The organism is Nostoc favosum CHAB5714 (assembly GCF_020829495.1).
In the GTDB taxonomy this organism is placed as follows: domain Bacteria; phylum Cyanobacteriota; class Cyanobacteriia; order Cyanobacteriales; family Nostocaceae; genus Nostoc; species Nostoc favosum.
Map to the genome: position 1 here is coordinate 1 of NZ_JAIVFQ010000007.1, position 57,671 is coordinate 57,671.

At 42.9% G+C, this 57,671-nt stretch carries 46 protein-coding genes, 1 rRNA gene and 1 pseudogene (1 of these 48 running past the window's edge); 24 read left to right on the forward strand and 24 right to left on the reverse strand.

The window, feature by feature from the left end; translation table 11 throughout:
* A 16S ribosomal RNA gene (locus LC586_RS07180) occupies positions 1–126 on the reverse strand; the annotation flags it as partial.
* A 320-nt stretch (positions 127–446) separates the two neighbouring features.
* Here LC586_RS07180 and glyQ point away from each other — a divergent pair.
* From glyQ to aroF, 6 genes are all read left to right on the forward strand, one after another.
* Positions 447–1,346 carry a glycine--tRNA ligase subunit alpha gene (gene glyQ / locus LC586_RS07185; RefSeq protein ID WP_229484053.1) on the forward strand — a complete coding sequence of 300 codons (900 nt, stop codon included), beginning with the start codon at positions 447–449 and terminating at the stop codon, positions 1,344–1,346.
* A gap of 734 nt (positions 1,347–2,080) precedes the next feature.
* Positions 2,081–4,435 carry a ComEC/Rec2 family competence protein gene (locus tag LC586_RS07190; RefSeq protein ID WP_229483908.1) on the forward strand — a complete coding sequence of 785 codons (2,355 nt, stop codon included), beginning with the start codon at positions 2,081–2,083 and terminating at the stop codon, positions 4,433–4,435.
* 324 nt (positions 4,436–4,759) lie between these two features.
* Positions 4,760–6,424 (forward strand): alpha-amylase family glycosyl hydrolase, encoded by a 1,665-nt coding sequence (locus LC586_RS07195; protein WP_229483909.1) that lies wholly within the window; start codon positions 4,760–4,762, stop codon positions 6,422–6,424.
* Between the two features lie 146 nt (positions 6,425–6,570).
* Positions 6,571–6,840, forward strand: a complete 270-nt coding sequence (rpsO, locus tag LC586_RS07200) for a 30S ribosomal protein S15 (protein WP_041565894.1) — start codon at positions 6,571–6,573, stop codon at positions 6,838–6,840.
* A 12-nt stretch (positions 6,841–6,852) separates the two neighbouring features.
* A complete protein-coding gene (locus LC586_RS07205) occupies positions 6,853–7,323 on the forward strand; it encodes a PAM68 family protein (RefSeq protein ID WP_100900420.1) in 471 nt (156 codons plus the stop codon).
* 272 nt (positions 7,324–7,595) lie between these two features.
* Positions 7,596–8,654, forward strand: coding sequence for a 3-deoxy-7-phosphoheptulonate synthase (aroF, locus tag LC586_RS07210; RefSeq protein ID WP_229483910.1), 1,059 nt, complete (start codon positions 7,596–7,598; stop codon positions 8,652–8,654).
* Between the two features lie 508 nt (positions 8,655–9,162).
* On the opposite strand, the gene LC586_RS07215 is transcribed toward aroF, so the two are convergent.
* Positions 9,163–10,425, reverse strand: coding sequence for an HhoA/HhoB/HtrA family serine endopeptidase (locus LC586_RS07215; RefSeq protein ID WP_229483911.1), 1,263 nt, complete (start codon positions 10,423–10,425; stop codon positions 9,163–9,165).
* A 178-nt stretch (positions 10,426–10,603) separates the two neighbouring features.
* Here LC586_RS07215 and LC586_RS07220 point away from each other — a divergent pair, with 178 nt between their 5' ends.
* From LC586_RS07220 to LC586_RS07240, 5 genes are all read left to right on the forward strand, one after another.
* Positions 10,604–11,524: an ATP adenylyltransferase family protein gene (locus tag LC586_RS07220; RefSeq protein WP_229483912.1), complete on the forward strand. Its 921-nt coding sequence runs from the start codon at positions 10,604–10,606 to the stop codon at positions 11,522–11,524.
* A gap of 92 nt (positions 11,525–11,616) precedes the next feature.
* On the forward strand, positions 11,617–11,721 hold the full coding sequence (locus LC586_RS07225; RefSeq protein WP_229483913.1) for a rod-capping linker protein CpcD domain-containing protein: 105 nt from the start codon (positions 11,617–11,619) through the stop codon (positions 11,719–11,721).
* Between the two features lie 215 nt (positions 11,722–11,936).
* A complete protein-coding gene (locus LC586_RS07230; protein WP_229483914.1) occupies positions 11,937–12,110 on the forward strand; it encodes a phycobiliprotein lyase in 174 nt (57 codons plus the stop codon).
* Positions 12,111–12,114: 4 nt separating this feature from the next.
* Positions 12,115–12,309 carry a CpcT/CpeT family chromophore lyase gene (locus tag LC586_RS07235; protein ID WP_229483915.1) on the forward strand — a complete coding sequence of 65 codons (195 nt, stop codon included), beginning with the start codon at positions 12,115–12,117 and terminating at the stop codon, positions 12,307–12,309.
* Positions 12,219–12,557: a CpeR family transcriptional regulator gene (locus LC586_RS07240; RefSeq protein WP_229483916.1), complete on the forward strand. Its 339-nt coding sequence runs from the start codon at positions 12,219–12,221 to the stop codon at positions 12,555–12,557. Before LC586_RS07235 ends, LC586_RS07240 begins: the two co-directional genes overlap by 91 nt.
* Before the next feature lie 372 nt (positions 12,558–12,929).
* On the opposite strand, the gene LC586_RS07245 is transcribed toward LC586_RS07240, so the two are convergent.
* Together LC586_RS07245 and LC586_RS07250 are read right to left on the reverse strand one after the other, a co-directional pair.
* Complete coding sequence (locus LC586_RS07245) at positions 12,930–13,109, reverse strand: ribbon-helix-helix domain-containing protein (protein WP_229483917.1); 180 nt, start codon at positions 13,107–13,109, stop codon at positions 12,930–12,932.
* Between the two features lie 277 nt (positions 13,110–13,386).
* A complete protein-coding gene (locus tag LC586_RS07250; protein ID WP_229483918.1) occupies positions 13,387–18,024 on the reverse strand; it encodes a WD40 domain-containing protein in 4,638 nt (1,545 codons plus the stop codon).
* Positions 18,025–18,320: 296 nt separating this feature from the next.
* On the opposite strand from LC586_RS07250, the gene LC586_RS07255 reads away from it, so the two are divergent.
* Complete coding sequence (locus LC586_RS07255) at positions 18,321–18,599, forward strand: hypothetical protein (RefSeq protein WP_229483919.1); 279 nt, start codon at positions 18,321–18,323, stop codon at positions 18,597–18,599.
* A 306-nt stretch (positions 18,600–18,905) separates the two neighbouring features.
* Here the strand turns inward: LC586_RS07255 and LC586_RS07260 are convergent, their stop codons facing one another.
* The 6 genes from LC586_RS07260 to ssuD all read right to left on the reverse strand — a co-directional run bounded on the left by LC586_RS07260 (position 18,906) and on the right by ssuD (position 26,961).
* Positions 18,906–20,210, reverse strand: a complete 1,305-nt coding sequence (locus LC586_RS07260) for a P-loop NTPase fold protein (RefSeq protein ID WP_229483920.1) — start codon at positions 20,208–20,210, stop codon at positions 18,906–18,908.
* A 502-nt stretch (positions 20,211–20,712) separates the two neighbouring features.
* Complete coding sequence (locus tag LC586_RS07265) at positions 20,713–22,068, reverse strand: (Fe-S)-binding protein (RefSeq protein ID WP_229483921.1); 1,356 nt, start codon at positions 22,066–22,068, stop codon at positions 20,713–20,715.
* A gap of 63 nt (positions 22,069–22,131) precedes the next feature.
* Entirely contained in the window at positions 22,132–23,490 is a 1,359-nt protein-coding gene (locus tag LC586_RS07270; RefSeq protein WP_229483922.1) for an FAD-binding oxidoreductase, read from the reverse strand.
* Between the two features lie 1,081 nt (positions 23,491–24,571).
* Entirely contained in the window at positions 24,572–25,138 is a 567-nt protein-coding gene (gene ssuE / locus LC586_RS07275) for an NADPH-dependent FMN reductase (protein ID WP_229483923.1), read from the reverse strand.
* Entirely contained in the window at positions 25,135–25,773 is a 639-nt protein-coding gene (locus tag LC586_RS07280; RefSeq protein ID WP_229483924.1) for a beta-class carbonic anhydrase, read from the reverse strand. Before LC586_RS07280 ends, ssuE begins: the two co-directional genes overlap by 4 nt.
* Before the next feature lie 27 nt (positions 25,774–25,800).
* Entirely contained in the window at positions 25,801–26,961 is a 1,161-nt protein-coding gene (ssuD, locus tag LC586_RS07285) for an FMNH2-dependent alkanesulfonate monooxygenase (RefSeq protein WP_229483925.1), read from the reverse strand.
* Between the two features lie 460 nt (positions 26,962–27,421).
* Between ssuD and msrB the strand changes: the two genes are divergently transcribed.
* The gene (gene msrB, locus LC586_RS07290; protein ID WP_229484054.1) at positions 27,422–27,916 is read left to right on the forward strand and encodes a peptide-methionine (R)-S-oxide reductase MsrB; all 495 of its coding nucleotides are present in this window, start codon (positions 27,422–27,424) and stop codon (positions 27,914–27,916) included.
* Positions 27,917–28,378: 462 nt separating this feature from the next.
* Here msrB and mreD read toward each other — a convergent pair whose 3' ends face one another.
* From mreD to LC586_RS07305, 3 genes are all read right to left on the reverse strand, one after another.
* Entirely contained in the window at positions 28,379–28,996 is a 618-nt protein-coding gene (gene mreD, locus LC586_RS07295; protein WP_229483926.1) for a rod shape-determining protein MreD, read from the reverse strand.
* A 25-nt stretch (positions 28,997–29,021) separates the two neighbouring features.
* A complete protein-coding gene (mreC, locus tag LC586_RS07300; protein ID WP_229483927.1) occupies positions 29,022–29,807 on the reverse strand; it encodes a rod shape-determining protein MreC in 786 nt (261 codons plus the stop codon).
* A gap of 97 nt (positions 29,808–29,904) precedes the next feature.
* On the reverse strand, positions 29,905–30,912 hold the full coding sequence (locus tag LC586_RS07305) for a rod shape-determining protein (RefSeq protein ID WP_229483928.1): 1,008 nt from the start codon (positions 30,910–30,912) through the stop codon (positions 29,905–29,907).
* A 363-nt stretch (positions 30,913–31,275) separates the two neighbouring features.
* On the opposite strand from LC586_RS07305, the gene LC586_RS07310 reads away from it, so the two are divergent.
* Positions 31,276–31,638: a single-stranded DNA-binding protein gene (locus tag LC586_RS07310; protein WP_100900435.1), complete on the forward strand. Its 363-nt coding sequence runs from the start codon at positions 31,276–31,278 to the stop codon at positions 31,636–31,638.
* Between the two features lie 66 nt (positions 31,639–31,704).
* Here the strand turns inward: LC586_RS07310 and LC586_RS07315 are convergent, their stop codons facing one another.
* Positions 31,705–32,451 carry an SIMPL domain-containing protein gene (locus tag LC586_RS07315; RefSeq protein ID WP_229483929.1) on the reverse strand — a complete coding sequence of 249 codons (747 nt, stop codon included), beginning with the start codon at positions 32,449–32,451 and terminating at the stop codon, positions 31,705–31,707.
* Positions 32,452–33,371: 920 nt separating this feature from the next.
* On the opposite strand from LC586_RS07315, the gene LC586_RS07320 reads away from it, so the two are divergent.
* From LC586_RS07320 to murI, 4 genes are all read left to right on the forward strand, one after another.
* Positions 33,372–34,850 carry a cation:proton antiporter gene (locus LC586_RS07320; protein ID WP_229483930.1) on the forward strand — a complete coding sequence of 493 codons (1,479 nt, stop codon included), beginning with the start codon at positions 33,372–33,374 and terminating at the stop codon, positions 34,848–34,850.
* 584 nt (positions 34,851–35,434) lie between these two features.
* On the forward strand, positions 35,435–37,321 hold the full coding sequence (locus LC586_RS07325) for an N-acetylmuramoyl-L-alanine amidase (protein WP_229483931.1): 1,887 nt from the start codon (positions 35,435–35,437) through the stop codon (positions 37,319–37,321).
* A 316-nt stretch (positions 37,322–37,637) separates the two neighbouring features.
* Positions 37,638–39,557, forward strand: coding sequence for an N-acetylmuramoyl-L-alanine amidase (locus LC586_RS07330; RefSeq protein ID WP_229483932.1), 1,920 nt, complete (start codon positions 37,638–37,640; stop codon positions 39,555–39,557).
* Positions 39,558–39,689: 132 nt separating this feature from the next.
* Positions 39,690–40,556 carry a glutamate racemase gene (gene murI / locus LC586_RS07335; RefSeq protein ID WP_229483933.1) on the forward strand — a complete coding sequence of 289 codons (867 nt, stop codon included), beginning with the start codon at positions 39,690–39,692 and terminating at the stop codon, positions 40,554–40,556.
* Between the two features lie 52 nt (positions 40,557–40,608).
* Here the strand turns inward: murI and LC586_RS07340 are convergent, their stop codons facing one another.
* Complete coding sequence (locus LC586_RS07340) at positions 40,609–40,806, reverse strand: hypothetical protein (RefSeq protein ID WP_229483934.1); 198 nt, start codon at positions 40,804–40,806, stop codon at positions 40,609–40,611.
* A 948-nt stretch (positions 40,807–41,754) separates the two neighbouring features.
* Between LC586_RS07340 and sds the strand changes: the two genes are divergently transcribed.
* A complete protein-coding gene (gene sds, locus LC586_RS07345; protein WP_229483935.1) occupies positions 41,755–42,726 on the forward strand; it encodes a solanesyl diphosphate synthase in 972 nt (323 codons plus the stop codon).
* A 303-nt stretch (positions 42,727–43,029) separates the two neighbouring features.
* Here the strand turns inward: sds and LC586_RS07350 are convergent, their stop codons facing one another.
* Entirely contained in the window at positions 43,030–43,503 is a 474-nt protein-coding gene (locus LC586_RS07350) for a hypothetical protein (protein ID WP_229484055.1), read from the reverse strand.
* A gap of 204 nt (positions 43,504–43,707) precedes the next feature.
* Here LC586_RS07350 and hetZ point away from each other — a divergent pair, with 204 nt between their 5' ends.
* From hetZ to LC586_RS07365, 3 genes are all read left to right on the forward strand, one after another.
* Positions 43,708–44,913: a heterocyst differentiation protein HetZ gene (gene hetZ / locus LC586_RS07355; RefSeq protein ID WP_229483936.1), complete on the forward strand. Its 1,206-nt coding sequence runs from the start codon at positions 43,708–43,710 to the stop codon at positions 44,911–44,913.
* On the forward strand, positions 44,906–45,880 hold the full coding sequence (locus tag LC586_RS07360) for a PatU (RefSeq protein ID WP_229483937.1): 975 nt from the start codon (positions 44,906–44,908) through the stop codon (positions 45,878–45,880). Before hetZ ends, LC586_RS07360 begins: the two co-directional genes overlap by 8 nt.
* A gap of 931 nt (positions 45,881–46,811) precedes the next feature.
* Positions 46,812–49,118 carry a transglutaminase TgpA family protein gene (locus tag LC586_RS07365; protein WP_229483938.1) on the forward strand — a complete coding sequence of 769 codons (2,307 nt, stop codon included), beginning with the start codon at positions 46,812–46,814 and terminating at the stop codon, positions 49,116–49,118.
* Between the two features lie 162 nt (positions 49,119–49,280).
* Here the strand turns inward: LC586_RS07365 and LC586_RS07370 are convergent, their stop codons facing one another.
* From LC586_RS07370 to LC586_RS07380, 3 genes are all read right to left on the reverse strand, one after another.
* Positions 49,281–49,631, reverse strand: coding sequence for a DUF5615 family PIN-like protein (locus tag LC586_RS07370; protein WP_229483939.1), 351 nt, complete (start codon positions 49,629–49,631; stop codon positions 49,281–49,283).
* Positions 49,632–49,639: 8 nt separating this feature from the next.
* The gene (locus tag LC586_RS07375) at positions 49,640–49,969 is read right to left on the reverse strand and encodes a DUF433 domain-containing protein (RefSeq protein ID WP_229483940.1); all 330 of its coding nucleotides are present in this window, start codon (positions 49,967–49,969) and stop codon (positions 49,640–49,642) included.
* 124 nt (positions 49,970–50,093) lie between these two features.
* On the reverse strand, positions 50,094–50,774 hold the full coding sequence (locus LC586_RS07380) for a uracil-DNA glycosylase (RefSeq protein ID WP_229483941.1): 681 nt from the start codon (positions 50,772–50,774) through the stop codon (positions 50,094–50,096).
* A gap of 192 nt (positions 50,775–50,966) precedes the next feature.
* Between LC586_RS07380 and LC586_RS07385 the strand changes: the two genes are divergently transcribed.
* Positions 50,967–51,665, forward strand: coding sequence for a phosphoribosyltransferase (locus LC586_RS07385; protein ID WP_229483942.1), 699 nt, complete (start codon positions 50,967–50,969; stop codon positions 51,663–51,665).
* 165 nt (positions 51,666–51,830) lie between these two features.
* On the opposite strand, the gene LC586_RS07390 is transcribed toward LC586_RS07385, so the two are convergent.
* From LC586_RS07390 to LC586_RS07405, 4 genes and pseudogenes are all read right to left on the reverse strand, one after another.
* The gene (locus LC586_RS07390) at positions 51,831–52,931 is read right to left on the reverse strand and encodes a tetratricopeptide repeat protein (RefSeq protein WP_229483943.1); all 1,101 of its coding nucleotides are present in this window, start codon (positions 52,929–52,931) and stop codon (positions 51,831–51,833) included.
* A gap of 177 nt (positions 52,932–53,108) precedes the next feature.
* Positions 53,109–53,351 (reverse strand): annotated as a pseudogene (ybiA, locus tag LC586_RS07395) (riboflavin biosynthesis intermediates N-glycosidase); the annotation flags it as partial.
* A gap of 214 nt (positions 53,352–53,565) precedes the next feature.
* A complete protein-coding gene (locus tag LC586_RS07400; protein WP_229483944.1) occupies positions 53,566–54,408 on the reverse strand; it encodes a cyanophycinase in 843 nt (280 codons plus the stop codon).
* A 368-nt stretch (positions 54,409–54,776) separates the two neighbouring features.
* Positions 54,777–54,980, reverse strand: a complete 204-nt coding sequence (locus LC586_RS07405; protein ID WP_229483945.1) for a hypothetical protein — start codon at positions 54,978–54,980, stop codon at positions 54,777–54,779.
* A gap of 316 nt (positions 54,981–55,296) precedes the next feature.
* On the opposite strand from LC586_RS07405, the gene LC586_RS07410 reads away from it, so the two are divergent.
* Positions 55,297–57,207: an acetate--CoA ligase family protein gene (locus LC586_RS07410; protein ID WP_229483946.1), complete on the forward strand. Its 1,911-nt coding sequence runs from the start codon at positions 55,297–55,299 to the stop codon at positions 57,205–57,207.
* Positions 57,208–57,516: 309 nt separating this feature from the next.
* Here the strand turns inward: LC586_RS07410 and LC586_RS07415 are convergent, their stop codons facing one another.
* On the reverse strand, positions 57,517–57,671 hold the 3' end of the coding sequence (locus LC586_RS07415) for a tetratricopeptide repeat protein (RefSeq protein ID WP_229483947.1). Its footprint extends 1,480 nt past the window's final position; the window shows 155 of its 1,635 coding nt (coding positions 1,481–1,635); its start codon lies beyond the right edge, outside the window; its stop codon occupies positions 57,517–57,519.

Genomic DNA, 57,671 nt, shown 5'->3' on the forward strand with positions numbered 1-57,671 from the left:
GACCTGAAGCCAGATTCTCACGCGTTACTCACCCGTCCGCCACTGTGTCCGAAGACACCGTTCGACTTGCATGTGTTAAGCATACCGCCAGCGTTCATCCTGAGCCAGGATCAAACTCTCCGTTTTGAACTGGAAAGCTTTAAAAGCTCAATACATTTAGCTGCTCTTTTTTAACTTCAGCTTAGTTATCTTTATTTGATTGACGCAAACTACTTGCTGTCTAATTGCTTTCAAACTATAATATTTTCAAGGTTCGGTCTCCTGAAAGCGTCGCTATGAAACGCTTCGCTTCCGGCACTTATTCAATATAACGAACCTCCTTGATTGTGTCAACTATTTTTTCCAAAATTATTTTGGACGGCTTTTGAGTCCCCTGAAACTGCCCACAGTGCCCGGTTCTAGGCAACAATGGTTTATGCACTGTGCCAACTAAGGATGGGGGAAGCGTGAATTTTCAGTCGGTAATAGCTTTATTGCATCAGTTTTGGGGCGATCGCGGTTGTCTCATTGCCCAGCCTTATGACATTGAGAAGGGGGCTGGTACTAAGAATCCGCAGACATTTTTAAGAGCATTGGGGCCGGAACCGTGGGCTGTTGCCTACGTTGAACCATGTCGTCGTCCGACGGATGGACGGTACGGCGAAAACCCCAATCGCTTCCAACACTATTATCAGTACCAAGTTTTGATCAAGCCATCGCCAGATAATATTCAGGAGATTTATCTAGATTCGTTAAGGGCTTTGGGTATTCGTCCTGAAGACCACGATATTCGATTTGTAGAGGATAACTGGGAAGATGCAACGGTGGGAGCTTGGGGCACTGGGTGGGAAGTATGGTTAGATGGAATGGAAATTACTCAATTTACCTACTTCCAACAGTGTGGGGGAATTGATTGCCGTCCGGTGTCGATTGAGATTACATACGGGTTAGAGCGATTGACAATGTATCTCCAGCAAGTAGAGGCAATTACAAAGATTCATTGGACGGACAACATTACTTATGGTGATGTTTACCTTCAGGGAGAGATTGAGCAGTGTACATACAACTTTGAAGCGTCCAATCCTGAGTTGCTACTGACACTATTTAATTTGTATGAGCAGGAAGCTACCCAATTGACGGAGCGAGGATTGGTCTTGCCTAGCTTAGATTATGTAATGAAGTGTTCGCACACGTTCAATCTGCTGGATGCTAGAGGTGTGATTTCGGTGACGGAGAGAACTCGCTATATTGCCAGGATTCGGCATTTGGCTAGGAAAGTAGCTCATTTATATGTTGAGCAAAGAGAGAAGTTGGGTTTTCCGTTGCTTAAAGATAGTGTGAGTTCAACAAAAAACCCAATATCCTAAAGGGTGCGGCTACTCGAAGTAAGTACAGCTTTGTGTAAAATCGTGAGGTTTTTAAACGCAGAGGAATGCTGAGGAAAGCGCAGAGGTACGCAGAGTTTTTTTATAGGACTTACGCACGGGTAACGGAAAACGAACCACAGAGGGCGCAGAGAAGCCAGTGCGTTGGGCGGGTTCCCCGACTTGAAGCAACTGGGCGCGTCACGGAGGAATGAGACTTTGAGAAGGTTTTTGCGTAAGTCCTATTTAGAGACTTCGCTACGAACTTGCAAAATTTTGTCCTAAGTACAGCTTTGTGTAAAATCGTAACGTTTTTAAACGCAGAGTCTTGCCAAATTTAATTCGCTACAACTTTGTTTTCTGTTTATCCATGCTGTGCTGAGGTTTAAGCTAGGTATATCTTTATGATGCGGCTTTTGCTAAAAGACAAAAATACGGTTAAATATTGAGTCTAGAACATTAAAGCTACAAGGATAAGGCCCGCCTGTGCGGGCTTTTTTTGTATAAACTTGATGGACTATATTTCACCACAAGGATAAAAATTTTTCACTGTTGCTGATTAAAGAGATGAAAAACTCACGCATAGGCGCTCCAAGCGCAGATAATAAGAGTTTGGAATATTTTATTTTTGAATTTCATAGCCAAATTCAGCAATGCCGATTTTTCTCTATTGCTGCCCTAGCTATTTTTAAGTCAGCTGCAAATTCGGGTTGTCAGGTGTTTTTACAAAAAATCTTATGATTCAAACCAGTGGTGTAATTATTTGTCTTGGCTACATTTTTGGGTTGCTGTTTACAGCAGTTCCTGGGGGTGGTGTGTGGATTTTGGTTCTGGGGATAGTGGGAGCAATTCTTTTTAGAAGACGCACTACTTCACGGCAACTTGCTCAGAAAACAGAAAATGCTGGAAGCAAAAATAAGGCAGTGCCTAACACTTGGCAAACTACTCCCCATCCTCGAATATGGATAGCTGCTGGCTTGGTAGGATTATTGGCAACTCTATATTTTCAATGGCGAGTGCCGCAACCAGGTGCAAAAGATATTAGTCAGTTCGTTCCGCCTGGAAATAGCAGTAATCAAGAACAACTTGTAATTGTTCGTGGCGAAGTGGCGAGTAATCCCCGCTTGACTCGCAGTCAGCGTGGACAATTTTGGCTGGAAGCGACTCAGTTAGATGAAGTCAAAAATGACAAAGGTTCAGCAGGTGTGCCAAAAGGGGTTACAGGTAAATTGTATGTGACGGTGCCTATACTTCAGGTGACTGGGTTATACCCTAGTCAACAAATTGCTGTGACAGGGATTTTGTACAAACCAAAGGCGGCTTCCAATCCTGGTGGTTTCGATTTTCAGAAGTTTCTCAAGCAAGAAGGAACGTTTGCTGGTTTGATTGGGAGACAAATAAATGTTTTGGATCAGGAACGGAAATGGGGATGGTGGCAAATTCGGGAGCGAATTGTGCGATCGCAAGTTCGTTGGTTGGGTATCCCTGAAGGGCCTCTTGTCAGTGCAATGGTTTTAGGCAGCAAAGCTGTTGATTTACCCTACGATATCCGCGACTTATTTGTACAAGCAGGATTAGCTCATGCTTTAGCAGCTTCCGGGTTCCAAACTTCTTTGATTTTGAGTGTGATCTTACAATTAACGAGGCGGGCAAGAAAAGGAACGCAATTTACCCTTGGCTGTTTGGCTTTAATCATTTTTCTGAGTTTAACAGGTTTTCAACCTGCGGTTCTCAGAGCCGTAATTATGGGTTTTGCGGCATTAGTCGGTTTGCTATTAAAAAGAAAAGTAAAACAGTTCGGCTCATTACTATTAGCAGCAACTCTGTTATTAGTGTTTAATCCTCTATGGATTTGGGATTTAGGTTTTCAATTGAGTTTTTTAGCAACATTGGGATTAGTTGTAACAGTACCCGCATTAGTCAATCGACTAGGATGGCTACCGCCTGCGATCGCTGCTTTGATTGCCGTTCCCCTAGCTGCCACTATTTGGACTTTACCTGTGCAACTTTTTGTCTTTGGGGTTGTACCATCTTATAGTTTGTTGCTGAATGTTATTAGTACTCCATTAATTTCGATCATTAGTATAGGTGGAATCATCAGTGCTTTAGTGGGTTTAATTTGGACTCAGGCAGGAAGCTTTTTAGCTGCGGTATTGCATTACCCGACTGATTGGCTAATTAAACTAGTGGAATTTTTTAGCAAGCTGCCAGGGAATTCTGTTGCTGTAGGCAGCATATCTACTTGGCAACTTTTGGCGATTTATACACTGATTATATTGGTTTGGCTAGTGCCTTGGTGGCAGAGGCGGTGGTGGTTTGCTAATGTGATTGCCATTGGTTTAGTATTCATTCCCCTTTGGCATTCTACAAATACATTATTTAGAATAACAGTATTAGAATCTGGTACGGAACCAATTATAGTTGTTCAAGATAGAGGGACAGTAACTGTAATTAATAGTGGCGATGAAGGGACAGGACGTTTTACCATTTTACCGTTTTTACAACAACAGGGTGTAAATCAAATTAATTGGGCGATCGCAACTGATTTCCAAGGCAATGAAAGTAATGCTTGGTTGGAATTACTGCAACGTTTACCAATCAAAAAATTTTATGAATATTCCCCCAAGCCAGAAAATTCAATTGCAACTCAGGCAATCCAACAAGAATTACAAAAGCATCAAGGATCTTACCAACCGTTAGCAGTTGGCCAAGCTGTGAAAACGGGTTCAATAGTGGTGCAATTAATCAACGATCAATTACCTATTTTACAATTGCAAATTTTAGATCAGAATTGGTTATTAGTAGGTAATATCAAGTCTAAAGAGGTACAGCAACTAGTTAAGAGTGGGAGTTTACCTCGTCCACAAGTGTTATGGTGTGCGCCTCAGTCATTAAAAGATTTAGTGATTGCTCTGCAACCACAAGTAGCGATCGCTTCTTCTGCCAACTTTGATCTAAAAGCGTTATCGGAAGTGAACCAAAGTCAAACAAAATTATTTTTTACAGGACGAGATGGGGCTATTCAATGGACACCTAATGGTCAGTTTGAGGCATTTATTGAAGCAACAGAGAATAAGTCTTCTGTCTTATAAAAACTCAAAACCAAGTAAATTTAAAAACATGATATTTATTTTTAAGCAAAACTAACTAAAGATAGATGTATAGCCATTCGCAAGCAAGTAACCTCTCAAAAGGTCTAAGAAAGGTCTATTTACTGAGCAGGTGCTAACCCTATGCTTGGGGTAAGTAAGTGGTTATGAAGAATTCAAGGTTTGTAGTAATGGCTGAAACTCTTACTAGGAGACAATCTAGTTACTTTTACATTGCGTAACATAGTTTGATTTATTCTTGCCCACTTACTTAATTTTTGTATTTTCATACGTGCTGACACGGATTACCACAGGAAGATATAGAAAATGGGAAGTTTAATTGAATTTACGTTGTTTGCTCCTCGTAATGAAGGAGCAGCTTTAATTGGGTCTTTTTCTGAGTGGAAAGAAATCCCAATGGTAAAAAGTGAAGATGGTTATTTCCGCACTCAAGTAAAACTGGAAGATGGAATTTATCAATATAAATTTCGCGTTCAAAGCAAAAGCCCGAATTTTGCACTTGATGAATGGGTAGACGTTATTGATCCTAAAGCAACAGATGTTAATGAAACAGAAAAATCCAGCATAGTGCGGATTAGAAATGGGAAACGAATTATTGATACTTATGTTTGGCAAAACGACAAAAAAGCGTTGCCTGAAAATAGTGAATTAGTCATATATGAAATGCACGTTGCAGATTTTACTGGTGATGAGGTTGATCTTGACAAAAGAGGTAAATATTTAGGAGTAATTGCTAAGTTAGATTATCTGCTTAAATTGGGAGTTAATGCAATTGAATTAATGCCAGTTAATGAGTACCCTGGTAACTATAGCTGGGGTTATAAAGTGCGCCACTTCTTCGCTACAGAATCTAGTTACGGTTCAACAGAAGATTTAAAGCGATTAATAGATGAGTGTCATGCTAGAGGCATTCGCGTTTTTATGGATGGAATTTATAACCACACAGATGAAGAATGCCCGTTAATGCTAATTGACCGAAATTACTGGTATTACGAACACATGCATTATCCCGAAGATCCAGATAATTACTGGGGGCCAGAGTTGAACTATGATAATTATGATGAAAAATTAGATGTTAAACCTGGATGGAAATACGTCGGGGATGTAGTGCAATTTTGGATTCAGGAGTATCACATTGATGGAATTCGCTTTGATGCAGTGCGCCAATTGGCTAACTTTGAATTTTTAGACTGGCTGGCGAAGCAAGGAAAAAACCATGCTGCACCCAAGCAGTTTTACAATATTGCTGAACATATTCCTGATACAAACACTGTAGTCAGGCCAGATGGGCCATTAGATGCTTGTTGGCATGAGAGTTTTCGGTACTTTATAGTTCCATATATTTGTGGAGAAACATTTGAGTTAAAACAACTAAAGCAAATTTTAGATCCTAGACAGCAGGGTTATGCAACTGCTACCAATGTGATAAATTATTTGGCAACCCACGATCGCGAACGTCTATTGCGAGAATTAGGCGATCGCGGTATCTTTGACACGGAGGCATTTAAGCGAGCGAAGTTAGCAGCCGTTCTCTTAATGACAGCGCTGGGTATACCAATGCTGTGGATGGGAGAAGAGTTTGGCGAATATCAGCAAAAAAGCGAAGATGTAACTAAGCCACAGAAAATCAATTGGTCTTTGTTATCAGGCGACCAGAATCATAATTTATTTGAGTATTATCAAAAACTCATTGCTCTACGCAAGCAGAATCTAGCCTTGCAAAGTGACAATATCGAATTTTTCCACGAAAATTCCGATGATAAAGTGCTGGCTTATACCCGATGGAATGAGCAGAATTCTCGTGTGGTTGTCGTGGTAAATTTCTCCGACCAGAATCTAACTAGATATCAAATTCCAAACTTCCCAACTGTTGAGTGTTGGCAAGATTGCTTCGATAATCGTGAAGTTGAAGCTAGAGAAGATGGTTTAGTTACTGATTTGCCAAGCTATACAGCCAAGATATTTGTTTAGCAGTTGTAGTCTGTCTGGCTCCTGATTTACTTAGTCTCCTATAGTGCAAGACATAGGAGCCAAGATGATTCCACATCCACCTTGATGGCTGTGATATTATGGGAGACTGCTACATACATTTAGAAAAACTAGAAATTGAATCGATCATGGCTCTGACGCAACTGCGGAAACAAGAAATAATTTCCAACTACCAAGTTCACGAAACCGACACTGGGTCGGCCGATGTCCAAGTTGCCATGCTAACTGAGCGCATTAACCGCCTCAGCGAACATCTCCAGGCAAATAAAAAAGACCATTCTTCCCGGCGGGGACTGTTGAAGCTAATTGGTCAGCGCAAGCGTCTTCTAGCTTATATATCTCAGGAAAGCCGGGAAAAGTATCAAGCTTTGATCGCTCGTCTCGGTATTCGTGGATAGGGATTACCGCTTATGTCTGCTGAAGAATCTGAACGGAGTCGCTTGCCCTTTGAACCAAACAAAAAGCGCCAAAAACCCGCAAAAACTCAAAGTAAACCAGCAGCACAGCCACAAGAATCTGGCAAACAGGCTGATAGAAAACGGTCTTACACCAAACAAGAGATGGCTATTCCCCAAGTAGTCAGCCAGAGGATGATCCGCCGGGTAGCTGGGTTCTGTGGTGTACCAACAGCTTTGGGCATTAGCGTCCTAGTTGTTAGCTATCTGCTTGCTATCTACTCTAAGATCCAACTACCTCCCATCGCCGTGTTATTGGTGAACATGGGATTATTTGGTTTGGGGGTTTTAGGGATAACTTATGGCGTTCTTTCTGCCTCTTGGGATGAAGAAAGAGTCGGAAGTTTGCTGGGTTTGGGTGAGTTCAACACCAATTGGGGACGAATGGTGGCAGTTTGGCGCGAAACTCGCCAAAAAAACTCATAATGATCAGCGCTCAGGTATTAGATAACTGTGGTATTGGGTAAATGAAGAAGTGCATGTTGAAGTTGAAATTTTATAACTTCAACATTGCTAATTAAAATTATGTAATCTTTTTTATACCCCATATCCAGTTATTTAGCAGTAAAGCTACTGACTGAGCGCTATATTTTGTAAATAAATTTTATTTTTAACTCTTTGTAATTAGGCTAATAAGCAACAATAAAGTTAGTCCATTTACAGACAATTTAACTCAATTAATAATCAGGAAGTTTCACATGATTATAGTAATGAAAAGTGGTTCCCCAGAGGCGGAAATAAACCGCATTGATGAGGAACTAACTAGCTGGGGGCTAACTCCAGAAAAAATTGTTGGTCAACACAAAGTAGTTATTGGTTTAGTAGGTGAAACTGCCAGCTTAGATCCACTACAAATTCAGGAACTTAGCCCTTGGATTGAGCAGGTGTTGCGGGTAGAGCAGCCTTACAAACGAGCCAGCCGTCAGTACCGCCACGGCGAAGCTTCGGAAGTGGTGGTTAATACTCCTAATGGAGCGGTGGTATTTGGTGAACACCAGCCTTTAGTAGTCGTTGCCGGCCCTTGCTCCGTAGAAAATGAAGAAATGATTGTGGAGACTGCAAGGCGCGTCAAGACGGCTGGAGCTACATTTTTGCGCGGCGGGGCATACAAACCTCGGACTTCACCTTACGCCTTCCAAGGACACGGCGAGAGTGCTTTGGATTTGTTGGCGAGGGCACGGGAAGTCAGCGGACTAGGTATTATTACAGAAGTGATGGATGCTGCTGACCTGGATAAAATTGCGGAAATTGCTGATGTAATCCAGGTGGGGGCAAGGAATATGCAGAATTTCTCCTTGCTCAAAAAAGTGGGAGCGCAGCCGAAACCAATTCTGTTGAAGCGGGGAATGGCGGCTACTATTGAAGATTGGTTGATGGCAGCCGAGTATATTCTGGCATCTGGCAATCCCAATGTAATTTTGTGTGAAAGGGGAATACGCACCTTTGACCGTCAGTATACGCGAAATACGCTGGATTTATCAGTAGTGCCTGTGTTGCGAAAGCTGACTCACCTGCCAATTATGATTGACCCCAGCCACGGCGTAGGTTGGTCTGAGTTTGTGCCTTCAATGGCAATGGCTGCGATCGCAGCTGGCACAGATTCCCTGATGATAGAGGTTCACCCCAACCCTGCCAAAGCCTTATCCGACGGGCCCCAATCTCTCACACCAGACCGTTTCGATAACTTGATGCAAGAATTAGCAGTAATTGGTAAGGCGGTGGGACGTTGGCAGCAACCAGCAGTGGCTCTAGCTTAAAATTTAGTTGCAACTTCATGATCAGCTAACTCAGCAGAACTCCAAGTTTGTAGTAAGGACTTTAGTCCAGATAGACCTTACTATGAGCGATGAATCGCTTACTACAAACTAGGATTCTATTTTATGTTTAATTATACCTCAATACGCTTGGGTTAATGATTTTTGGTTTTGGTATTGATTTTAGGTATGTAGAGACTACCAATTGCAACGTCTCTACAAAAGACCTCTTGCAAAAGTCCCTAACAACCCACCCCCAACCCCTCCCCAAAGCATCGGGGAGGGGAGCGTTTGCTTTACTCAAATGCGGGGTGGGGTTCTTTATTTTTGATTTATGCAAGAGGTCTAAAGGATTTTGGGCTTAACTGAACTGTATTGAACGTATACCTATAAATAAAGCCGTCCTACTAATGATAGGAAGGCTTTATTTTGAGCTTTCTTTCTTTTCTTGAATTTAGTCAGAAGCTGATATTACTACTCAAAAATCACTCAAAACGGTTCACCACAGCGATTACTGTACTTGCGTGGGGAAAGCACCAGGTTGCACAGCTATGTTAAGACTTTGCCCATTGCGACGTAATTCCATACGTAAATCGCCCCCGACTTGGCTATTTTCTACTGCCTTTTGGACACTGCTAGCATCTGTGACTGCTTGTCCGCCAAGCTTTTGGATCACATCCCCAGCACGTATCCCTGCTTTAGCAGCTGGTGAATTTGGGACAACTTTCACAACTAATACACCTTTATCTTCATTCACACTCAAACCGCTATTGGGGTCTGAGTTGATATTTTGTTTTAGCTGAGGCGTTAACCCTACCATCTGAATTCCCAGATAAGGATGTTCTACTTTGCCTGTAGCTATTAGTTGATTGGAAATACGTTGTGCTGTGTTGATAGGAATAGCAAAGCCTAATCCTTGTGCCCCTTGGATAATTGCTGTATTCATGGCAATCACCTCGCCACGGGAATTTAGCAGGGGGCCGCCGGAGTTACCGGGATTAATCGCTGCGTCAGTTTGAATATACTCTACTCGCCTATCGGGAGCGCCGATTTGATTGCTACTGCGTCCGGTGGCACTGATGATTCCAGTAGTTACTGTATTATCTAGTCCAAGGGGGTTGCCGATCGCGATCGCCCATTCTCCCGGTTGCAGTTGATCTGAGTTACCCAAAGCTACTGAAGGTAGATTCTCTGCCTGAACCTTGATAACAGCAACATCGGTTAATTCATCTTTTCCTAACACCTTACCTTGCAAGGTGCGCCCATCCTTGAGTGTCACTGTCACTGTATCAGCACCATCTACCACATGGGCATTAGTGAGAATCCGACCATCGGCACTAATGATAAAACCTGAACCAGTACCCCGTTCTACCCTTTCTCTTGATTGTGGCAGTTGGGAACCAAAAAAGCGGCGAAAAAACGGATCGTTAAATTCATCTGGTATCTGAGTTCTTACCGTTCGGGAAGAGTTAATCCGCACTACTGCTGGCCCGACCTTTTGCACCACCCGTGTTACAAAGTTAGGATCTGTGGCAGCTGGTAATGGAGGAGCAGCATTTACTCGACTAACTGCCAAATTAGATGCACTCTCAGACACCTGCCGAGAATGTCCAGCCATATAGCCGCCTGCTAATGTCATACCTGATCCTAGAAGCACCAGCGATAGAGAGGCGGCAGCCTTTTTCCAGGGCGCTCGATTACGGTATTTGGCTTCAGCAGTGTTATGTGAAATGCTATTTGATGGGTGTTCTCTGTCACGAGATTCGTTTTGCATTGCTGTCTGGAAGGATATTTAGATGTATTACTAATGTAGATATGATTTGTGACAGTTTTGTTGCAAAGGTATTGCGTTGTTGTGAAAGCTTTAGCATTTTACTGAACCGTATTGGAATATAGTCATTCGTAGAGGCGCACAGCACTGCGTGTTCTATACTATGCCTGAAGGAATAAAAATGGCACAGGGGAAAATCTTACTTAAACCTGGCACTTTATGGACAAGTGTTAAAGAACGAACTGAACATGCTTTGCAATGCGGGGCGCTACTGTCGATTCCGACAGAATTTGAATTTGTTGAACAGGAAGGCGTGCGGTTTTTAGTGCGGATTTTGTCTAACCTGAATCGCAAAAAAGCAGCTAAGGAGAAACAGGAAAAACAATCTGCTACTTTTGGTGAAGAGTTTAATCCTTTTTTGCCCTACGAAGAGGATTTATTTGTGGCGGATATTTCTGAGACTCATGTATGTATTTTAAATAAATTCAATGTTGTTGATTATCACTTGCTAATCATCACCCGTGCCTTCGAGGAACAGGAAAGCTTACTCACCCTGGAAGATTTTACAGCTATGTGGGCATGTTTGGCTGATTTTGATGGTTTAGCATTTTACAACAGTGGCAAAACCGCAGGTGCTAGTCAGCGACATAAACATTTGCAATTAGTGCCGCTACCACTTGCACCTTCGGGGCCGCAGATACCTATTGAACCTCTGCTAACAGCTGCACAATTTCAGGAATCGATACCTTCTGCTGCATCCGCTACGCCAACGGTAGGCTTTCCCAACGCAATCCCAAAACTTCCTTTTGTACACGCTTTCGCACCATTAAATCCCCATTGGGTGCGATCGCCATTCGCAGGAGCACAAGCAACTTTGGAAGTTTATCATACATTGCTACATTCTGTGGGATCTGGTGCTTACAATCTGCTAGCGACACGAGAATGGATGTTGATCGTACCGCGATCGCAGGAGCATTTCCAATCTATCTCTGTGAATTCATTAGGATTCGCTGGTGCTTTACTAGTGCGGAATCCAGCAGAAATGGAGATTCTCAAAGCCCAAGGCCCGATGACCATCCTCAAGAGTGTTGCTGTATGCTAATCTGGCGTTGCATATTTTAATCAATATGGCTTCGGCATCGGATCAGAATGTATAAAAGCATAACAATGTAAAAAGCTAATCTGCGTAACCGTTTGAGCAACGTCGAATGTGTAGTTAACTACAACCAACTGTCTGGGCATGTGCAAAACATTTATAGGACGGGCAGCCAAATCATGAGTATCGCTAAAGTTGCTTAGATTTGCCTAAGTACAGATGAAAAAGGTTCTGTGGGCTAGAAAGAATAGAAAAAGTAATAACTCAGTACTCATAACTCAGCACTGGCTCAACGCCCCGCTACTGCCAACAGCACTTAGCACTTCTGAATGCGGTTATGATCAAAGAGGCTAGGAAAATAACTTTTTAGCCAAGATACCTCTTGGATTGTAAGCTACTTTTTTTAATCACTTTTCTAATGGAAATTACTGAATTCTTAGAATTTTCAATTGGACGATGGCGATCGCACCATAGCGATCATTATCTAGCATTCGCTTACCTTGAGCAAGTGCTTTCTAAGACTGACATTGAGCCTCAATCCGTCCATGAGTCGGCGGTGGTAGTAGAAATCTGTTTGGATAAATCTAGATAAAGGTATGGATATTGAAACCCACGAGCAAATATGGGGGTCAACCTCTGGCCCTTTGCGGTTTGAAAAACGGGAAAGTTTTGCTGATGATTTATGTGCGGTGAGCGCTTTATGTCAATTCAGCTTGAATCTATTAAATCTAAAATGTTACCTCCACAAGCTGAAAAAAAAATGCGCTGCTGGATTCGCAGTCGCCACTTGATTTGTTCGGGCAACTTTTTTATTTTCGAGACATTAGAATATACGACCATTGAAAGATTCTCTCAATGTGTCGCTTCTTTAGGAGGAACAGTAATATGCGTTGAACCGATTAATAAAATTTGGATGGGCGATCATCGCCAAGTAATTTTATATCAGGCAAAAGCTAGTTTACATACGCCTCATCATACTTTGAAACAATACTGGATAAAAGCCGGTAGTGCATACACTAAATTTGATGAGCGTGTTTGAGAGTTACTATCCTGCGGAAATATTTCTGACAGGCGTTTACACTACAATTCAAAATTAAGTTTTGAATTTTAAATACTCCCCAAGGGGGTTGACGGCTAATTGTTAATGTCTAATTGCTAATTTTTTATGATGATTAGCTGTTAGTTATTAATAGTTAGCCGTCTAAGTTTGTTAGAGAATATAACTAAAAAGCTCTCCACAACTTGATAAATTAATGGTGGCTGTAAACAACAAACGCTTTAGTACAAGTTAAAAACGTAGCGATGGCGTGCAATAATTCTAGAAAGTGCGTAGACGGGTAGCAGCTTGTCGCCAAACATCGTCTCAAAGTTTCACCAACTCCAAATCGCGTTCTGCTCGTTGGATGGCTCCTTATTTTAACTGTTCTCTAAGATTGATTAAGGCTTTCTGAGTAATATAATATTGCACAGCTTCGTTAATGAATCGACTGCGATCGCGTAGGGTTTCCTCTGGAGAATCGCCTTTTTCAATGACTTGATCAATTAGTTCAATTGTCTCATCTGGTAAGGTGATGTTAATCCGGCGATGCATAATTTTTCGCTCTGTTTTGCATGGCAATTTTATTGTATATATCTAAAGTGTGTGTAGTTACAATCCGGTTCGGATAAGATCCCCCCGCCTGTGGCGACCCCCTTAAAAAGGGGGTAAACCGACGAAGTTAGCCCCCCTTTTTAAGGGGGGTTGGGGGGATCTTCGCAGGGTAAACAAGCTAACCGAACCGTATTGTGTGTAGTTATGCAAAAAAAAGCGTAGTTTACCGCCGTAGGCATCGGCTGCAATAATTAGGAAAAACACCATCGCTTGGCTTTCACTTAATATCATCGCAGAGACGCTTATCGCTCTCATTCAAATTTGGGTTATTCTGCAAATAATCATGCAGCCAATTGCAACCCCGCACCAGCAATTGGTCTAAGTTATTCACAGGCCACAACCGCGCTGTGTTGTCATCAGATGCCGTAGCGATGGTTTTGCCGTCCGGGCTAAAACTCACATTAAAGACACAGCTTTGATGCCTTTTGAATTCGGCGAGCAATTGCCCGTTGAGCGTCCATAACCGCGCTGTGTTGTCAGCTGATGCTGTGGCGATGGTTTTAGCGTCCGGGCTGAAACTCACACCCCTGACACTGCCTTGATGCCCCTTGAATTCGGTGAGTAGTTGCCCATTGAGCGTCCACAACCGCGCTGTGTTGTCAGCTGATGCTGTGGCGATGGTTTTAGCGTCCGGGCTGAAACTCACACCCCAGACATAGCCTTGATGCCCTTTGAATTCGGTGAGCAGTTGCCCATTGAGCGTCCACAACCGCGCTGTGTTGTCAGCTGATGCCGTGGCGATAGTTTTGCCATCTGGGCTAAAACTCACACCCCTAACATAGCCTTGATGCCCTTTGAATTCGGTGAGCAGTTGCCCGTTGAGAGTCCACAACCGCGCTGTGTTGTCATCTGATGCCGTGGCGATAGTTTTACCGTCCGGGCTGAAACTCACACCCCTGACACTGCCTTGATGCCCTTTGAATTTGGTAAGCAGTTGCCCATTGAGCGTCCACAACCGCGCTGTGTTATCAGCTGATGCCGTGGCAATAGTTTTGCCGTCCGGGCTGAAACTCACACCCCTGACACTGCCTTGATGCCCTTTGAATTTGATAAGCAGTCGCCCGTTGAGCGTCCACAACCGCGCTGTGTTATCAGCTGATGCCGTGGCGATAGTTTTGCCGTCCGGGCTGAAACTCACACCCCTAACATAGCCTTGATGCCCTTTGAATTTGGTGAGCAGTCGCCCGTTGAGCGTCCACAACCGCGCTGTGTTATCAGCTGATGCCGTGGCGATGGTTTTGCCGTCCGGGCTGAAACTTACACTTAAGACACTGCCTTGATGCCCTTTGAATTCGGTGAGCAGTTGCCCGTTGAGCGTCCACAACCGCGCTGTGTTATCAGATGATGCCGTGGCAATAGTTTTGCCGTCCGGGCTAAAACTCACACCCCCGACATAACCTTGATGCCCTTTGAATTTGGTGAGCAGTTGCCCGTTGAGCGTCCACAACCGTGCTGTGTTGTCATCTGATGCCGTGGCGATGGTTTTGCCGTCCGGGCTGAAACTCACACTTAAGACACTGCCTTGATGCCCTTTGAATTCGGTGAGCAGTTGCCCGTTGAGCGTCCACAACCGCGCTGTGTTATCAGATGATGCCGTGGCGATAGTTTTGCCGTCCGGGCTGAAACTAACACCCCTGACACTGCCTTGATGCCCTTTGAATTTGGTGAGCAGTTGCCCGTTGAGCGTCCACAACCGCGCTGTGTTATCATCTGATGCCGTGGCGATGGTTTTGCCGTCCGGGCTGAAACTCACACCCCTGACACTGCCTTGATGCCCTTTGAATTCGGTGAGCAGTTGCCCGTTGAGAGTCCACAACTGCGCTGTGTTGTTAGCTGATGCCGTAGCGATGGTTTTGCCGTCCGGACTGAAATTAACACTTAAGACACTGCCTTGATGCCCTTGGAATCGGTTAAGTTCTTTGATTTTATCGAGAATAGTATCCAAAGCAAAAATAGGGCTGATAGCTGGATATTTTTCTAAAGGGCGACCATCTTTTACGAAAGTTTTTAACTCTTTCCCACTCTGCATTGCCGCCACCAATGATTCTAACTCGGCATACTCAAACTGTTTTAAGGCATTAACACCTGCTCGTTCTAATTCCGTTCCCTTTTGTGATTCTTTTTGTGCTGTCTGTGCTGCGCGTGTATCTCTATATGCTTTTGTAAGTGCTGCTTGTACTTGACTCAAAATAGTTTGAGCCTGTTTAGCTTTAAATTCTGCTTCTTGTTGTTGTCTATTTGCCTGTTGTACTTTCTTTTCAGCAATTTTGACTTGTTTGTTAGCTGTTTGGATTTTTTCCTCTGCTTGCAAGCGTTGTTCTCGCTCTCTTGCTAGTTCTGCTAATATTTCATTGCCCTGTTGTTGGCGAATGAACGCCACGAGATAATCATGCACCAGTTGATAACGGTCAGCTGGCGATTCTGGTAACAGCAATACTAACCTTGATGCCACAAAAATCTCTAACACCAAATCTAGTTTATCGGCTTCTACTGCCAAATCTGCGACTAACTCAGCACGAGTCTTCAGGGGACGAGTACCATTTTCATCTGTAAGTAAATATAAAACCAGTCGAGCAACCTGTTCATTCTCCGCGCCACAATCTTGGATGACTTCTTCTAAAAACCGCTCAACCAGTTTTTCTTTTGTACCAAACTGACGATAACTATCTAAACTTGTAATTTTCTCAGTTTGCAATTGCGTCCCCACAATTTGTAGCTCAATTGGGCGTACCTCCCCCAACTCCCCTGCTAAATCTTGCACTAATTGATCAATTAGCTCAGGCTCAAGGTAAAATTGAGAACGTTCTGTTAAACTCTGCACCACAGCCTTAGCATCGACTGGCGAAAAGTTACCCAAGTAATAGCGAATATTTTTATCGAGAATATTATTATTAATTGCACTTAAATTAAATAAACGTTCTAATTCTAATAAATAATGTAAATAATCTTCCCGCAAAGACAAAATTACCTTGACAAAAGGAATATCTAGACAAACTCGCAAAAACTCATAAAACACTCGTCGTTGACTTTGGTCTAGATAAACAAAGAAAAACTCTTCAAACTGGTCAAACATTAAAACCGTCAACAAATTCCGGTCAGCATTTCTCCGTAATTGTTCTAAAATAGCTGCTGAAGAATCAAGATTAGCAAATAATTGATTACTTCTTACTTCCTCAAAAGCCTTAGCCAAACACCGCCCCAACATTCCTACCCAATCTGTATAAACTCGCAACAAAATAGGTAAAGCATCTCGCTCACCAATTGCTTGCTGTTGCAATGCCGGGATTAACCCACCTTGCAAAATCGAACTTTTCCCCACTCCTGACTGACCATGAATTACAGTCAATTTATGCTCAGTCCCGCCAATTCTTTCTCGCAAACGTTTAACATCTTGTCCCCGACCAGAAGCAGCAATTTCTTGAGCAATGGTTTCAGGATTTTCCACTTGCAACTGTGCAGAATTAATTGCCTGTCGCTGTGGGTTGAGATAAGATGCACCAACAAAAGCGCGGAAACCATACTGCTGTTCGATTTGTAGTTGCTTTTGTTTAATCTGAAAAGCTTTGAGATATTCGCTTTGTTGAAAGTAGAGTAAGCGTAACCTTTCTAATATAGATATATATAATTGTGGGTTGTACTGATGATTACTTTCATCTTTCGCAGCTTCTAAATTAGTAATTGCTGCTTTAACTTCACCTAAACCCTGTTGTGATTTTGCTAAAATAAACCGATATAAAGCAAATTGATATGGTTGTAAATTAGGTATCGCAGCTAATATTTGCAATGCTTGTCCTGCGTGTTTATGAGCTTCATCCCACTGTGACTGCTCTAAGGCTACCTCTGCCAAAAATCCATAATCTTGAGCCAACTGCAACGATGCTCCATAATTTTGATGTAGCGGCAGAGATTTTTCAACAAGGCTTTGCAACTCTGACCATTCCTGTAAACGTTGTAACACTTCACTCAGTTTAATAATATGTTTTGCAACTAAATCTGAACGTTGTGCTTGTTCAAAAATATCAATAGCTTGCTGAAAGTAAATTCTAGACTCTTGCCAATAGCGTTGATTTTCTGTCTGATTTTTTTCAGATTTGCGGTTATAAGCTGAAGCAATATTAACGAGTAATATACCTTGTCGTTCTAAATAATTACTTTGTCGCCAGAACTCTAAACTTTGTTGATAATGCGCTAAAGCAGAATCTATCTGGTCATGTAGATAATCATTGAAGCCAAGCACAAAATCTAAACTTGCTTGAAGTGCTGCTTCTAATACTTCTCCTCGATTTTGCAAATCTTGACGGGCGGTTTCTAGTTCCCGGCACATTTGGGGATTGGGCGTTATATCACCTGCAAAAATTTCATCACTTTTTTGCTGAAGGAAATTGACTAACTCATCGGTAGGGTTTTCAAAATCAATGATAGTTGCCCAATTCTCTAAATCAGTTGCTAATCGAATAAATTTTTGCAGAACTGAATCATTAACCCACAACAATATCGGAAACGGGAAGTTTTTTCTAAACTCCTCCCGTACTTGGTTAGCTGAAGTCAGAACTGTATCAATATCTTTAACCGACTCCAAACCAAAAACCATTAATGCTGGTGGCTGTTCATCTAAGAGTTGTTCGCGTATATTTGTGTAAAGCGTTTTGACTGATGCAGGTAAAGTAATTTTGCTAACGTGTACAGGAGATAATTGGTGCAGGCGTTCTACCATGCGTTGACGTAAATCAACATAGTTACAGCGTAGCAAAATCAGCGAAAATCCCCCCTGAGAAAGGGTAATTGTTCGCACCAGAGTTTGCAATGAATGCTCATTATCAGGGGCTAAATTCTCTGGCTCTTGCTGATTACTCATAACATAAATAATTTATTTTATACTACAATCCGCTTGGGTTAAGTAGCGTAGTAGGTTGGGTTGAGGAACGAAACCCAACATGAATAAGGCTAACGCACCATCAACAATTGAAGGTGCATTACGCTAACGCGATAACACACCCTACTGAAATGGTTCCCGTTACAACCCAGACCGCTCCCGTTATAATCCAATACGCTTGGGTTAAGGCTAAAACTCTTTGTCAAAGTCAATTTTTTTACGAACCACAGAGACGCTGAGGGCACTGAGAGAAGAAATAAATGCTTAACTGAACTGTATTGCGTTACAACCCAGACCGCTCCCGTTACAACCCAGACCGCTCCCGTTACAACCCAGACCGCTCCCGTTACAACCCAGACCGCTCCCGTTACAACCCAGACCGCTCCCGTTACAACCCAGACCGCTCCCGTTACAATCCAGACCGCTCCCGTTACAATCCAGACCGCTCCCGTTACAATCCAGACCGCTCCCGTTACAATCCAGACCGCTCCCGTTACAACCCAGACCGCTCCCGTTACAACCCAGACCGCTCCCGTTACGATTTTAATCAAGTCTAGGCGATTGGGCGTTGCATAAAATAGGAATGATTCTTGTGGGGTGGGCATCCTACCCATAGGTGTCAACTTAAGCTAAAATGCGTGTCCCACATACGTTTTACCCCCCTTAATCCCCCCGATATATTGGGGGGAAAAGAAATGTAGTTCCCTCCCCTTTATAAGGGGAGGGTTAGGGTGGGGTGACGAGGATAGTCATGGTAAGTGAGTAGTTTTCAAGGGTTTTACGTTAAGTTGACACCAATGCATCCTACCCCGCCCGGAAATACAAAGGACGGGCAAGATACCCATCCCACAAAACCAGCAGATTCATAACCTAAATTCCTTGGCTTCAGCCAAAATCGGATTGATATCAAACCAAGAACCATCCTCATCCCGGTATTCAAATACAAACATACTGCGGAGCAAAAGTTCATATCTTTCATGACCTCTCAAGTTTTTCTCTTGCGTCACCTCACGCAGTAATTCCCATTCATCGGGCGTAATTGCTAAAGTTAGCTCATTGCGGCGTTGTTTAATCACCCTATCCACACACTCCCGCGACAAAGGTGGGTCTTCTTGCTGAAGACAGCGAAACAACAGCATCAACAAGTTACGCAAATGACCACCGCTAACTTGGCAAAGTCGCTCTAAAGTATCAGGACTATCAAAAACCTCGGTAATTAAATGCTGGCTTTGTTCCCAATTGACACTAGGAAAAGCCCTCGCCATAATCATCTGTTGCAGCAGGGTGATTCCTTGTGAAAATTGTGAACCATCTTGTAGTTGCACAGGAATCATCGGCAAAACCTTGGGGTCTGCGCCAAAGCGATTTGTTAACCTTCCTAAAGCGTTGGAAAAAATCAACACTAACGGAATTGTATAAACAACATGACAATTTAGCTGGTTTAACTGTTCACCCCGTTCAACAAAGAGATATTCTGGCTGGTAATGACCGGAAGGCTTCAAAGAATTATCAACTCGGTCAAGATTATCTACAATTACCACCAGTCCTTTTTTACCTTGCTGCTTCAGTTTTTCTATAGCAGGCTTGAGCAATTCTTTGTTAATTGATTCTAAAATGCCATTGGTGCGCGGTTCTAAATATTGTCGTAACTGACCGCGAAGTTTAGGACTATCTTTAGTTTTGGCGGTAATCTTGGCAATACCTACAGACAACTCAGCCTCAACCCCAATGTCTAACGGCGTTTGCAAAAACTCTGAAATTTCCGTAAATAGATTTTTAAAGTATCCTGGTTTGAGATTAATTTTGATTGCTTCTAGACTTTGACTCACCTCACGAGCTACTGCCAGTAAAATATCTGTAACATCAATATCAGCCATATCTAGGCTTTGGCTAGACTCGAAATAAACCACATGAAATCCCTGCTGCTCTAACTCTGCCTTTAGCCGCAGTAACTCAGTGGATTTGCCACAGCCGATATGTCCGGTAAATAATTGGCAAGTAGGTTGCTCAGGTGCAAGGCGGGTGATAGTTCGCCCAAGTTCTTCAATAATCTTGGCACCACGCACTTTAGAGAAATCAATATAATATTGTCTATCCTCCGGTTTGCTCACAACCAGAGTCTTACTGGGGTTGCAAGCTTGAAAAAACCTGACTAAATCTAGTTTCATCACAAATCACCCGAAATTAGGCTGACACTCTTGCCCATTTCAGTGATTATACAGACGATAAAGCCGCTATTTCGGAAAGACCTTCTTCAAATTGACTGATTATTTATGTCTGCTCAATTAACCAGAATTAAGAGGAACCCAACCCCGCTCTTCGAGCTACGGTGTACACACAAGTCGAAAAATTCTCTACCCACATTTTTATCAGAGTGAAACTGTCACACTTACCGACATCCCGCCCAGAACTGAAGTTCAGCGGCTCATAGCTGAAGTCCACTAAGCGTGGACTGAATTAATCATTTAGTCCACGCTTAGTGGACTTTAGCTATGAGACTCGGAATTCATTCCGAGGCGGGATAGAAACGCAGTGCCAGATTTATTAATAAAGATATGGCTGCGGCAAGACTTGTGTGTACACCGTAGGCAAGCGAGGAGGGGAGCAAAAACGTAGCTTTGGCTCTTTGCTTTAAAATCAATGAAAAGATGTCCACCCCACAATAAATTCCTACAATTCCAACTTTTCACCGCGAATCGAATAATCCAACAACTCCATCGGGTGAATAACTGAAATCTTTTTACCTTGCAACTGCAAATGCTTCGTAATTTGCAAAGTACACCCCGGATTAGCAGAAGCAATTAACTCAGCACCAGTATTCAATAAATTCTGCACTTTTTGCCGACCCAATTCTTCAGAAACTTCTGGTTGCAGCATATTATAAACCCCAGCACTGCCACAACATAAAGCCGCATCTATTGGTTCTCTCAACTTCACACCTGGAATTTGCCGCAATATCTGACGCGGTTGGACGCTAATCTTTTGTCCATGCAATAAATGACAAGCATCTTGATAAACTAAATTCAAAGGTTTATCAGTCAGTGGCGATAGTTTCGCTGTTAAGCCAACAGTTGCCAAAAACTCTTGAGCATCTTTCACCTTAGCTGCAAAATCCTTTGCTTTTTCCCGATATTCTGGGTCACTTTCTAAAATGTGACCGTATTCCTTCAAAGTATGACCGCAACCAGCAGCATTGATAATCACGAAATCTACATCCGTATTGGCAAAACTATCAATCATCTGCCTTGCTAAAGCTTTCGCCTGTTCTGTTTGTCCTTGGTGTTCGGGAAGCGCTGCACAACAACCTTGAGATTTGGGAATCACCACTTCACAACCATTCGCTGTTAAAACCCGCACGGTTGCTTCATTCACTGGGGAGAAAAACAGCCGTTGCACGCAACCCAAAATCATCCCAACTCGGTAGCGCTTTTCACCTTGGGCGCGAATAACAGTAGGCAAATTATCCTGAAAAGATTTGAGAGTAATTTCTGGCAGAATAGATTCCATTGCTGCCAAACGGGGCGATATTTTATTGAGTAAACCCGTAGCGCGAAAGAATTTTGCAAACCCCAACTTTTGATAAACCAACAACGGAACTAATAAAATCCGTAAAAGGTTGGGATAAGGAAACAAAGAAAATATCAGTTGACGAAAAAATTTATCTGGCAAACTGCGAGGATAATTTCGTTCAACTTGATGACGAGTTGCAGAAATTAACTTGTCATACTGCACACCAGAAGGACAAGTACTTACACAAGCAAGACACCCTAAACAAGAATCAAAATGTTCTACCGTTGCCGTATTGAGAGCAATTTCACCCTGATTAATTGCATCCATTAAATAGATGCGTCCTCTAGGAGAATCCATCTCCTTACCCAGCACCCGGTAACTGGGACAAGTCGAGAGACAAAATCCACAATGTACACAACTATCAATCAACTTTGGGTCAGGCGGATGATTAACATCAAACCCCTTCAAATTCTTTAAACTAGCCGTATTATTAACAGAATTTTCTGAAACTTGCATATTTCTTCCTTTCTCCTCTCTATCTCAGCGTTCTCTGTGTCTCTGCGGTTCGTTTTCTTAAAACTAAATTCCACCGACAAACCGCCCAGGACTTAAAATATTCTTACTATCAAACTGTTCCTTAATACGGCGCATCAACGGCAAGGCATTGCCCGTATAACCCCAAACATCTATTTCTTCTTTAACCGCCACTGGTGCTGATAGAATTGTTAAAAAACCACTATTAGCTTGAGTGCGTAGGCGCAGCCCGCCGTAGGCATCGCTTCCACAAGAGCGTAGCTCATCGCGCACTTTCAAAACTTGATTTTTATTTTCTAATTGTAACAAACCCAAACCACTACTTATATGAATTAAACCCAACTCCACCTGATTCAAAATCTCCACGGCAGCAGTAGGTAACACTCCTATTTTGCAAGTAATTACAGATTCTGTGCCAGTAGTATGTATACGTTCTTGCAATCTCTGCCATAGATTAGCCTCATCACCCTCGGCAAAAACTGCCCCATCTAAACCTAACTTTTGCCCAACTTCCAAAACTCGGTTTGACTGTTCCTTAACACTCTCACTAATACTTTGAAAACGGGCAATTAATCCCAGTCCTTGGCCCAAACCTAAGCTGGACACCAGTTTAGTTGATAGCAAATCAGCCTGAACTGGTGTTAATGCCGAACCTCGAAGGATATCAGCCGCTTGAGATACAGCCTCAGCTTTACCCGTTAGTACCACCGTTCCCGATGCCTCTGGTAGCGGATACACGCGGAAAGTTAGTTGACTAATAAAGCCTAATGTGCCATAAGACCCAGTAAACAACTTCATCAAGTCATATCCGGCAACATTTTTAACTACTCTCCCTCCAGCTTTAGCGACTTGTCCATCAGCACGCACAAAGGTAATGCCAAGTAGCTGGTCGCGCACACTACCATAACGTTGCCGCAGCGAACCTGTATCACCTGTGGCAACAATACCGCCAATGGTTGCTGACTCTGGTGCTGTGGGGTCAAGGGCGAGAAATTGCCGCGATTTTGCCAAAAGTGCTTGCAGATCAGAGAATTTCATCCCAGCTTCTACTGTGACAGTCAAATCACCAACAGCGTGTTCAATGAGTTGGTTAATGCGTTCTGTACTAACTACAATATCAACGCCCTTAGCTAAACCGCCCCAGCTAAGTTTACTGCCACTACCACAGGGGAGAACACGCCAGTTGTTAGTGTGAGCTGTAGCGATGACTGCGGCTAACTGTTGTTGAGTGCGGGGATAGACGATACAACTGGGAGAATTTCCAGAAGTTATAGCCTGTTGGATACGTTTTTGCTGACCGAGTTCGATATTTTCCCACAAGCAAACAGCATTTTCTTCGCCGACGATAGATGCAAAATCAGAAGCGCAGACGGCTTGCGGCCTGTCGTTAGACATTGCTTTCATTGAGTTTATTTTTTTACGCCCTACATCTAATTTACTGGCTAACCTGACCAAAAAAGCGCATTGCTACTAATATACGGTGGCTTTAGCAATGCCTACGGTGGTCACTGAGCGTAGCCGTTCGCGCAGCGTCTCGTAGAGAAGTGCGAACTGCGCCAACGCTAGCTTGTAATCAGCGCCAAATAAAAGCAGGTTTGTTCTTCAAGCGATCGCTACTCTTTTACAATAAACTTCTTGGAGTAGTTTGTAACTCTAAGGTTTATAACTAATGAGCTACCGATATTAATAATCTAATAAATTATTAGAAATAAATTTGTGATGCTCTTGTATTAACAGCGATCGCGCTTTGGTTGGGTAAGGTATTAGAGGATGTCTGAAAAGTTTTTTCGTATACACCTAACCTTTGGAGATCCCCCTAAATCCACGCCACTTGCTTCACTTGGGGAGACCCCAAGACCGCAGTGGCTCCCCGATAAATTGGGGGACTTTAAGACTCTTATTCCCCCTTTTGGGGGGTTAGGGAGGATCAACAAATATTTGATACTTCTCAGACATCCTCTTAAAGATCCGACTTAATCACCCAATTCCTAATACCTTTTTGGAATGTTTTAACTGCTTCCAGAGAATGTGAAGAGAAAGTAGTAAATGAGTGAAATTTACTCATCTACTACAGGTAGAGTTAGGAGACAATTTGTATATATACAAAATTTTCTCTGGGAAAATCAGAAATTACAGCGAAGTTATTTAAATAGACTACAGAGGTTTTAACTCATCCCCCGGCTTCAAGCCGGGGGATTTCGAGTCATTAGTCATTAGTCATTAGTCATTAGCACCAATGACTAATGACTAATAACTAATGACTAAATCGGCGGGCGGCTATCCCGGACACCCCTTGAAGGGATGGGATTCCCGCCGATTTTCGTTGAGAGAAGCCGATGCGTAGTCTATTCATTGGAATATAGCTAGAAAATTTTAAATTTTGATAATCAATTTATATTGCTCTGATTAACTTTAAAAAGAAAGGTAGCAGATGGATAAAAATTACCCCTCTGCTACAAGTAAGCGGAGGTATAAACTTGATTATTTAATTGGCATGAACCAATTCTTGAGGTGCTGCGGCGTCATATTCTACAGCTTTAACAAATTCCTTGAGAACGTCTTTGAGTCTTTGCTCAATTTCCTCATCTAACAGGACACTGTTATCAGCTTGTCGTTGAACTTGTTTATCTACTGCATAAACAGTAGCTAGGATATGCCGCGCTCCTAATTCAGATAACACAGGTTTCAGGGCATATTCAATTGCCAATAAATGAGCGATCGTTCCACCCAGAGCAATTGGTAACACGGGTTTACCTGTCAATGATTTTTGTGGTAGCAAATCTAGAAATGTTTTTAGCACTCCTGTGTAAGCAGCTTTGTAGATTGGGGTGGCAATAATCACACCATCTGCCTTTGCTAATAAAGCTTTTGGCTGTTCTAAAGCTTGGCTCTCGTAACGTCCAAAAACTAAATCTTCAGCAGGCAAATCCCGAACTGAAATAATGTCTACATGCAAGCCTTCTTGTTGTAAAAGCTTGGCAGTGTATTCGACAAAACCGTAAGTTCTAGATGGATGGGTTGGACTACCAGCGATCGCTAAAATATTTGTCATTCAATTAAACTCCCAATTTCTAAAATGGGTTCAGTATGTTTTGTGGTTTTGGTCTTCATAGCTGATGCTGTGTTGACCTGATCACTCAGACGTTTGTAGGGACGGCGCAAACTCATACTCTCTACTTCCCAGATGTAGCCATGAATAACTACATCCTGGGGAATTAAAGCAGAATTACGCAGCAATTCCACCTGCTGTGTGCAGATTTCATCCACATCGGTAAACGTTTTGATCCATTTGGAAAAAACGCCTTTTGGTAGCTTCAACTCTGGCAAAGCAGGATCGACACTAACTTGATCCACGTCAATACCTTGATTTCGCAATACCTCACTGAGAAAGTCTCCTGATGCTGTCATCATGCCACATTCGGTATGATTAATAACGATGATTTCTTTGGTGCCAAAAAACTGTGTAGTTAACATTGCTGACCGGATAGCATCATCCGTCACTAAGCCCCCAGCATTACGGAAAATATGAGCATCTCCTTCACCAATTCCTAATGCTTTTTCCACAGGTAAACGTTCATCCATGCACGCCAGCACCCACAAGCGTTTATTGTTAGGTATCCCCAACTGACGACGCAATGCCCACGCTTCTTTTTCTGAGATTTTTTGGTCAACTTGTTGGTGCAACATGGCTGGTAATCTTCTAGTTCTTAATTACTAGGATATGGACGTTGCTCTTTCCTGATGCTGTTGCTTAGGGAAATCTTCATTTGCCACAATCTCGCCAAATGGACTTAAGACATGTTGCTTTTCTACTGCTGGCAAATTCTCTAAGGGCAAATGGGGAAATAGAAGTTCTGCAACTCGATAAGCTTCCTCTAGGTGGGGATAGCCAGAAAGAATAAAAGACTCAATACCCAAAGAAGCATATTCCAACATCCTGGCAGCTACGGTTTGAGGATCGCCGACTAAGGCCGTTCCCGCACCACCCCGTACCAAACCAACTCCCGCCCACAGGTTCGGGCTTATCTCTAATGCCTCACGATTACCGTGGTGTAATTGAGTCATCCGGCGTTGTCCTTCTGAATCCATCCGAGCATAAGCTTTTTGGGCTTTAGCGATCGCCTCATCATCTACATACTTAATCAATTGATTCGCCGCATCCCAAGCTTCACCCTCAGTTTCCCGCACAATCACATGTAGGCGAATCCCAAACCGCAAAGTTCGGCCTTCTGATAAAGCAAGTCTGCGAACTGATGCAATCTTCTCGGCTACTTGCGCCGGTGGTTCGCCCCAAGTTAGATAGACATCTACATGCTTGGCAGCAATTTTTTGAGCAATAGGAGAGGAACCGCCAAACCACAAGGGCGGATATGGCTTCTGAACAGGTGGAAACAGCAGCTTACCATCTTGGATATTAAGATAGTCGCCTTGGAGATTAGCTTGTTCACCACTAGCTATCGCTCGCCATACTGTCAAAAATTCATCTGTTAATTCATAGCGCTGATCGTGATCCAAATGCAAGCCATCTCCCGCTAACTCCACAGGATCGCCTCCTGTCACCACATTAATCAGCAACCGTCCTCCAGAGAGGCGATCAAAAGTCGCCGCCATCCGTGCTGCTACCCCAGGTGATACCAAGCCGGGACGAATCGCTACCAAAAAACGCATCTGTCGCGTCAGTGATAGTAGTGTTGACGCTACAATCCAAGCATCTTCGCAAGATCGGCCCGTAGGCAACAATGCCCCTGTATAACCAAGGTCATCCACCGCTTGGGCAATCTGCCGCAGATAAGGAAAGCTTACTGCCCGTCCACCTGTAGCAGTTGCAAGGTAACGTCCGTCGCCGTGGGTTGGGATGAACCATAGTAGCTGCATGAGTTCTGTCCTTTTAAACTACGGCAATTCGATATAAATACCGCCCTTTGTTTATAGTTTTCAGAGTATCACATATTCTACTTAACCAAGCAAGAAGTTTTTCTGAAAACTCCGGTATCTTTATCAGACCAATGTATATTAAGCCGTGTTCGATCAGCTGGCGATCGCAAAAATTTGGTATTGGGCATTGAAAAGAGGCTCCAGGGGCGGGGTGCTGCTCTTGTTGAGGCGAAAGAGCAGCACCTTGCCGTCTTTTTTCTGTCTCTAGAAAGAATACAGCAATGACAGGTTTGTGTATATAACTTTACTTATCAGGAGTAATTCAGGGCGTAGACGCGTTGGCAAAGCCTCTCATAGAGAAGCGGTTTGTCGAGACATCGCTGATTATAGTTATTAATGTAGGGAATTCCGTACTAGAGTTGATTGCCCAGTGAACCGGAAAATAGAAAATAATAGATATATGGACAAACGATATTTTTTACAGGCTAGTGCGGTAATAGTCGGCACAGCATTGTTATCAAGGTATATCAAATGGGGGCCAGAAGAGATGACAACTTCTAAAAGTGGATTTGAAATTACTAAACCTGAAGAGGAATGGCGCACGATTTTAACGCCAGAACAGTTTAATGTGTTGCGTAAACATGGGACTGAACGCCCTCACACCAGCGCATTGGATAAGGAATACGACAATGGTACTTATTATTGTGCTGCGTGTGAACAGCCACTGTTTACCTCTGAAACCAAATTTAACAGTGGTACTGGCTGGCCTAGCTTCTTTAACCCGATTGAAGGTGCGATCGCTACTACTGTAGATAGGTCGTTGTTTATGACCAGAACTGAAGTACATTGTAGTCGCTGTGGTGGTCATCTGGGTCATGTTTTTGATGACGGCCCTGCACCCACAGGCAAGCGCTACTGCATGAACGGTGTTTCGTTAAAGTTTACGCCTGCCTAATTAAGTTGCAATCGCACGCACTAACCTAAATTATTAGATTTTGAGGCTTGACCAAGGGTGAATAAATTTTTGACAATAACTTCTCCTATTCAATGCTAGTAGGCTAAGTATTGTCAATTTAAAGAAATGCGACTCTTGGTCTTAGCTAGAGCTATTTACCTAAATCGTCCTATTTATTGGGGTCGTTTTTCTCCTTTTTGTCTTTGGGATCTTTTTTAGGTTTTTTAACTTCTTTATTACTTTTTCTTTCTTTCGACATCAGCGTTCTCCAACTAGGTTAATCAGTCAAAGCTTCCATATTCTGCCGTCAGTAAATCAGAAGATGATTTACCTGATATTTTTTTAAGGCAAAAAAGAAAGTATCAAACATAAATGCCACTAACTACCATGATACGGTGTTGTTTGATTATCGGGGTTAATCCAAAATTTAAAATCCAAAATCCAAAATCCAAAATCCTTTGACTATTGTTCCAACAATTTCATCCGCTGCCACCAACGATTTAGCGGATAATACACCACAGGTGCCCACAGACTACTAAGAATGGCAGAGGCTAAGGCGACACGCTGGTAATATGTCCAAATATCTGTTACCTTGCGCTCATTTCCCATCAAAGTTAATTGCAACCCAAAAATAGTTTCTGCCAAAACTGCCATAACAAAGACAATTACAGCAATCGAAATAAAATCTTCTTCGATAAAACGCTGCTTCTGGAGCAGACCAGTTAAAATTCCCACTATACCTAAACTAAGAGCATGAGTAGGGTTAGGTGATGTCATTGAATCTTGAAGTAGCCCCAGAACTATACCTGCCAATGCTCCGGCAAACACCGTGCGCTTCACACTCCAAGCTACTACCCAAATTAACAGCCAGTTAGGGGCAATTCCCAATAATTCCATACCCGGCAGGCGGGTTGGCAATAATAATAAACATAACAGTACAGAACTAGCCGTTACTATCCAACTCAACAACTGACGTACACCGGGATGCCAACGAGAAAGTGGCTGGATTCGGAATTTCGATTTTCGCTCTGACGATTTTGGCTTTTTCTGCCTGCTACCACCAAATGCAGGAATCTTCATTTTTCTATGGATTTTTTTGAAGAATTTACTTAGACTTTTGGGTTTCCGACTCTTGGTTTTCTAGCTTTGGATAAACAGCTACCCAATCGAGAGAGCGAATTGGCGGAAAAAGCTCAATTTTCGCTACTGATGCGGGAAGTTTTTTTAAATCCAGCGACTTGATTCGTCCTACCGCCAAACCAGATGGAAATTTCTGACTATAAGTAGATGTGGAAACTAAATCTCCTACCTTGACATTTGGGACTTTTTCGTAAAATTCCAGCACAGCTTCTGCTGAAGAATCTCCTCGCAAAACGCCTTTAGCTGCTGTGCGGCTAACTGATACACCCACTTGACTCTTGAGATCACTGATTAACAATACGCGGCTAGTATTGGGAGTTACACTTTCCACCAAACCCACCAATCCGCCTTCTGCCTTGACTATGAAGCCTTCCTGAATCCCTGCATTCGCACCGCGATTCAGGGTAACTTGTTGCCACCACTGGTCAGCACTACGTCCTACTACCCGTGCTGGAATTGGCCGTGATGCCAATGGCTCTTTTTCCACATAGCCTAATAAATCTTGTAGCTTTGTCTTTTGACTTTCCAAATCTACTATACGGGTTTGCAATTCTAATATCCGAGCATCTCTGAGACGTTCTTCTGGAGTTGGCCCTGACTGCAACATCTCTAACGGACGGGTAATTGCCTGGTATGTCTCAAGCACCAGTACACCTTGAGTTTGTCGCAATATCCAAGCACTACCAACTACTAGAGCTATCAACCCGATTTGTAACCCTTTATGATCCCACCAACGCCGTATCGTAACCATATATACCTTTATATACTTAAACAATTAAGTTCTACTTGGATTCTATTTATATAAAACCCAAATAGAACTCAGATAGAACTCAAATCTGATATTTTTGCTACATATTGCGAGAGCTTTCGGTGACAACTCGTTCCAACTGTTTAAAGTTTTCTAACACACGACCTGTTCCCAGCACCACACAGCAGAGAGGATCGGCGGCAATGTGGGTCACAATCCCCGTTTCATGGCTAATTAAGGTATCTATGCCTTTGAGCAAAGCACCACCACCAGCTAACATAATACCTCTGTCAATAATGTCTGCCGCCAGTTCTGGAGGTGTACGTTCTAGTGTCCGCTTCACAGCTTCTATAATTACTGATAGCGGTTCCAACATACTTTCACGGATTTCTGGGCCTTTAATTGTTACAGTTCGCGGAAGACCAGAAAGCAGGTGTAAGCCTCGGACTTCCATAATGGCGTCATTATCATCATTAGTAGGATAGGCAGAACCAATCCGAATCTTGATGTCCTCGGCAGTACGTTCACCAATGACTAAGTTATGAACTTTTTTAATATACTGAATGATCGATTCAGTCAGTTCATCCCCAGCAATGCGTACTGATTCGCTGATCACTGTACCCTGAAGACTCAGCACCGCAACTTCTGTTGTACCACCACCAATATCAATGATCATGTTGCCAGTGGGTTCAGCAACAGGTAGTCCTGCACCAATGGCAGCAGCTACAGGTTCATCGATTAAATAAACTTTTCTTGCTCCTGCTTGATGAGCTGCATCCATTACAGCTCGCCTTTCTACGCCTGTGACACCACTGGGAATACCAATGACAATCCTGGGTAAAATCAAAGACCTACCTTCATTTACACGCCCAATAAAGCTTTTCAGCATCAGCTCGGCGATATCAAAGTCAGCAATTACACCATCCCGCAAAGGGCGGAGGGCAATCACATTTCCAGGTGTACGACCGAGCATTTTTTTGGCTTCTTCTCCTACTGCCAGTGCTACCTTTTCGTTGACATCGATAGCAACTACAGAAGGCTCTTGCAGTACAATACCTTTACCAGATACATAAACTAGGGTGTTAGCGGTACCGAGGTCGATACCCATATCCCATGATGTGCGAAAGTTCCTAAAAATACCCACGCGTCTCTAAGCCCCCTATGTGCGATACTTCTTGACTACAACGGTAAGAGTTGATTCGATTATGTTTATATCCTGAGTTCAATAAACTAGACTATATTTTTATATGATTCCCAGGAATATTTACTATGTCTCACGTCTCTATTTATTGATATTTTATGGTTAGCTTAAGTATATTCGTATACTTTTATGTGTTTCTCCAAGTAATATGTATACTTTTTCAAGTCAACTATATTGTTAACTGTTTAACACATTATTTTCAAGTGTTTCACAATTCGCTATGATGAAAGTCTAAATTACTAAGTACGCATGTACTAAAAGGTAACGCACATGAGTATCAATATTGTCACTCTTGTTGGTCGTGTAGGTAGCGACCCTGATATAAAATATTTTGAATCTGGTAGTGTTAAGTGTAGATTGACACTAGCTGTAAAAAGACGATCGCGCAACAGCGATGAACCCGACTGGTTCACGCTGGAATTATGGGATAAGACGGCTGAGGTAGCAGGTAATTATGTGCGTAAGGGAAGCCTAATTGGCATAAAAGGTTCCTTAAAGTTTGACACATGGAGCGATCGCCAAACGGGAGCAAACCGTTCTACACCCATTATTAGAGTAGATCAACTGGATTTATTAGGCTCTAAGCGCGATGGAGAAGGCGGTACAGGAGATATGTCTTCAGAGCATTTTTAATTAGGCATTGAACATTAATTATTAGTCCTTTGCCCTCACAAATGACAAAGGACTAATGACTAATGACTAATAACTAATTTGCAATGTCACGGATGCTTCTACTTGCTGTTCACCACCAACGATAGGGGTGGAAGCATCGGCGTTGGCTAACTTTGAAGCCTCAGCCCTTAAAAACATTGGTGGTGGAGGCGCACTGGCATTATTAACTTGAATGCTCACCACTTCTTTGGATTTGAAACCCAAGGCACTGAAAACAGCATCAGCTTGCTGCTGGGCATCTTGGGTAGCTTCTTTTAATGCTTGTTTTTGAGCAGCCGCGATCGCTTCATCATTAGCAACAAAACTAATACCATTAATTTGTGTCGCACCCGCTTTCACTGCATTATCCAATAATGTACCAGCTTTTTCGGTAGGAATCCTAAAACTTACGGTGTTATTGGCAGCATAGCCTGTAATTCGCTGCACATTATTGGTGTAGCTGTAAACTGGATTAAGCTGGATACCAGTAGTTTGTAATTTTTCGACATTTTGGCTTTTGAGAAACGCAACTACAGCCGATGACCTCCGGGCGGCTTCTTGCTGTACCTCCTGGGCTGTTTTCCCCTGAATCTCCACTCCTAAACTTACTTGCGCCAGGGTTGTAGGAATTGTTTCAACTCCACGACCACTGACACTAAGGGTTCGCCACAATTTCTCTTTTTCTTGTGCCAAGGTAGGCAGTGTAAAATTTAAACATAATAGCAAAGATAAAGGCAGTATTTTCCACAACTTAGTATTGGGAAACTGAGAACCAGATAAAGCGGCTCTAGTCATAAGATTTGCACTCCTCCAAGTATCCACAGATGTTTTTAATCAACGTATGTAGCAATCTTCTGGTGGCTGTTGAGAGTCAACAGTAACCACAAGTTTTTCACAACTCAAGTGCGATCGCTAGATACGATTTCTATGTTCTTACTTTGACACTGCCATAGTCAAAAGCTGAAATGGTTACATTTTTGGAAACTAAAAAAATTACACTAGTAATTTAGGCCTCTTGCAAAAGTTCCTAATACCCCACCCCCCAATACGGTTCGGTTTAGGTGCATAGTCCTTAAAGATCCCCCTTAGTCCCCCTTAAAAAGCAGGGCTGTTTCATTCCATTTCAAACAGGATTTGTCAAGATGGTTAGTGGGAAAAATGGTAAGTGAGGGTGACGATGAGATGAACATTTAAGCACTTAAAGATCAGTAAAATAGTTCATATTATCGGCACGCTAGGAACAAAATAACCAATTTTTAATTGCTAGAACCCTTGATTTTTAAAGCTCTTTCGGGAATGAAACAGCCCTGCCCTTAAAAAGGGGGAAATAGAGCCATTATGAGCAAGCCTTTTTAAGGGGGGTTGGGGGGATCAAGTCTTATCCGAACCGTATTGCCCCACTCCCAACCCCTCCCCGCTTGCGGGGAGGGGAGACAAAGCGTAGCTTTGGCGGGGTGGGGTCTTTTGTCAAGCTCGTTTTGAGGGTTTGTAGTAAGCACTTTAGTGCTTAGAAAATAAGGACTGAAGTCCTTACTACGAACTTGCTTACCAATAAATTGAATATCTGTAGTCTCGGTTTGGGAAGTTTTCTGGCAATGCTTGATTGAGTTGACAAATGGCACAAATGAAGTTCTGGAAGCTGCAAATAGCGTCTCTATAGATATACGTTTTTCAGAAACGCGTCAAAATCAAAGAGAAGGATTTTCAGAGAACCCATGCATTTGTTAGATCCAATCAGCTTCTCTTTTCCTCTGCTGGCCAGCGCAACACAAGCCGCAGACAGTTCAATGGTAGTAGCAGCAGTGTTACTAAGCTTAGTAGTGGTTTATCTCGCCAGCAAAGTTGGTGGAGAGTTATCAAACCAAGTGGGTTTACCGCCTGTCTTAGGCGAACTCGTAGGTGGTGTGGTAGTTGGCATCTCTGTTTTTCACCTTTTAGTATTTCCAGAAGGCGGCACAGACAGTTCTAACTCTTTGATCATGTCCTTCCTTAAAATCACTGCTGGTTTAACGCCTGAAGCTACTCCAGCCGTGTTTGCAGCGCAGTCAGAGGTCATTTCGGTTTTGGCAGAATTGGGTGTGATTATCCTACTGTTTGAAATCGGCTTGGAATCGAACTTAAAAGACTTAATGGCAGTTGGTATCCAAGCCACTGTCGTAGCAGTAGTGGGGGTAGTAGTACCCTTTGCAGCTGGTACTGTCGGGCTGATGACTTTGTTTGGTATTGCTGCTATACCCGCAATTTTTGCAGGGGCGGCTTTGACTGCCACTAGTATTGGGATTACTTCCAAAGTGCTGTCAGAGTTGGGGCGACTCAATTCTAAAGAAGGGCAGATTATTTTGGGTGCTGCCGTAATTGACGACGTTTTGGGAATCATCGTTTTAGCGGTAGTTGCCAGCCTAGCTAAAGATGGCGTGGTGGATGTAAGCAAAGTCATTTATTTGATTATCAGCGCCACTGGTTTTATCTTGGGAGCAATCTTACTAGGCAATGTTTTCAACAAGTCCTTTGTAGCGATCGCTGATAGACTCAAAACACGCGGTGGACTGGTAATACCAGCATTCATCTTCGCTTTTGCTATGGCATACCTTGCGGCCGTCATCCACTTAGAAGCAATTCTAGGAGCTTTTGCGGCGGGTTTAGTTCTAGAAGAGACAGAGAAGCGCAAAGAACTGCAAAGGCAAGTCTGTCCGATTGCCGATATGTTAGTGCCAATTTTCTTTGTGACTGTTGGGGCAAAAACCGATTTGGGAGTTTTAAACCCAGCAATTCCCGATAATCGGGAAGGTCTAATTATGGCAACTTTCCTGATCACAGTAGCCATTCTCGGTAAAGTAATCACAGGCTTAAGCGTGTTTGGTCAACCGGAAATCAACCGTTTAGCCATCGGTGTGGGGATGATTCCCAGAGGGGAAGTTGGATTAGTGTTTGCTGGTGTCGGCGCAGCCAGTGGCGCTCTCTCGAAACCATTAGGGGCAGCAATCATCATGATGGTTATCTTGACAACCTTTTTAGCTCCTCCTTTGTTACGATTTGTATTTCCAGATCCAAAAACTGTGGATTCAGGCTCAGACCAACTGATTTTAGATGGTTCCTCTGGAACTTCGTTGGTAATTGAACCACCTCAGTCAAGAGTGCCAGCATCAAATGACAGTGGCAATTTGGAAGTAACTCCAGAATCTAGCGATCGCTAATCTTTGGGAATGGGGAATGGGGAATGGGGAATGGGAAGAAACTTGTTCAATAACTCTCCCTCATCTCCCTCATCCCCCTCATCTCCCAATTATGCAGTGGAAACTTCTCTCCTTAAATTTCCGTCCCGTGTGATTGTAGAATAATCCTCTGTTTATAATTTCTACCAGCATTCGGAATGTTATTTATTTCCAATCTCCCTTGGCTTGTAAGCCTTTATTTGAATATTTTCCAAGTAATTGGGGAGCAACACCCATAAATTTTGCTAGATCATCTGACAGGAATGGGAACTATCTATTTAGTACATTGATGGCGAAAAACAAAAAACAGTTATCAGTGAACGGTTATCAGTTATTAGTTTTCTAGCTTCCTTGGAAGTCAAAGTTTCTACCTCTAAAGGTGGAAAACTTCACATGGGGATTTAGTCCCAATATGAAACCTGATAACTGATTTAAGCACGTTTTTATACCAGCTTAAAAAATCAAAAAAGGCATCAGAGGTCAAGTTTAGGTGGTGACGGTGTGATGATTTACCAATGAGTTGAGATATTGACGGCTCCCATGAACCTGAATTAGGAGAAACGACTGTGAAATTACACTGGTTACTACCCAGCACTATTGGAACTATCTTCATGCTATCGTCGCCGGCAATGGCCGCGAGACTTGAATCTTGGCGCTTTGATGCCAATCAAAATAGGTTGGAAATTAATACTCTGGGAGCAGTTCAGCCCCAAGCACAACTAATTTTCAACCCGACTCGGCTGGTAATTGATTTGCCAGGAACTATATTTGGGCGTCCGCAGCTAACCCAACAGGTGGGCGGTGGAATTCGCTCGATCCGGGTTGGGCAGTTTGATACAGAAACAACCCGTATAGTTGTCGAACTGACTCCTGGCTATACTTTAGACCCCAAACGAGTGCAATTTGTTGGTACAACTGGCGATCGCTGGACGGTGCAATTACCTAGACCAGAAGTGGATAGAGTAGCCTCATCTCCCACTTTATCTCCCAGAAGTGCCTACACTGTTGTTACCCCAGACTCTGAACCTCAACCTAGTATTTCAAGGGTTGCCACTACTACACGAGGGGCGACTCAAATTGAGAGCTTACAAGTAACAGGCGATGGGTTGTTCATTCGCACCAGTGGTGGTAATCCTCCGATTCAGGTAATTCGGAGCCGCGATCGCGCTACCATCTTCATGGACATCTCTGATGCATCTTTATCACCACGTCTGACGCAACAGAATAATATCCCCGTTAACAAACATGGTATTAGCCGCGTCGAATTCACCCGGCTACAAACCCAACCTCCTGCCGTTCGCCTGACTTTACGGGTAGACAAAAATAGCCCCGACTGGGGAGCAAGTAATAGTAACGGTGCTGGATTAGTAGTTCTTCCAAGTCCTGTTGTCAGATTGCCTGGAAATAATAATTCTGACAATCAGTCACAACCACCCTCCTTTCCCAGCAGACCATCTGCTAACAACTCCCCAGCAACAATAGAGTCTGTACAACTGGCTGATAATGGCACACAACTGCTAATTAGAGGCGACCAAACTTTATCTGCCACAGGAACCTGGGATAGATCCTCAGGTCTGTTCCGTGTCACAATTACCAATGCCAAGTTAGCTCCCAGAGTCACAGGCCCTACTTTTGTTGCCAATAGCCCCATTCTCCGGGTACGTTTGCAACCCCAAGAACCTAACACAGTCGTTGTTTTAGTTCAACCAGCAGCCGGAGTGCAACTTGGGCAACCCAGACAAATTGGTGACCAGCTTTTGGTACCAATACAAGGCTCTCGGCGAATTGTCGCCCTCCCCGGAAGACCCCCCTTTGCTTTACCTGGACTACCACCGCCAAACCGGGGGCCATTCCCAGACCCAAACAATCCCAATCCCCAGCCCCTAATACAACCACAGCGCCCCCTTACCAATGGACGAGTAGTAGTCCTCATTGACCCAGGACATGGCGGTAAAGACCCTGGAGCAGTAGGTCTTGGGGGATTACGCGAAAAGGATATTATTTTGTCTATTGGCAAAAGAATAGCTCAGGTTTTGCAGCAAAATGGCGTACAAGTAGTTATGACGCGGGATTCTGACTATTTCGTTACCCTTCCGGGACGAGTGCAATTAGCAGAGCGAGCGAATGCTGATGTCTTTGTTAGCATTCATGCTAATGCAGTTGGGCCAGGTCGTTCGGATGTCAGTGGCTTAGAAACGTATTATTACGGCAGTGGTTTGGGTCTAGCTCGCACTGTCCATAACAGTATTCTTCAAAATGTAAATGTCAGAGATAGGGGAGTGCGGCGAGCCAGATTTTTTGTCCTCAGAAAAAGTTCCATGCCTTCTATTCTCGTAGAAACAGGTTATTTGACTGGTCGAGATGATAACGCTAAACTCAGAACCTCAGCTTATCAAAATCAAATGGCAGATGCGATCGCTCGTGGCATCCTTCAGTATCTAAAGAGACAATAAGTAATTTAGTCGAAATTATTGAGTAAATATATCTAATCTTTACCATTTTTATCCAAATTTAGTAGTAAAACAATTTAAGTATTCTTGCGGCGCGACAGGAGTAGCTTCTTTGTTATTGCCATCTGATGCTTTCCCAGTCAAATTTATATGGACTAATGGATGGCATGGCAAAATCAGAGGAGCATGCTATATTTTACGCCATTAGCTGTGTCTTAATAGCAGCGCAAAACTCAAGTGTGCGCGGTGACGGTGTGAGGATTTGCCAATATGTTGAGATGTTGACGGCTCCCATGAATCTGAATTAGGAGAAACGACTGTGAAATTACACTGGTTACTATCCAGTACTATTGGAACTATCTTCATGCTGTCGTCGCCGGCAATGGCCGCGAGACTTGAATCTTGGCGTTTTGATACCAACCAAAATCGTCTGGAAATTAATACTTTGGGGGATGTGCAACCCCAAGCACAATTAATTTTTAACCCCACTCGTTTAGTAATTGATTTGCCAGGAACCACATTTGGGCGTCCGCAGTTAACCCAACAGGTGGGCGGAGGAATTCGTGCTATCCGTGTTGGGCAGTTTGACGAACAAACAACGCGCATAGTCGTGGAATTGACTCCTGGTTATACTCTTGACCCCAAGGGAGTACAATTTGTTGGCAGAACTGGCGAATCCCCTGCGGGGACACTTCGTGAACGCTGGATGGTGCAATTACCTACGCCAGTAGCTGAAAATGTACCATCAAATACTGGGTGGCAACAAGAACAAGCTATAGCAACAGAGACTTCACCGAGAACATCTCCACCAGTGTTCCCCCCAAGAAATATTTACAACGTGGTGACGGCAAGCCCTGTCAATCCGCCTAAAAACGGAATGCTTGCCGCCAGAGTTACTCAAATTGAGAACTTACAAGTCACAGGCGATGGTTTTTTCATCCGTACCAATGGTGGTAATCCTCAGATTCAGGTAAATCGTAGCAACGATCAAAGGGTAATTAACATCGATATTGCTGGCGCCACTTTATCACCAAATCTAGGGCAGCGCGATTTACCGATTAATCGCTATGGTGTCAGCCGCATTCAGTTTAGCCAACTACAAACAAGCCCATCTGTTGTTCGCATGACTTTAGAGGTGGATGAAAATAGTCAAAATTGGCGAACAACCACTAGCAGTGTTGGTGGTTTTGTAGTTCTGCCCAGTCGTGGCGTTGCCCAATTGCCTGGAGGTAATAGTCCACCCCCTATACCATCTACTAACACCTCACCTGCTACAATTCAGTCTGTGCAATTGGCTGGTAATGGTACACAACTACTGATTAGAGGCGACCAAGCTTTATCTGCTACAGGAGGCTGGGATAGAACTTCTGGTCTGTTCCGCATCACCATCAACAATGCTCGGTTAGCTCCCAAGGTTACAGGCCCGACTTTTGATGCTAATAGTCCTATCCTGCGAGTCCGCCTGCAACCACAAGAATCGAATACTGTCGTCGTCTTGGTTCAACCAGCAGCCGGAGTGCAAATTGGGGAACTCAATCAAGTTGGCGACCAGCTTTTGGCTTTAGAATTACAACGCTCTGGTAGCGTCACACCCCCTATTACTTTACCTCCTCTGCTATCGCCAAACCAAAGTCAATTCCCAAACCCCACAGATAATCCCCGTCCTATCTCCCAGCCACAGCCGCGCCCCTCCCTCAAGAGAGGGAAATTACTAGTAGTGATTGACCCAGGACATGGTGGAAAAGACTCAGGTGCCCCAGGTCTGGGCGGACTTTTAGAAAAGGATGTAATACTGCCTATTGGTAAAAGGGTAGCAGCAATTTTAGAGCAAAATGGTGTACAAGCGGTGCTAACGCGGGATGCTGACTTTTTCGTAGAACTTCAGGGACGGGTAGAAATTGCCGAGCGAGTTAATGCGACTGCCTTTGTCAGCATTCACGCTAATTCGGTTGATAATCGTCCTAATGTCAATGGGTTAGAAGTATATTATTATGATAGTGGTTATGCTTTAGCTGAAGTAGTTCGCAATTCCATTCTCCAAAACATCCCTACCATTAAAGACCGAGGAACCCGCAAAGCTAGATTCTACGTTCTCAGGAAAAGCTCTATGCCCTCGATTTTAGTGGAAACAGGCTATATGAGTGGTTACGAAGATAACCCTAGATTGGGAACACCAGAGTATCAAAATCAGATGGCAGAAGCGATCGCTCAAGGCATCCTAAAATACTTACAGCGCTAATTGATATAGTACAAATTACTCATTAAAAGGTGGTATTTAGACTTTTTTGGCATCCAGAATTTAGTGGTCAAATTGTAGATTGTCTGCTAAATTCTGTATTTTAAATCCCAAAACCTAAATTAATATCTGCCTGTGTATTCATCTTCGATCTTTGAAGCGAATCTTGACAATTTTTCTGATCAAGAACCCCAACGTGCCCCAATTGGCATCTTTGACAGTGGTGTAGGTGGACTGACGGTACTGCGACAACTATATCGGCAACTCTCCAATGAATCAATTATTTACTTTGGGGATACAGCTCGACTTCCTTACGGTATTCGTTCACAAGCAGAAATTTTACAATTTACGCGCGAAATTCTTACCTGGCTACAACAGCAACAGGTAAAAATGGTAATTATGGCTTGCAACACCAGTTCTGCCCTGGCCCTTGAAACTGTGCGTCAAGAATTCAACATACCCATTTTAGGAGTAATTCTACCAGGTGCAAAAGCTGCCGTGCAGCAAGGAAAGCGGATTGGTGTAATTGCCACTCCAGCTACGGCTAAAAGTAATGCTTATAAGCACGCCATACTCGAAATTGCCCCTGATGTCCAAGTCTGGCAAGTTGGATGTCCAGAGTTTGTGCCACTCATCGAGCAAAACCGCATTCATGACCCCTACACTGCGGAAGTAGCACGAGCTTACCTAGAGCCTTTATTAGAGCAGGAAATTGACACCTTAGTTCACGGCTGTACCCATTATCCCCACCTTACACCAGTATTGCGATCGCTCCTCCCCTCTCATGTCCAACTGGTTGACCCAGCTGTTCATGTTGTGGCAGCTTGTGCCCAAGAGCTAGACTTACTAGGCTTAAAAAATACCCACCTACCACTGCCAACTCGCTTCGCCGTTAGCGGTTGTCCGAAACAGTTTTCCCAGTCAGGAGTGCAGTGGCTAGGCTATACCCCAATGGTTGAAGAGGTTTGCTTCACTGATACCGCTATTTCCCAACTCCAATAAAGCTAATTTGTCCTTAGTCATTGGTCATTGGTCATTTGCCAATGCCCAATGCCTATTGACTATTGACTGCTTCAGTCACCTTTGCCCTTACTGATATCTCCTGCTTGTGTTTTCCTTCGGTAGATGAAGGGAAACTTGTCGGAACAGTCTTTGTACCCGTTCGCTTCGCTAGTGCTAATAACAGGTAGACTGTGAACAAATATCCAGACGCTAAAATAAAAATCATCATAGGTATACTTCCGTAAATCATTGTTCTACTAGCACTTTTCTAAACGAATATAAAATTCCATAAAATTAGTAGAACCTCAGCCAAGCAAGTACTTTCTTGATGGCTGTAGTTTCCTATGGTAAAATTACCTATAGAGATAAAATTCTCTATAGACAAATAATTTATTGTCTAATCCTACTTCTTGCAGACCATAGATCCCACAGCAGTTAGATTGCCTTTTAGCAATCTAAAACTATGATTCTTTGCGGTCTACTTGATCTGCTTTATTTTTGCTCACATTGCTGTGAAAGGAGCAATGCTTGCGCTCAACGTGCGCTGAAGACGTGTAGCGGCTTCCCATAGGGATATCGCATAGCTCCAAACCAGGAGTTTCGCGGATCGTAGGAAAAATAAAAGGAATTATTTCCTTAATTTTAAGCTACGACTAATTATTTTAGACTTACATCACCGAGCCAGTAAAATCAACTACTAGGTGACTTACTTTTGGGGTGTAAATATCTGAAAAATTTAAAATTCCTATATTTTAGCGTAACACAACGACCTGAAATTTTGAGCTTACTCGACTACTAAATTTCAAATTTTTTGAATAGCTACACTCCAGTCCTGAAGAAATTTAGTCTGACTCGCTGGCGACTTATTTAAATCACATCTATTATGTCAATAGGCAATATTGCTTAAATTATCCTTGGAACTGTGGCGGGAAACGTGTACCGGGAAACTACTTAATATAATTTTAGCTGATATTCATTGTCATATACTTATAACTCAGGTTTTAAAGTAACTTAAAACATGAGTTACCAAAAATTAAGTATAATTGCTTATTGACAAACACATCGGTAACCTTAATTATCTCCGATAGACTCATGAAAATGGGATTACCTTATGAAAACTTTGCGCCGGCACAGGGTTATCTTAAAATGAGTGTAGGATATGTAAACTTTCGTAACCTAAGTCAGAGTCCGCCCATCCATGACCCCAGCCACCTCCCTGTTTACCCCTGTGGAAGCAGACCTGCGACTACTAGCAGATAACCTAAAACAGCTAGTTGGAAATCGCCACCCCATTCTGTTTGCAGCAGCCGAACATTTATTCGGTGCTGGGGGAAAGCGTATCAGACCAGCAATTGTCCTGCTAATATCGCGGGCAACAATGTTAGATCAAGAGATTACACCGCGTCATCGCCGCCTAGCTGAGATTACAGAAATGATTCACACAGCTAGCTTGGTACATGACGATGTGGTTGATGAATCAGACGTGCGGCGAGGCGTTCCTACCGTTCATAGTTTGTTCGGTAATCGCATTGCCATATTAGCAGGAGATTTTCTTTTTGCCCAATCGTCCTGGTATTTAGCAAACTTGGACAATTTGGAGGTAGTGAAACTCCTCTCAGAAGTCATTATGGATTTGGCTACTGGGGAGATCCAGCAGGGATTGAATCGTTTTGATGCTGGTATTTCTATTGAGACTTACCTCCAGAAGAGTTATTACAAAACAGCTTCGTTAATCGCCAACAGTTCTAAAGCTGCTGGGTTACTCAGTGAAGTCTCGCAAGAAACTGTTGAGCATCTATATAGCTACGGTCGTCATTTTGGTATAGCATTTCAAATTGTTGACGACATTCTAGATTTCACCAGTACAACAGATACCTTGGGTAAACCAGTGGGGTCGGATCTTAAAAGTGGTAATCTGACTGCACCTGTTTTATTTGCTTTAGCCCAAAAACCATCCTTAGAAGTGCTGATTGAGCGAGAGTTTGCTCAAGAAGGGGATTTAGAGCAAGCACTAGCACTAATTCAAGATAGTCAAGGCATACAGCAGGCGCGAGAGTTAGCTGCTCACCATGCTAAGTTAGCAATTGAACATCTTGAAGTTCTCCCACTCTCAGAATCCCACCAGGCATTGATTAACATAGCTGAGTACACACTGAGCCGCCTTTATTAAATCATTTACCAGTTAATCGGTACAAAATGGGACTTTAGACCCCAAGCGAAGCCTTCCACCTGTTCTTAGGTGGGGAAATTTTGCTTAATGGTCAGCTAAATTTGGAAAAATGTTCACTGAAAACTGTTTGTTAACCAATTTTAGATTAAGTAGGAAATTAAGGCGATCGCTTGCTTCCTTAAAGAACTAGAAGGTTAGTAACTAGCATTAATTTATTTTCATCAAAAACTTTTTCAAACAAATTTGAGATTTAAAATTTTGGATGTGGGATTGTATCTAAAAAATCCCACATCCAAGTTTTTTCTATGCAATATCAGGGGGTATCTGTTTAGGCGATCGCTGTTGTCGTAGCTGTTTCTGCATGAGTTTCTCTAGGTCAGTTCGTCTAACTTCAACGGTATGAGTGGTCTTACCCGGCGTCTCCAAAAAAATGATGCTATCTACGGGTTCTAATGCCACCAATTGGAACAAAATATGGGTGACAGGGATAATTTTAGCTAGCATTTGAGGGTCAAGCCCAGCAGGGGAAATTAGAGAGACATCCTGTATGGTAGGGAAAGCGTAAACAACGCGCTTTTCCAATCCTGGATTAGTAAGATTGCTCAATGTAGTTAAAACCCAGCTTGACTCTGAATTTTGGAGAATATAGTACTGGGAGTGACGTAATTTTTGAGCGATCGCTCTAAGGGCAGGAGCAATTGCTGCAATAAGATGTGGTGTCATACCATCGCGGGGTGCATTGTCAATCAGCAATTGAATTTGTGCTTCTAAATCCATAATGACTTGTATATGGCTTTTGGGTAATGGCAATAACATCTATCAAAGTGTGAACAATCCCATCAAAGTTGGGAATAATAAAATCATCCACATTCTCAATGTAGGATTGGTCTGCGTTTAGCTTATACGTAAAATCAAAAAAGCCAATACCCACAGTCGTACAGGTTGTATTTAAATACTTAGGGTCTTTTGAAAACTGAGACTATGAATTCAGCCGCAACCGCAACTATTCCATCTGTAAATATTCTGGGAGAAAATTCTAAAGGCGTGGAGGTGATCTTTCAACTCCTGTCCAGGGAGTTTCAACAATCAACCAAAGCTTCGGAACAGAATTGCCACGATGTAGCAAGACGTATTACCACCGAAGTATATCGGATTTGCCATGAAAGCAAACGTATCCAAGCTTCTGGGTCTGTAGAAAGCTCGGCGATGACCCTGGCTCGGCATCGGCTACAACAGTGTCTCAGGTACTATCAGTTGGGTTCAAATCGGGGCAGGGTAGAATTACACAGTACTCTGAGTGCAATTATTTATCGATACATTAATCCGCCTCAGAAGCAATTGAGTTATCAAGGGCGACTGACTATAATTGAAGATTTCTTACAGAGTTTTTATCTGGAGGCATTAAACGCTTTCCGCCGAGAAAATCAACTCGGTGCTACTTATCGCCCTCAGACGCTTCTAGAATTGTCCGAGTACATGGCATTTACCGAGCGCTACGGCAAGCGACGCATTCCCTTACCAGGCCGTCAGCAGCAGCTAATTATCTTGCGGGCGCAAACTTTTTCTCAACAGCAGCCCCCAGAAACTAGCGTAGATATAGAACAAGCCGCAGAAGGCAGCAATAGTGAAGCCGATGGTTGTTGGGAAGAACCAGCAGTGCATCAATTACGCTCCACAATGGCAACGCAAGCCGAACCTGAACCCGAAGAAGATACTTTGCGTTCCGTTGTGGTTACAGAATTAATGAATTATCTCGAAGAACGGCAACAATCTGACTGTGCTGATTACTTTTCCCTCCGCCTCCAGGATTTATCAGCACAAGAAATTGAGTCGATTTTAGGTTTAACCCCTCGTCAGAGAGATTACTTACAGCAGCGCTTCAAGTATCATTTGATTCGGTTTGCCTTGTTACATCGTTGGGAATTAGTTCACGAGTGGCTGGAAGCTTCTTTACATACCAATTTGGGCTTAACTCCTCAGCAATGGCAAGTATACACAGCACAACTGGACAATAAGCAACGATCTTTACTAGAGTTGAAGCAACAAGGACAAGCCGATGAAAAAATCGCAAAAACTTTAGGGCTGTCAATGGCACAACTTCAAAAACGATGGTTTAAGATTCTTGAGCAAGCTTGGGAAATTCGTAACTCATTAGTGTCCGGATCAGGTGCATCTACTCATGAATAGTGACTCAGAATCCTTACAATCTCAGTGTCTCGGTTGGTTATTGACAGATGATGTCAAAAATAACGACCAATCTGTAGAATGTGAGGAAAATGACGGGGTAAAAAACCTCCACAATGAAGCCACTGCTTCAAAAAGCAGTGAGCCAAAATTGGGAGGAACGCCCCAGACCTTTCAATTGGGAGAAATTCCTACTGTGCTAGATCGTTTCCAAGCTGTCCTTAAGCATCGCTTACAAATCCAAGCCCAAGACCACCCACCTTTATTTCCTTGGGAAACACAATTAATCGAATATCCCGATTGTGTTGATGAGCCGTCAATGACGCTCGTTCCTACCTGGGGGTGGATGGTACAACAGTCGAAACTGAACCTGCCGCTTCCCTTGCCGGAAAGAGTTTTTCAGCAATTGCTGGAACAATGTCAGGCATTGGTGACATCTTCAGTACCTCTGGGAGCAAAATTAGTTCAAGTGGTGGAGAACTTTTTTCCCAACGAGTCTCAAGCACTAAACGATATCGCGGGATTGGTGCTAAGAAGCACCTATCGTTCTGTAAGTACTCTGGATACAATGCCCAATATTCAGAGCGATTATTCAGATTTACAACCGCGTCAACAAATGGCTTTGTCATTGCTGGCGGCTAAACAACTGCTGGAAAATCTGACTCTACCACTTTCAGCAGCTAGTCCAGTGGTAGAAAGACAATGGCTAACCACTGTCGGTAATTTGAACATTAGAGTAGAGTATCAGTTTGTAGGTATTACGAAGTTACTTGTTCAGGCTGAGTTACCCGTTAAAGGAACTTTGACACTTCGCAAAAGTGGAACTTTAGCAATGGCAACATCTTCGACTCCCGGATACTTAAGTGTAGAGTTAGGTTGCGAACAACTTAACCCAACTTATACTCTGGAAGTTGAGTTTCCAGAAATAGACGAACAGCCGCTTTTGTTTGTGATTAATCCGACTGTGTAACCTTAATTGCCACCGCTAGTACGTAATGCCGAATATCTTAAGGTAACTATTGCCTAGCTGTTGCCTTGGGGCTTTTTCTGTCTCTAGATACTACTAGCAACAGGGTGCTTACTTATACGTAAAGTGTGGTTACAGTTAACCAGTGGGTGTAGAGTCAGCCTCCACCCCATAATTGATTTTTTGTAGGTACTCGTCAGTCTACTGGGTTATTAGTAAAGCCTGGGGAACGAGTTAGTTTGTTGTGTTGTGCTGATTTCGCCTTTATTTTACCAAGCCACCAATTTTTCACAACGAATTTATTCGGTTGTGTTGCTTTTTTTATACAAAATTATGTTCACGCTTGGCGTTACAGTTCGCGGTAACGTTATATCATCGCTTGATTACTTATTAAACCCCAAGAACCCCACCCCCAACCCCCTCCCCGCAAGCGAGGAGGGGAGACAAAGTGTAGCTTTGGCGGGGTGAGGTGCAATAATTGTAGGAATCATAACTAATTTTCCGAACTCGATATTACATAGCAATGCGCTTGGGTTAAGGCTAAAACTTTATCAAAGTCAATTTTTTTAACAAACCGCAGAGGCGCAGAGAAGCCAGTTCGTTGGGCGGGTTCCCCGACTTGAAGCAACTGGCGCGACGCAGAGAGAATAAAGAAATCCTTAACTCAAGGCTATTGCGTTATGTACTTCTAAGGGAAAGTAAGCTACCCATAGCTGTTCTTTTGGCGCATAGTCTCTGTCACAAGAAGGGAAGCAAAGATTGATAACAGGGTTTTTAAACTCCTGCGAGGACTTTAATTTGTAAAATACGCGCTAAACGTTCATAGATGCGTGAAGGCAGGATAAGAAAGCTTCTTCTAAGGGGAATACTTTAAAGTAGGGCGAACAGTTTCGTCCTCAGCATTGTTTCCGTGGAATTTTCACTTAGACTCGAAATGCTTAACTTATCCAGGATGAATCGGTTTTGGCGTGTAGGTAATTTCTGGCGGCAAAATCCGCAGCGATCGCCTTTGATAGAGGTGGAAGATTCAATTTCCTTGCGGGTGCTGGTGCTAGCGTTGGTTGTTTTGGGAATTGTGGCGACGGATATCGCTGCCGAAACTTCATTCAGTTTTTGGGCGTTACCCTTGAGTGTATTAGGTGCGATTTGGAGTTACTATCGTCGCCGCGATCGCAATGTTGCAGTTAAGTTTTGTATCGCCATCGGAATGTTAGTGGCACTGGGTGCTTTCTTTGGCCGATTAGTGGGAGAGTTGAATGATACACGGTTGGGTTTGGCAGAGTTATTAATTCAACTCCAGGTGTTGCATAGCTTTGATACACCACGCCGGAAAAATTTGGGCTATTCGATTGTTATAGGACTGATTTTATTGGGTGTGGCGGCAACGTTAAGTCAGACTTTAGCATTTGCACCTGTGTTGCTGTTATTTTTAGCGATCGCTCTCCCAACTTTAGTATTAGATTATCGCTCACGCTTGGGTTTGCAGCCATTAAAAATAAAAAATGAAAAATTAAATCAGAAGAATTCCTCAACTCTTAATTTTAAATTTTTAATTCTGAATTTTTTCCTAATTGTCGGTCTGGGACTGGCAATTTTTGCTGTTTTACCCAGATTTCCTGGCTATCAATTACGCAATTTTCCTGTAAGTTCTGCGATTCCAGTAAAAGGTAATTTCACCGGACGTAGTATCATTAATCCCGGTTATGTCCGCCAAGGTAAAGGCGATAATCAAGGCACTGGTACGGGACAAAATCAAACTGGTCAACCAGGTAAGGTAGATAATAACTTTTATTACGGTTTTAATAGCCAAATTAACCAAAATCTGCGGGGCGAGATGAAACCGAAAGTTGTGATGCGGGTGCGATCGCAAGCTGAGGGTTTTTGGCGAGTTCTAGGATTTGACCGTTATACGGGTAAGGGATGGGAAGTTTCCCGTAATGAAGATGTTACAACCATCAAGCGATCGCCTTGGTCTTACCAAATTTTCCTGAACCGACCTCTGATTACTGCTAAAACCCAAGAGATAGTACAAACTTATACAGTGGTGGCGGATTTGCCTAACCTAATTCCGGCGATGGCTTATCCCAAAGAGATTTACTTTCCCACACCAATGATCGCGGTTGATACAGAAAATGGATTGCGATCGCCTGTGGAATTATCAGAAGGACTCACTTACACAGTAATTTCTGAAGTACCATACCGCGATCGCACTAAATTAGCTGAAGCCTCTACTAAATATCCACAGGATATTAAAAAGTATTATCTACAAATTCCTCCCGAAATTGCCGAAAAAGTCCGGCAACGTACCGAAGAAATTCTTGCTAACTACAATCAAGAACGAGTTGCAAAGTCTTCTAAAAGTCTAGATTCACCCTATGAAAAAGCTCTCTACTTAGCTCAATATTTAAAGCAACGCTACTCTCTTCCCCAAAATCCCTTAGATTTGCCTTATTTGGCAGAAAAAGATGACTTAGTAGAAGCTTTTTTATTCAAATATAAAGGCGGTTATCCAGACCACTTCTCAACAGTTCTCACGGTAATGCTACGTTCCATTGGTATCCCAGCCCGGTTGGTAGCAGGGTTTAGTGCAGGAGAATTCAATCCATTTACAGGGCTATATGTTGTCCGTAATACTGACGCTTATGCGATGACGGAAGTATATTTTCCTAAATATGGCTGGTTTGCCTTTGACCCCATTCCCAATCATCCGCTCATACCTCCATCAGTGGAAGATACTCAGACTTTTAGTGTGTTGCGTCAGTTGTGGCATTGGGTTGCTGGGTGGTTGCCTTCTCCAGTGACGGGTTTGTTGAATAATGTATTTGAGACAATATTTAAGTGGGTGATTAGAGCGATCGCTTGGTTTTTAGCTTTATTCTCTCAAGGTTGGTTTGGCGTATTGACTGGCTTAATCTTGGCAACTACAGCAGCTTTCTTTGGTTGGCTGGGTTGGGGACAATGGCGAGAGTGGCGCAATCGTCGATGGTTAAAGAAATTGCCAGCAATGGAGAGCCTTTATCAACAAATGCTGCAATGGACAACCCAAAAAGGTTTAGGTAAGCATCCAGCACAAACACCTTTAGAGTATGCCAGAGTCTCATATCAGCATCATGCCCCGGCAGCTGCTGAGGTTATAGATGAGATTAGCCAAGCCTATGTTAGTTGGCGTTATGGTGGTCATAGTCCTAACTTGCAGCGACTGCGAGAAAGATGGCAAGAACTGAAAAAGACTACTAAGTAATTCAAAACTTCGCATAAATTACTCATAAAACGCGATGTGCAACTTAATTTTTGACCTCTCTCCAAACCTCTCTCCTGCAAGGAGAGAGGCTTTGAATTCTCCCCCTTCCCTCGTAGGGAAGGGGGCTGGGGGGTTAGGTTCGAGTAAAAGTTGCACACAGCGTCATAAAGGTAGATAGAGTACAACTCCCTTCCATTCTGCTTGCTTACTAAAATCAACAAGCAGTAGCAATTCATCAATCGCTTGTCTGATGGGCATCCGGTCATTAACTACAAATAATCCTGACACCAGCTTTCCCGTTATCAATCGCTCGTAAGCAAAGTTTGGCATTGTTGCACGGTCATGGGTTAAAACAATGCGCTCATTTGTTGCTGCCCAATCTAGAATCGCTAAATCGTCTACTTCCCGTAAACCAACATCTTGAACCCGAAGTAAATCAAGATTGGGTTGACGCAGAAATAGCCCTCGAACGATATCGCCATTAAAGTTTTCATCGCTTAACAAGCTCAACATAACCACTTTTAAGATTGTTGTTGAGCCAATAACCGAGAACGAATCAGACTCAAATCAGGTTGAACACTGGACAAACGTTGCTGTACAGATTCAGCTAACTGTTCTCTGTGATTAAGGTAGGATTTTATAGCGTTTTGATGCCGAAGATAGTAACCAATGGTGCTGTAAACATCTGACAATGATAGGGTCGAGTACCTTTGGACAATAGACTCAGGGGACGCGCCATCCTGAAAAGCTCGGATTACGACCTCTAGTAAAACTCTTGAATTGCCAACTCGAATTGCTCCAGTTTCATCTTCTCGAAGAGGAGGTGTCTCACGCTCTAAAACCAGGCTCATGCGCTAATTTCCCTGACTGACTGGATGTAATAGTAACTTAATTCAGGTGCGATCGCTTCCACTTCAATCAAAACAGGCGATCGCAATTAGTGAAATACAATATAATTTAAGCGAATTTACCAAATTAGCTATTATTTTGGATTTCGTCTAACTTGGCACGCACTGCCTGGATATCCTGCCACATCAACCATTTCGGCGCACCTCTTTCTTTAGAAGGGTTACGCAGCAAGTAGGAAGGATGAAAAATTGGCATACATAAACGCCCTTCCCACTCTAACCACTCTCCGCGAATTTTCGTAATCCCTCGCTTATCGCCAGTGATGCCTTTGACAGCAGTTGCACCTGTTAACAGGATTATTTTGGGGTCAACTAAACGAATTTGTTCTAGTAAGTAGGGTAAACAAGCGGCCACTTCTACAGGTGTAGGAACTCTATTATCTGGTGGGCGGCATTTGTTGATATTGGCAATATATACATCATGCTCAGTACTCAGATTTACAGATGCTAGGATTTTCTCTAACAACTGCCCCGATCTGCCTACAAATGGTAAACCGGTTTCGTCCTCATTTTGACCAGGCGCTTCCCCAATAACCATAATTGGGGCTTTGAGATTACCGCGTCCGACAACAGCATGAGTCCGAATGTCTCCCAATGCACAGCGATGGCAGCGATTGCAATGTTGTGCCAACTCCGTCATGGCAGAATAAGTTCCCGGAGCGATCGCAATTTTAGCGTCTGTGGGAATCAGTTCTCGTTGGTTAAGGGTTGAGTCGTCGAAGAGGCTGAGTTGGGTTTCGCTGCTCATGAAAATTAGGATTTTGGCATCAGCACCATCTGTCTTATCTGAGTTAAATACTGCTTTGGTTGGAGATTTATCAGAATAAATAGACTTTTGCTGAATACTTAATTATTTATACAAATCTTATTGTATCAGTTAATTTGAGACAAAATTCAGTCATCATAAAAGCAGTACCGTCCTAAAATGCTGGGGGAAACCATGTCACATACCCCGCTTTTCGCCGATCGCACCCATGCGGGTGAGGAATTAGCGCGAGTGATTCATGATGTTTTGACTCAGCAAACTATTGATTCTGGGGTTAAGCCTGTACCAATTGTTTATGCTTTGCCAAGAGGAGGTGTACCAGTAGCAGCACCAATAGCACGTCTTTTGGATTGTCCGTTGACAATTGTTGTGGCGAAAAAGATTAGCCATCCAGAAAACCCAGAGTTAGCAATTGGTGCAGTGACTACTTTTGGAAATGTTCTTTGGACTGATCAAAAGCTATTTCGCCTTAAACATGATGCACGGTGGCGGGAAGTAGCTTTAAATAAAGCGATAAACCTTGCTAAGTCTCTTGAGGCTCTATTAATTCCTGCTTGTGGGCAGGTGAATGCAGAGAATGCTACGCTCATCTTAGTTGATGATGGCATTGCTACAGGTATGACAATAGCGGTAGCAGCAACTGCTCTCAAAACACTTTCTCCAGCAGCAGTTTGGCTATGTACTCCAGTAGCGCCACAAACATTGCTACCTTGGTTAGAACAGTGGGGCGATCGCACCATTGTCTTGGAAACACCGGAACCCTTTCGGAGTGTGAGTAATTTTTATGCCCAATTTCCCCAAGTAGATACATTAGAAGTTCTCGCATATCTCCAGCAACAAAAGACAATGGGAGAAATTGACCTATGCGAGTAATTTTAAATTATTAACTAATTATTAACTCTTAATTATTCCTTTCCCTCTCTTGCTTTTTAACGATTTTTGGGCGTTTTTCTCAAGAGAGCTAATGGCATCAGCAAGTTTTGTGACTCTTGTCTTTATCCCCATTACAAAACTGAATTACGAATTACGAATTACGAATTACGAATTATTTGAAGATGTTCCTTGCTGGTATTGCATAGCTTTGGCATAATCACCCAAGGCGTAGCAAGCAGCTTTCAGACGATCAAGAGCTTCTTCTTCACTGCGCCGATCTTTGATACTTCTAGCTAACAGCAAACGTTCTTCATAATACTTAATTGCTTTGTTATAGTCACCCAAAGCTTCACAAGCAACTCCTAAATTACCTAAAGACTGTTCCTCGCTACGCTTGTCTTTAATTTCTCTAGCTAATTGCAGGCGTTCTTCATAATACTTAATGGCTTTAGCATAATCACCTAAGGCATAACTTGCATTCCCTAGATTCTTTAGCACCTGAGAGGCACTGCGAACATGTTTTAACGAGCGTGCTAGTACTACACACTGCTCATAATAGGCGATCGCTTTTGGGTAATTGTCCAAAGCATACCAAGCATTACCCAAATTTTTGAGTACCTGTTCCTCGCCCCAGTTATCTTTAAGTTCCCGGACAATTTCTAGGCTTTGCTGCTGATACTCAATTGCCTGCGTAAAGTTTCCCGAAGCTTTATACACTAATCCCAAATTATTCAGTGCTGCTACTTGACTACGTTTGTCTTGCAGCTGTTGCGTTATTTTTAAACACTTTTCCAAAAATTCAATAGCCTTGTTATGGTCATTTAGATGACGGTATGCATTTCCTACGTGGGAAAGTGCTTGCATCTGCAATGCTAAATCTGAGTTATTATTCAGCAAAGACAGACACTGTTGGGAGTAGGAGATAGCACCTTTGTAGTCTCCAGCGCTGTAAGTTACCAATCCTAAAAAAGAAAGTGCCTGTGCCTGTTTTTGCAAATCCCCAACTGCCTGAAACAGCCCCAAGCATTGTTGTAAGGACTTCAACGCTGCTATTAATTCACCAGCTTGCTGCTGTTGAATTCCTTGCCTTAGTAGCTTGGATGCTTCCGATATGTCGTCACTTTCCTGTATAGGTAGTATTTCTGCTTGTGAACCAGAGTCAAATTCATGGGTAATTGTATTACGCTTCACTGATTTTAAGTATGTTATGGGTAATTGCACGGAAACTGTATTTTTCGATCTGTTATTCCATTCGCTTTTAGACATCAGCCCTTTCCTGTTCAGTCTGGTGCTGAATCTAGTGTTCCCAAAACCACGAGGTATCTTTCATCAGGTTGGTTTAGCACAGCGTAGGTTAGGCGTGATACCATTTCACTTTAATAATGAAATGATACAAATACGCTGGTAGGGGCATGGCATTGCCATGCCCCTACGAGAAATCTAGTCGTCTTTAACTTGTTCCCAATCTTGCCGTAGGGGACGGGTTCTCTCACACCCCATTTTTGCCGCATCTTTAGGTGTTTTAACTAAACGAATTTGTTCTACATGAGGTGTACCCACAAACTTTTGCGCTTGAAAGTAGTGTTCGCTAGTTGACCAATAGAATCCATCTAATTCAAAGCCGTGGGGCGAAAAGTTAGAGAAACAGCCATATTCTTCACGAGTGCTATAAAAGTAGATTGTCATAGATGTCACACAGAATTAAATTCTGAATTCTGGCGACTGACGCATGTATTCTGTTTTATTAATAATAAATCCCCCCCTTCCTCCTGAAAATGCGGGGCTATGTCCGCTATTTCTGAGAGTACTTGGGAGGATATTCAAGAAATAAATGTCAGTAATCTACAATTATTAATTATTGGCTCAATTTAAACGCACCTACTAAAAGTTAGGTGTTGATTCAACCAACAGCTACAGATATATTTGCCACAGAGCCATTATTTAGGATAGGCTGGCGGGTTTTTAAGTCAAATTTGAAGCCATGTGGCAAAATATGAAGCTTTGCTCCGCAAATCGCCAAAGACTCATCCTTCAAAATTTCGTCCATATTGTTGTATGTAGCCTCTGATTCATCAACAATCGTAACCGCACCTTCACCAATAATTTCAATTTGGTTATCTGTCACAACCATAGCGGTATTCTCGTCAATACCGAATCCCAAAACAGCAGGCTGTAGTATCAAAGCTGAAATTAAGCGTCCCAAGCGTCCGCGTTGGGAAAAATGCTGGTCAATTACCACTCCTGGTAGAAAACCAAGACCGGGGCCCATTTCAACAGTTTCAATCCGAGGATGTGTTTCTGAGTCGCCTTCTACAATCATTACGTCTGGCATCACGGCAGCTCCGGCACTTGTGCCTGCGATAACTACACCTTCAGAGAACCGTTGATGAATCGCCGTATCTATTTCGGTGCCCTTGAGAATGCTAGTTATGCGAGCTTGATCTCCCCCAGTAAAAAATACTCCAGTTGCTTTATGAATTGCTTCCAATGCAGTAGATGAAGATGCATCTTCGCGGGTTTCTGTATCAATAATGCGAGCATTTTCGGCTCCCAGTCGCTCAAATACTCTAATATAATTTTCTCCCACTTCTCTTGGTAATTCTGTCGCCGCCGTCATAATTACAATATACGCCTTCGTACCCCCAGCGCGTCGCACAAAGTCCCGCAGAATTTGGCAATCTCCTTCCTTGTCTTCGGCTCCCCCTATAATTACCAACTGCCGTTTGGGATTACTTTCTACCATGATGCCCCCTGATTTGAGTTAATAAATTTTACTAAACCATGACAATTCCAACTATCAAATCATCCCTTTGGTAGATCACTTGATAGAAGGTAGTATTACAATTTGCGTAGACGCATTCGCAAAGCGTTTCCAAGAGTTGCGACTTGTCGTTAGACATCGCAGCGAAACCAAAAGATTTTTCCAAAAAATTACATAAAAAATAACTATCCTTATTAACGTTTGTTGACTTAATAAAACCCACAGCACCAACTGCCTCTAGAGTGATTTTCTAGAGGCATTGCTAATTGCCGATTGAAAATTTCTCGGGCAATTATTAAATAATTGGTATTAACTCTCGCTGGGTGCAATTAGATATCTGATGGTAAGTCCTAATGAATGCGACTTCTGTAAAGCAAGTTAGTTAAGAAAAAACGTGCTTGTTCTAGTGGGAGATGCCTGGGTTTGCCTTGGTAGACAATTTGATACTCATTCATGTCTGGGCCATCACCATGCCCAGAGATCAGCTTTTGGTGAAAAGCTTCTTCAGCAAGTTCTCGAATTTCGTCTCTTAGAGCAGCTTGTGTGCTATTCATACTTTGCTGTCTTTTGAATACCGCATATTTATTTATACAAGTTATTGCCTGGGTGTTGCACCTTTCAAAGGTTATATATTTGACTATTCATGAGGATGAATTGACTGTACTTTTTTCTTTACTGAGGTTGGGGGGTTTAATTATGCCTTGAGATAGTTGAAAATGCTTACTAATAGGTTTAATCTGGGTTCTGATTAGATCAATGGCTTTGCCATCACTCTCCACAATTAATGTGAATCAATTTACAATCAATAAGTCTGAGTAACCAGAACTCAGCATCTAAATTTCAGGGTGTTTAGCCAAAGGTTCGTAATCAATGGTTCTACAAAAAAGCAGTGATTTAGTCCGCATTAATGCTAGAAGAACGGATGTATTCGATATTTTCAACTTCAAGCATTATATTGGGCCCAACCCCTATTTAGATATAGGAGCGCTAGTATTTGACTTTGCTCTAGTTGACTCTAGAGAGCCTTTGCCCATTGAAGATTATATTGCAAAGATTGGCGATCGCTATCCCCACCTGGGTAGCCAAAGCTACGAATCTTATGCTCATCTATTTGCTCAAGTTGTGTCCGAAGTCGGAAAACTGGACATGGATTTGCACCTTAACCGTTGGAGTGTCAAGCCATATCCAGGTTTCGTGCGGATTAGCGTCCAATCACTACATGAACGCACTACTAGAGAGGTAGCTTATTTTGTTTGGGATTGGTTTGAAGCTATTACCCAAGATGAAGACTTTACCTTTGACGAACAATTGGTGAGGCTGCAAAATAAATTCCGCGCCTCTGTCTATGGTGGCCCCACGGTTTACGCCCTATTGCGAACAGCCTACGAAAAAGGTATTCCCGCCTTTTATTTGTGGGAAGAAGGATTAATGCAATACGGTTTGGGAAAAAAACATGTCCGGGGGGTAGCAACAACATTTAACTGTGATAGCCATCTAGATTCGGAGTTTACCACCCGTAAAGATGACTGCAAGGCATTCTTAAAAACGTTGGGTTTTCCAGTCCCTGAAGGCGATATCGTCTTTACTGAAAAGGAAGCCTTGGCGGCAGCAAGACAAATTGGTTACCCAGTGGCAGTTAAGCCAGTGGTAGGCCACAAAGGAATTGGCGTTACGGCTGACATACAAGACTCAAAAGAACTTGCAGCTGCTTATAATAGGGCACTGGCAGCGATTCCCGAAGATCAACTAACTCGGATAATTGTTGAGAAAAGTATTTCCGGCTCAGATTTTCGCTTGTTGTGTGTCAATGGCAGATTTGTCGCCGCCACAGAACGCCGTCCAGCATCGGTTGTTGGTGATGGCTATTTAACGCTTGCAGAATTAATCCGCCTAGAGAACCGGAAACCTGCACGTTTAGACACGCCTACCTCGCCGATGAGTAAAATCCAGATAGATGACGCGATGGAACTCTACCTAGAGGAACAGCGCTTATCATTGGACAGTGTTATTGAGAAGGGACGCACTGTTTACCTGCGTAAAGTCGCCAATCTTTCAGCCGGAGGTATGAGCATTGATGCAACCCAGACAGTTCATGATGACAATATTATCTTGGCGCAAGATATTGCCCAACACTTCCAGTTGACTTGCCTTGGTATTGATGTCATTACGAAAAGTCTCTCAGAATCTTGGAAATCCAGTAACTTTGCTATCTTGGAAATCAACGCTGCACCAGGTGTTTTAATGCATCTTAAACCTTCTGTTGGTGAAAGCGTTGATGTGCCTTCTCATATCTTAGAAACCTTTTTTGAGTCGGGTACAGATTCTAGGATACCAATTATTACCTTTAATAAAATCTCAGTTGAAGAACTGCAAGCAACAATTGACCATATCCTTTTGCAACATCCCCACTGGACAATAGGCGCTGTTTGTCGTGATGCAGTTTTTGTGAATCGCTCCAAAAAAGTATTAAGCAAAAATTACAACAGCAACGTCCAAACTTTGCTGCGTCATCCAAAACTTGATTTGCTGATTGCCGAGTATGCCGAAGACATCCTAGATGAAGAGGGGATGTTTTACCGCAGTAGTAATATGGTCGTTTTGGATAATCCTACCGAAACTGAGATGATGTTAGTGCGGGATGTATTCGATGGTTCGACTGTGGTGATTAGAAAAGGCAACGACATTTCTATCCGTCGCAAAGGGTTGATTGAAGATTATACTTTGGGTGAAGATGAACCATTTACGCGGGTTTATTTGAAAGAGACTGGAGCAATTTTGTGAGTTAAGTAAATAGGCACTCAACCCAATTTTTCTTAATCAAACGGGAAATCGGGGTATAGCAGTTTTAAATCATTCGTGAAAGGTTATAGCGGTTATTGGTTGAGTAGGTACAGAACCCCACCCCCAACCCCCTCCCCGCAAGCGAGGAGGGGGCTATGATGTACCTGATCTGATTAGGAAACGGTATATATCCCGGATAACTTTTACGAAGTGGGGGATGTGGACAGAGAGAATTTTCATAAATGAGATAGGATACTATATGAGTTGAGGGTAGCTGAAAGTTACTATTTATCCGAAATCATCGATTTTCTAGAAGTTTAAAATATCTAATGATTCTTCTATTTCTAAATCTAATATTCTTTCTCGTGTATCTTTGAGTGCTTCTAGCTTACCTTCTTGACGATAGATATCTGCCGCTTTTTGAAAATCTTCAATTGCTGCTTGTTTCTCTGCTATTTCTAAAC

Coding starts and splice junctions, on each gene's coding strand:
- LC586_RS07190 (WP_229483908.1), top strand. CDS start 2,081: ATGATTCAAACCAGTGGTGTAATTATTTGTCTTGGCTACATTTTTGGG.
- LC586_RS07195 (WP_229483909.1), top strand. CDS start 4,760: ATGGGAAGTTTAATTGAATTTACGTTGTTTGCTCCTCGTAATGAAGGA.
- rpsO (WP_041565894.1), top strand. CDS start 6,571: ATGGCTCTGACGCAACTGCGGAAACAAGAAATAATTTCCAACTACCAA.
- LC586_RS07205 (WP_100900420.1), top strand. CDS start 6,853: ATGTCTGCTGAAGAATCTGAACGGAGTCGCTTGCCCTTTGAACCAAAC.
- aroF (WP_229483910.1), top strand. CDS start 7,596: ATGATTATAGTAATGAAAAGTGGTTCCCCAGAGGCGGAAATAAACCGC.
- LC586_RS07215 (WP_229483911.1), bottom strand. CDS start 10,425: ATGCAAAACGAATCTCGTGACAGAGAACACCCATCAAATAGCATTTCA.
- LC586_RS07220 (WP_229483912.1), top strand. CDS start 10,604: ATGGCACAGGGGAAAATCTTACTTAAACCTGGCACTTTATGGACAAGT.
- LC586_RS07230 (WP_229483914.1), top strand. CDS start 11,937: ATGGAAATTACTGAATTCTTAGAATTTTCAATTGGACGATGGCGATCG.
- LC586_RS07235 (WP_229483915.1), top strand. CDS start 12,115: ATGGATATTGAAACCCACGAGCAAATATGGGGGTCAACCTCTGGCCCT.
- LC586_RS07240 (WP_229483916.1), top strand. CDS start 12,219: ATGTCAATTCAGCTTGAATCTATTAAATCTAAAATGTTACCTCCACAA.
- LC586_RS07245 (WP_229483917.1), bottom strand. CDS start 13,109: ATGCATCGCCGGATTAACATCACCTTACCAGATGAGACAATTGAACTA.
- LC586_RS07250 (WP_229483918.1), bottom strand. CDS start 18,024: ATGAGTAATCAGCAAGAGCCAGAGAATTTAGCCCCTGATAATGAGCAT.
- LC586_RS07260 (WP_229483920.1), bottom strand. CDS start 20,210: ATGAAACTAGATTTAGTCAGGTTTTTTCAAGCTTGCAACCCCAGTAAG.
- LC586_RS07265 (WP_229483921.1), bottom strand. CDS start 22,068: ATGCAAGTTTCAGAAAATTCTGTTAATAATACGGCTAGTTTAAAGAAT.
- LC586_RS07270 (WP_229483922.1), bottom strand. CDS start 23,490: ATGAAAGCAATGTCTAACGACAGGCCGCAAGCCGTCTGCGCTTCTGAT.
- ssuE (WP_229483923.1), bottom strand. CDS start 25,138: ATGACAAATATTTTAGCGATCGCTGGTAGTCCAACCCATCCATCTAGA.
- LC586_RS07280 (WP_229483924.1), bottom strand. CDS start 25,773: ATGTTGCACCAACAAGTTGACCAAAAAATCTCAGAAAAAGAAGCGTGG.
- ssuD (WP_229483925.1), bottom strand. CDS start 26,961: ATGCAGCTACTATGGTTCATCCCAACCCACGGCGACGGACGTTACCTT.
- msrB (WP_229484054.1), top strand. CDS start 27,422: ATGGACAAACGATATTTTTTACAGGCTAGTGCGGTAATAGTCGGCACA.
- mreD (WP_229483926.1), bottom strand. CDS start 28,996: ATGAAGATTCCTGCATTTGGTGGTAGCAGGCAGAAAAAGCCAAAATCG.
- mreC (WP_229483927.1), bottom strand. CDS start 29,807: ATGGTTACGATACGGCGTTGGTGGGATCATAAAGGGTTACAAATCGGG.
- LC586_RS07305 (WP_229483928.1), bottom strand. CDS start 30,912: ATGGGTATCGACCTCGGTACCGCTAACACCCTAGTTTATGTATCTGGT.
- LC586_RS07310 (WP_100900435.1), top strand. CDS start 31,276: ATGAGTATCAATATTGTCACTCTTGTTGGTCGTGTAGGTAGCGACCCT.
- LC586_RS07315 (WP_229483929.1), bottom strand. CDS start 32,451: ATGACTAGAGCCGCTTTATCTGGTTCTCAGTTTCCCAATACTAAGTTG.
- LC586_RS07320 (WP_229483930.1), top strand. CDS start 33,372: ATGCATTTGTTAGATCCAATCAGCTTCTCTTTTCCTCTGCTGGCCAGC.
- LC586_RS07340 (WP_229483934.1), bottom strand. CDS start 40,806: ATGATTTACGGAAGTATACCTATGATGATTTTTATTTTAGCGTCTGGA.
- sds (WP_229483935.1), top strand. CDS start 41,755: ATGACCCCAGCCACCTCCCTGTTTACCCCTGTGGAAGCAGACCTGCGA.
- LC586_RS07350 (WP_229484055.1), bottom strand. CDS start 43,503: ATGGATTTAGAAGCACAAATTCAATTGCTGATTGACAATGCACCCCGC.
- hetZ (WP_229483936.1), top strand. CDS start 43,708: ATGAATTCAGCCGCAACCGCAACTATTCCATCTGTAAATATTCTGGGA.
- LC586_RS07360 (WP_229483937.1), top strand. CDS start 44,906: ATGAATAGTGACTCAGAATCCTTACAATCTCAGTGTCTCGGTTGGTTA.
- LC586_RS07365 (WP_229483938.1), top strand. CDS start 46,812: ATGCTTAACTTATCCAGGATGAATCGGTTTTGGCGTGTAGGTAATTTC.
- LC586_RS07370 (WP_229483939.1), bottom strand. CDS start 49,631: ATGTTGAGCTTGTTAAGCGATGAAAACTTTAATGGCGATATCGTTCGA.
- LC586_RS07375 (WP_229483940.1), bottom strand. CDS start 49,969: ATGAGCCTGGTTTTAGAGCGTGAGACACCTCCTCTTCGAGAAGATGAA.
- LC586_RS07380 (WP_229483941.1), bottom strand. CDS start 50,774: ATGAGCAGCGAAACCCAACTCAGCCTCTTCGACGACTCAACCCTTAAC.
- LC586_RS07385 (WP_229483942.1), top strand. CDS start 50,967: ATGTCACATACCCCGCTTTTCGCCGATCGCACCCATGCGGGTGAGGAA.
- LC586_RS07390 (WP_229483943.1), bottom strand. CDS start 52,931: ATGTCTAAAAGCGAATGGAATAACAGATCGAAAAATACAGTTTCCGTG.
- LC586_RS07400 (WP_229483944.1), bottom strand. CDS start 54,408: ATGGTAGAAAGTAATCCCAAACGGCAGTTGGTAATTATAGGGGGAGCC.
- LC586_RS07405 (WP_229483945.1), bottom strand. CDS start 54,980: ATGAATAGCACACAAGCTGCTCTAAGAGACGAAATTCGAGAACTTGCT.
- LC586_RS07410 (WP_229483946.1), top strand. CDS start 55,297: ATGGTTCTACAAAAAAGCAGTGATTTAGTCCGCATTAATGCTAGAAGA.